Below are 57,671 nucleotides of genomic sequence, written 5' to 3' on the forward strand. Positions count from 1 at the left end.
TCGCGCGCGGCCACGAGGTCCACGCCCTCGTCCACCCGGAGGACGGGGCGCCGCTCGACGGGCGCGTCTCGATCGTGCGCGGCGATCTCCTTCGCGCGGGCTCCTACGCCGCCGCGCTCGAGGCGCTGCGGCCGGAGGCGTGCGTGCACCTCGGGTGGTACGCGAACCCGAAGGACTACCTCTCGTCGCGCGTGAACCTCGATCTCTTGTCCGCGTCGGCGGCGCTCGGCGCGAAGCTCGTCGACCTCGGGTGCGCGCGCATCGTCGCGGCGGGGACGTGCTTCGAGTACGACGTCGCGCAGGGCTACCTCCGCGAGGACGGGCCGCTCGCGCCGCGGCACCTCTACTCCGCGTGCAAGCGCGCGCTGGGCGAGGTCCTCGCGCAGCTCACGGCCGGGACCTCCACCTCGCTCGCGTGGGCGCGCCTCTTCTTCCTCTACGGTCCGCGCGAGCAGGAGGGCCGCCTCGTGCGGAGCGTGGTCGACGCGCTCCTCGCCGGCGAGCGGGCGCGCACCTCGACCGGGGAGCAGGTCCGTGACTTCTCGCACGTCGCCGACGCCGCGGCCGGGATCGTCCACGTCCTCGAGAGCACGCTCGCGGGGCCGGTGAACGTCGCGTCGGGGGTGCCGGTGCGGGTGCGGGACGTCGTGCGCACGATCGCGCGGCTCGCGGGGCGCGAGGACGCGGTCGACTGGGGCGCGGTCACGCCGCGGCCGAACGATCCGCCGTTCGTCTGCGCCGACGTATCCAAATTACGCAATTCGGGTTTCGTGCCCACGTTCGACCTGGAGTCGGGGCTGCGGGACACGATGGAGTGGGCGAAAGGGGAATTGGGTCGATGAAGGTCGTGATTCTGGCCGGCGGAATGGGCACCCGGCTCTCGGAGGAGACCGAGGTGCGCCCGAAGCCGATGGTCGAGATCGGCGGGCGCCCGATCATCTGGCACATCATGCAGCGCTACGCAGCCTACGGCTTCAACGAGTTCGTCGTCGCGCTGGGCTACAAAGGCGACTTCATCAAGCGGTACTTTCGCGACTACTGCGCGCTCCACGGGAACATGACCGTGCGCATGCGCGACGGCGAGGTGCAGACGCACGAGCGCGACGCGGAGGACTGGACGATCCACCTCGTCGACACCGGGCTCGACGTGATGACGGGCGGCCGCGTGAAGCGCCTCGAGTCGCACCTCTCGGGCGGCACGTTCCTCCTCACCTACGGTGACGGCGTCGCGGACATCGATCTCCGCGCCGTCGTCGACTGCCACCGCAAGCAGGGGCGCACCGCGACGATCACGGCGGTGCGTCCGCCCGCGCGCTTCGGCGGCCTCGTCTTCGCGAACGACGACGAGGGTCGCGTCCACGAGTTCACGGAGAAGCCGCAGATCGGGGAGGGCTGGATCAACGGCGGCTTCATGGTCTTCGAGCCGGAGATCTTCCGCTACCTCGACGACGACCAGACCGTCCTCGAGGCGCACGCGCTCGAGCGGCTCGCGGCGGAGCACCAGCTCAGCGCGTACCGCCATCAGGGCTTCTGGCAGTGCATGGATACGATGCGCGACGTCAAGATGCTCGAGTCGCTGTGGCAGTCGGGCAACCCACCCTGGCACGCGTAGCCGCGCGATGACGCGGCGGGCTTGGGGCGCGCTCGTCCTCGTCTTGGTGGTGGGGGCCGTCTGGTTGAACCAGGGGGTGGGGCTCGCGCGGTGGAAGGCGGAGCGCGGGACGGCGTCGGCGATCGCGGCGCCGTTTCAGTTCCTGTACCGGCGCGCACCGGACGAGGAGATGTACTTCGCGACCGCGTCGGCGACGCTCGGCGAGCCGTACGATCCGAAGGCGTTCGAGATCCGGGGACCGACGCCCTTGCCGGTCGCGGACGTGCCCGCCGACGGGCGCTTTCACGTGCCGTACGCCGAGGTCCCCTTCGAGTACCCGCCGCCGAACGTGCCGTTCGTCGTCGCGCCGCGCCTCTTCGCCGGCACGTTCGAGGGCTACGCGCGCGTCTTCGGCGCGGTGATGGCGGGGCTCCTCGCGGCGGCGGCGGCGCTCGCGGCGCGCCTCGGGGCGGTACGTGCCGGCACGCGGGACGAGACGGCGTCGCGGCTCTTCGTGTTCGCGGGGCTCCTGCTCGCGCACGGGGCGATCGCGATCCAGCGGCTCGACGCGCTCGTGGCGCTCTTGCTCGTGCTCGTCGTGCGCGCGGGGGTGCGGCGGGACGACGGCGCGCTCGGGTTCTGGTCGGGGCTCGTCGGGGCGACGAAGGTCGTGCCGTTCGTCGTCGGCGTCGCGGTCCTCGCCGCGACGCGGCCCGACCGCGCGCGCGTGGCTCGCTTCGCCGCGGGGAGCGCGCTCGGGCTCGGGCTCGGCTTCCTCCCGATGCTCGCGCTGTCTCCATCGTCGGTCGCGACGTTCCTGCGCTACCACGGCGCGCGCGGCCTCAACGTCGAGTCGACCCTCGGCGTCCTCTACGGCGCCGCGACGCGCGAGCGCGCGGTCCTCGACTTCGGCTCGTTCAACTTCCACGGCGGCGTCGCCGACGCGCTCGCGAAGCTCACGACCGTGCTCCTCGTCGTCCTCGTCGCCGTCGTCCTCCGCGCGGCGCATCGCGCGAGCTCGAACGCGGTCGCGCTCGCCGCCGTCGCGGCGACGCTCGCGGTGTGGCTCGGGGGCAAGGTGTTCTCGCCGCAGTACCTCACCTGGATGCTGCCGCTCGTCCTCGCGGTGCCGGGCGCGGGATGGAGGCGGCTCGCGCTCGCGTTCGGCGGCGTCCTCGTGCTGACGCAGCTCTACTACCGCGGCTGGTTCGATCACGTGTACCTGCAGAAGCCGCTCGGCGTCGCGACGATGCTCGCGCGCCTCGCGCTCCTCGGCGTCCTCTTCCACCGCGTCCTCCGCGCGCTTGACCCTGCTCCGCCGCCGAGGGAAGAAGCCGCCGCACAATGACGAAGCGCGCGCTCATCACGGGCATCGCCGGGCAGGACGGCTCGTACCTCGGCGAGCTCCTCATGGCGAAGGGCTACGAGGTGCACGGCATGGTGCGCCGCTCGAGCTCGATGAACCGCGGGCGCATCGACCACCTCTTCCTGAAGGGCGGCGCGGACGGGATGCCGGTGCACCGCCTCCACTACGGAGACCTCACCGACGCGTCGAGCGTGAACCGCTTGCTCCGCGAGGTGCGGCCCGACGAGATCTACAACCTCGGCGCGCAGAGCCACGTGAAGGTCAGCTTCGAGGTGCCGGAGTACACCGCCGAGACGGCGGGCCTCGGGACGCTGCGCCTCCTCGAGGGCGTGCGCGAGGCGGGGTACGCGCCGAAGATCTACCAGGCGGGATCGTCCGAGATGTTCGGCATGGTCTGCGAGATCCCGCAGACCGAGAAGACGCCGTTCTATCCGCGCTCGCCTTACGCGGCGGCGAAGGTCTACGCGCATTGGATCACGGTCAACTACCGCGAGGCGTACGGGATGTTCGCGTGCAACGGCATCCTCTTCAACCACGAGTCGCCGCGGCGCGGGGAGGCGTTCGTCACGCGCAAGGTCACGCGCGGCGTCGCGGCGATCAAGCTCGGGCTCGCGAAGGAGCTCACGCTCGGCAACCTCGAGGCGAAGCGCGACTGGGGCTACGCCAAGGACTACGTCGAGGCGATGTGGCTCATGCTCCAGCAAGAGACGCCGGACGACTACGTCGTCGCGACGGGGGAGACGCACACCGTCCGCGAGCTCTGCGAGGTCGCGTTCGCGCACGTCGGCCTCGACTACGAGGAGCACGTGAAGGTCGACAAACACTACTTCCGGCCCACCGAGGTCGACCTCCTCGTCGGCGACGCGAGCAAGGCGAAGCGCGTGCTCGGCTGGGAGCCGAAGGTCCGCTTCCACGAGCTCGTGAAGCTGATGGTCGACGCCGACCTCGAGCACATGAAGCGCGAGGCCCGCGGATGAGCGCGCTCGCGGCCTGCCGCATCTGCGGGAACACGAGCCTCGTCACCGTCCTCGACCTCGGCGCGCAGGCGCTCACCGGCGCGTTCCCGCGGCCGCCCGAGACGCACGTCGCCGTGAGCCCGCTCGTGCTCGTGAAATGCCACGGCGAGGGCGCGTGCGGCCTCGTCCAGCTCGCCCACACCTACGACCTCGGCAAGATGTACGGCGAGGGCTACGGCTACCGGAGCTCGCTCAACCGCTCGATGGTGCGGCACCTCGCGGCGAAGGTGGAGGCGCTCCGCGCGCGGCGGCCGGTGGGCGCCGGCGACGTGGTGCTCGACATCGGCTCGAACGACGGCACCACCCTCGCGCAATACCCCGCGGAGGTGACGCGCATCGGCGTCGATCCGACCGCCGCGAAGTTCGCGTCGTATTACCAACCAGGCATCCAGGTCGCGGCCGAGTTCTTCAATGCCCTTGCGTTCGAGCGGCTCGCGCCGGGCAAGAAGGCGCGCGTCGTCACGTCGATCGCGATGTTCTACGACCTGCCCGCGCCGATGGACTTCGTGCGCGACGTCGCGCGGGTCCTCGCCGACGACGGTATTTGGCATTTCGAGCAGAGCTATTTGCCGTCGATGCTCGAGACCAACTCGTACGACACGGTCTGCCACGAGCACCTCGAGTACTACGGACTACGCCAAATTCACTGGATGACCCGGCGCGCCGGACTACGGATCATCGACGTCCAGCTCAACGACGTGAATGGCGGCAGCTTCGCGGTGACGGTCGAGAAAGGGGAGGGGGACGCGCCGATCGTCGACGAGATGATCGCCAAAGAGGACGCGCTCGGCCTCCACACCCTCGCGCCGTACGAGGCCTTCGCCGCGCGGGCGGAGCGGCATCGGGTCGAGCTTCCTGCGCTCCTCGAGAAGCTGAAGGCGGAGGGCAAGAAGGTCCTCGGCCTCGGCGCTTCGACGAAGGGCAACGTCGTCCTCCAGTATTGCGGTATCGGGCCCGACCTCTTGCCCGCGATCGCGGAGGTCAACGCCGACAAATTCGGGTGCGTCACGCCGGGCACGCTCATCCCGATCGTGAGCGAGGACGAGGCGCGCGCGGAGAAGCCCGACGTCCTCATGGTCCTCCCCTGGCACTTCCGGAAGACGTTCTCCGAGCGCGAGCGCCCCTTCCTCGCCGGCGGCGGAGAGCTCCTCTTTCCGCTGCCGGAGATCGAGCTCGCCGGAGCCCCTTGAGCGCCGCGCTCATCATCGGGAGCGCCGGGCAGGACGGCCTCCTCCTCGCCGCGCAGCTCGCCGAGCGCGGGGTCGCCGTCACCGGCGTCGATCGCGGCGACGTCGATCTCACCGCCGCGCGCTCGGTCGCCGACCTCGTCGCGCGCGTCGCGCCGGACGCCATTTATTACCTCGCCGCGCACCATCACTCGTCGGAGGACGCGCCGGAGCCGACGCCGGTGCTGCTCGAGAAGAGCCTCGCCGTCCACGTCACCGGGCTCGTCCACGTCCTCGAGGCCGCCGGCGCGGCGCGCGTGTTCTACGCCGCGTCCTCGCACGTCTTCGGCGTCCCCGACACGGTGACGCAAAACGAAGACACCCCGCGCCGCCCGATCAACGTGTACGGGATGACGAAGAGCCTCGGGATGGACGTCGTCCGCCACTACCGCGAGGCGCGCGGCGTCCACGCCTCGAGCGGCATCCTCTACAACCACGAGTCGCCGCTCCGCGGACCGACCTTCCTCTCGTCGCGGGTCGCCCGCGCGGCGGCGCGGAGGGAGAAGATCGCGGTCGGCTCGCTCTCCGCCAGCGTTGACTGGGGTTGGGCTGCTGACTACACCGAGGCCATGCAGCGCATCGTGGCCTGTCCCGATCCAGGCGACTACGTCGTCGCGACAGGAGAGGCGCATAGCGTCGCGCAGTTGGCGGAGGCCGCCTTCGCCGCGGTCGGGCTCGACTGGCGCGAGTGGGTCACCGAGGACGGCGGCATCCTCAAGAAGGCCGGCGCCACGCTGGTGGGGGACGCGTCGAAGCTGCGCGCGCGCACGGGGTGGGCGCCGACGGTGGGCTTCGCGGACATGGTCCTTCGCCTCGTCGCGAGCCGAGGAGCAGCGGCATGAGCGGCAAGCGCACGCTCGTCTTCATTCCCACCTACGACGAGTCCGAGAACGTCGGGGCGATGTGCGAGCAGATCCTCGCGCTCGGCCTCGACGCGGACCTCTGCTTCTGCGACGACGCCTCGCCCGACGGCACCGGCCGGCTCATCGACGAGCTCGCGGCGAGGCACCCGCGCGTCCTCGCGATGCACCGGAGCGGGAAGCTCGGCATCGGCTCGGCGCACCTCGACGGCATCGCGTGGGCGTACGAGCACGGCTACGAGCGCCTCATCACGCTCGACTGCGACTTCACCCATTCTCCGGCGGACATCCCGCGCATGATCGCGGCGGGCGAGTCGTCCGGCGCCGCGCTCGTCGTCGCGTCGCGCTGGCACGCGGGCGACTCGCTGCCGGGCTGGTCGCCGATCCGCAAGGGGCTCACCACGCTCGGGCACGTCCTCACCAAGAGCATGCTCGGCGTCACGAACGACGCGACGGGCGCGTTCCGTATCTACGATCTCCGGAAGATCCCGCGCCGCCTCTTCGACCTCGTCACGGAGAAGGGATACGCGTTCTTCTTCCAGAGCATGTTCATCCTCACGGAGAACCGATTTCCGATCGTCGAGATCCCGATCGTGCTCCCCGCGCGCACGTACGGGCACTCGAAGATGAGCATGCTCGAGGTGAAGCGGAGCGTGGAGCAGCTCGCGAAGCTCTTCGTCGCGCGGCAGACCAACCCCGCCCAATTCCGACTTGGAAAAGAGGTCCCTGGCCTCGATCCTGCGCTGATCGATCCGCAGGACTGGGACGCGTACTGGGAAAAGAAGGACAAGGCCGGCGCGCTCGTCTACGACGCGGTCGCGGCCGCTTATCGCAATATCTTCATCAAATCGAACTTGAACCGCGTGATTCATCAGGAGTTCGGCCGCGGCGCGCGCCTCCTCCACGCGGGCTGCGGCTCGGGTCAGGTCGACACCGACCTCCACGACTACGTGGACGTGACCGCGGTCGACATCTCGCCTCAGGCGCTCTCGCGTTACACGCGCGAGAACCCGCGCGTGCACGAGGTCCGGCACGCCGACATCCTCCGGCTCCCGTTCGACGACGGCGCTTTCGATGGGGTCTACAACCTCGGGGTGGTGGAGCACTTCGGCGGCGACTCGCTCGGCTCGCTCTTCCACGAGCTCGCGCGCGTGACGCGGCCCGGCGGCAAGGTCGTCACGTTCTGGCCGCACAAGTACGCGACGAGCGCCTTCGTCCTCGACAGCATCCATTACGTCTTGAACGACGTGATGAAGAAGGACGTGCAGCTCCACCCGCCGGAGCCGTCGCGCATCGGCTCGCGCGCCGACGCGCAGCGCACGTTCGCCGACGCCGGCCTCGACCTCGTCCGCTACGACTTCGGCGCCCGCGACCTCTTCGTCCAGGCGATCGCGGTAGGAAAGCGCCGCGATGACCCACCCCGCGCCTAGCGGGCGCTGGCTCCTCCCGCTCGCGATCGTCCTCGTCCTCGCGGTGCTCTATCGGGTGCCGCCGCTCTTGAACGCGGGGGACATCAACTCGGATGCGGCGGTGGTGGGGCTGCAGGGGCAGCACATGCTGCGCGGGGAGTGGCAGCTTCATCTCTGGCGCGCCGATTATCAGGGCGTCTTCGATCCGCTGCTCGCCGGGATCTTCTGCGCGGTCCTCGGGCCCAAGCCTTCGTCCGTGTTCATGGTGCCGGTCGTCGGGCTCCTCGCGATGGTGGGGCTCGCCTTCGATCTCCTGCGGCGCCGCGTCGGGCCGTGGGGCGCGGCGGCGCTCGTGATGCCGCTCGTCTTCGCGCCGATGGCGAGCAACTCGCCGATGGTCTACGTGATGCGCCAGTCGCTCGCGACGGCGCTCGTGCTCGGGGTGTGGCTCGCCGATCGCGGGCGCCTCCGCCTCGCCGCGCTCGTCTGGGCCTTCGCGGTGTACGTCGACATCTTCGCCGTCGTCGCGCTGCCGGCGCTCGCGGTGTTCGCGGCCGCGGTGAAGCTCGGCGAGGAGCGCTTCGAGGCGCTCGTGTTCGGTCCGCGCGGCCGGCGCGTCCTCCTCGCGGTGACCGCCCTCGGCGTCGTCGCGCTCCTCTCGTTGATCGCGGTCGCGGCGAAGCCTCGCTCGAACTTCGTCCTCCTCGTGACGACGTGTCTCCCGTTCGCGCTCGGGGCGAAGGTGTTCATCCACGACGCGCAGATCTCCGCGCCGCTCTGGTCCCCCCCGCTCCCGGTCTTGCTCTTGCAGCTCGCGGGCGCCGCGGTCTTCGTCGCGTCCGTCGTCTCGGCGGTGCTCCTCGCGCGCGCGAAGGCGATCCCGTTCGCGCTGCGGCGGCTCGGGATGATGGGCGTCGTCGTCACCGCGGCGACGCTCGCGGCGTTCTGCGTGTCCGGGAAGGTCGCGGACATGTGGTCGTGCCGCTACCTCGCGCCGATCTTCTGGTTCTGTCCCTTCACCTTCGCGCCGCTCGCGCATCGGCTCGGGACGCGCAAGCTCGCGCGGCTCCATGCGCCGTACTGGGCGACGGCGCTCCTCGGCGGCTGGCTCAGCTACGGCGTGCAGGTCGACGGCGCGCGGCCGGTCGTGCATCCGCGCGCGAACGGGGAGGCGGAGGCCGCGCTGCGCGCCGAGCTCCTGCGCGCCGGCGTCCACGAGGCGGAGTCGCACTACTGGCTCGCCTACCGGCTCACGTTCCTGTTCCAGGAAGACCCGCTCGTCGTCCCGTTCGAGCGCGCGGCGGAGCGGCATCCGCCGTACCGCCTCCGCACCGACGCGGCGCCGTTCAAGACGCTGATCTTCAACCCGCTCGAGCCGCGCGCGGATCCCGACGAGTGGGCGGCGAAGCTCGGCGCGCGAGGGATCCCCTTCGAGCGCAAGCAGGTCGCGACGTACACGGTCTTCTACCTGCGTCCCTCTTCTCCCGCGCCCTGAGCGATGGTACTGCGGCGGCCATGAAGGTCATGGTCACGATGCCGGCCTATAACGTCGCGAAGACGTTGGTGCAGACCTACGAGGCGCTGCCCGTGTCGCTGCGCGAGCACATCCTGCTCGGCAACAACGTCAGCGAGGACGACACCGCGAAGATCGCGGAGGGCCTCGGCATCCAGGTGATGACCCACGACAAGAACTACGGCTACGGCGGGAACCTGAAGCGCCTCTATCGCGAGGCGCTCCGCCAGGGCGCGGACGTCGTCGTCGAGGTCCACCCCGACTACCAGTACGAGCCGTCGCTCGCCGACATGCTCGTCGAGTACGTGAAGCGCGGCTTCTTCGACGTCATCCAGGCGAACCGGATCCGGAGCCGCCAGGAGTCCCTCGCCGGCGGCATGCCCGCGTACCGCTACTTCGGCAACCGCGCGCTCACGCTCTTCGAGAACCTCTGGTTCGGCGTCACGTTCGGCGAGTGGCACTCCGGTATGCGCGCGTACCACCGCACCGTGCTGGAGACGCTGCCGCTCGAGAGCTACCCCGACACGCACGCGTTCGCGTCGGACATCCTGATGGACTGCGTGATGTACGGCTTCCGCGTCGCGGAGGTCCCGGTGCCGGTGCGGTACGAGTCGCAGAGCTCCTCGGTGAACGTCCCCGGCCTCTTCGCCTACGCCGGCCGCACCGTGAACGCCGCGCTGAAGCGCCCCCCGTGGAAGAAGCGCCGCTACGGCGAAGGCAGCCTGCCCCCGCCCCCTCCGCGCCCGACGAACGGCAAGAAGGACGAAGGCGGCGCGTAGGCGAGCGGTACGTCGGGAGGGCTCACGGAGCCTCCGGCGTCCACCGCCGCCTCGGAGGAAGGGCAAAGGCGTAGAGCGCGTCGAGCGTGCGCCTCGGCGGATCACGGCGGTAGGTGGCGCGGTGGATCGACCACGCGTGAAAGACGCAGGCGTCGCCCGCCCTCAGCACGACGCGGGCGGCGCGCGGCATCGTCGTCGTTCGGTCGCGGCCCTTGCGGATCCGAAGCTCCTCCGGCGAGTCCCAACGCGCGTGCGAGCCGGGCACGATCTCCAAGCGGTCGTCGTCCTCGAGCGCGACCCGGAAGTGCACCGCGGTCGTCGTTTGCACGATCGTCCGCTCGAGCTCGAGGTCGGGCCGGCCGAGCTGGCTGTCGCGGTGCCAGTCACCGTCCCAGTCGCGTCGGGTCTGCTCGTGGTAGTACTGCACGTCTTTCAGGCGCGGGGTCTCCTCCTCACCAGGGAGCGAGAGGCCGCGGAGGAGCGCGCAGACGCGTGAAGAGCCGACGAGCTCCATCGCTCCGGCAGCGCGCTCGAAGCAGCTCGGATCGGTGAGGAGCGAGATGCTGGGCGTCGTGTGCCCCGTCTCCTGGGATCGCTCCCGCACGTGACGGAGCGCGTCGTCGCAAGCACGGCGGAGCGTCGTGCGCTCCGCTGCGACGAAGAACCCGGGCACGACGAAGAAGCCGTGCTCACGAAAAGCGACGATTCGGTCTCTTGCCTCGTTCATGATGACCTCGCGGCGTTTCGAGCGCGCGAAGATCACTCAATGGACAGCGTGAGGATCCAAGCTCCGGAGAGCGTAGATCGGGCTCTCGGGGAATGGTCGCGGGGCATGGCGACTCGAGACGACGACGCACGCGAGCCGACCGGCGACCTCGAACGTCGCGAGCGTGGCCGGCGCGCCGAAGTACTCGATGCGCAACAGGTCGACCGCGCCTGCGGTCCGCCCTTCGAGGACCCGCGCGAGCGCCTGCTGGTAGCTCTCTCCGGTCCTGGCCATCCGGGCGCGGACCTCGGCGCGCAGCTTCTTGTGGTGACGACGATTCCCCATCGGCGTTGTCCTGGTGATCTGCCGAGCTCTTCCTCGTGTCGGCCGGCACCGACGGAACATGGCAGCTTCACGACCCAGACCGCCGAAGGGCAGCGCCCTCTTCGCTCCTCTCGCGCGTCGTGCCGGCGACGGCGCGAGGAGCCGGGCTCGGAAGCAGCCCGACCATCGAAGCATTCTCGGCCGTCGCCGCCCTGTCAAGCTGCGCGGCACCGCTATACTGCGCACCCGGTGAGAACCCTCGTCCTGTGCCGGCCGGCGCCCGAGCGAAGATGACGTCCACCGACGACGCGGACCTCGCGCGTCAGCTCGCGGCGATCCCGGATCCGCTCGCGCTCCTCCAGGGCCTCTTCGCGCACTCGCCGGTCCCGTACGTCCTCTTCGACGTCGAGGGCCATCCCGTCGTCGCCAACGCTGCGTACCGCGCGATGTTCGGGTCCGTCCCGCCGCCGGAGTACAGCGTGCTTCGCGACGAGATCGCCACGCGCGCCGGGCTCGCGGACGCGGTGCGACGCGCCTTCGCCGGCGAGACCGTGCGGACGCCGACGCTCTGGTACGACCCGAAGGAGCTCGAGCACGTCGCGGTGGCGGAGGCGAACCGCGTCGCGATCGCGTGCACCTTCTTCCCGCTTCGCGACGCCGGCGGCGGGGTGGCGTACGTCGCGGTGGCCTACAAGGACGTGACCGCGGAGCTCACCGCGCAGGAGCGCGCGCGCGAGAACGAGGAGCGGCTCCGCGCGACGCTCGAAGCCACGAACGTCGGGACGTGGGAGTGGACGCTCGACGACGACCGCGTCGAGTGGTCGCCGAACGTCGAGAAGATCTTCGGGCTCGCGCCGGGCCGGTTCGCGGGGACGTACGAGGCCTGGCTCGCGCTCGTGCTCCCGGAGGACCGAGGGCGCGTGAGCGACGCCGTCACGAACGCGCTCGCCGGCGCCGACTCCTACGCGATCGAGTTCCGGTTCGTGCGCCCCGACGGCACGACGGGGTGGCAGCGCGGCGTGGGTCATGTCGTGCGCGACGAGCGAGGAGATGCGAAGGCGCTGCGCGGCGTCGTCCTCGACGTGACCGAGCAAGTCGAAGCGCGGCGTCGCGCCGAGACCCTCGCCGAGGCGCTGCAGGTGAGCGAGACGCGCTACCGCGTCTTCGTGAGCCAGAGCACGGAGGGGATCTGGCGCGCCGAGGTCACGAGCCCGATCCCCGTCTCCGCCGACGTCGCGACGCAGGTCGACGCGATGTACAAGGGCGGCTTCCTCGCCGAGTGCAACGACGCGATGGCGCGCATGTACGGCTACGACGCGGCGTCCGCGCTCGTCGGTGCGCGCATCGATCAGCTCCTCGTCCGCGACGATCCGCAGAACGTGGCCTACCTCCGCGCCTTCGTCGAGAGCGGCTATCGCCTCGAGGGCGTCGAGTCCGTCGAGGTGGACCGCCACGGCGCGCGCCGCATCTTCTCGAACAGCCTCGTCGGCGTCGTGGAGGACGGCTTCCTCCTCCGCGCGTGGGGCACGCAACGAGACGTCACCGCCGAGGTCGAGGCGCGGCGGCTCGCCGAGAGCGCGAACCGCGCGAAGGACGAGTTCCTCGCGATGCTCGGCCACGAGCTCCGGAACCCGCTCGCCCCGATCGTCACCGCGATCGAGCTCATGAAGCTGCGCGGCGACGACACGACGTTCCGCAAGGAGCGCGACGTCATCGAGCGGCAAGTGCGGCACGTGGTGCGCCTCGTCGACGACCTGCTCGACGTCTCGCGCGTCATTCGCGGGAAGGTCGCGCTCGCGCGCCGGCCGGTCGAGATCGCCGAGTGCATCGCGGCCGGCGTCGAGCTCGCGGGTCCGCTCCTCGAGCAGCGCGGGCACGAGCTCGCGGTCGAAGCGCCGAGCGGCCTCGTCGTCGACGGCGATCCGATCCGCCTCGCGCAGGTGTTCGGGAACCTCCTCAACAACGCGGCGAAGTACACGCCGCCGGGCGGTCACGTCCGCGTCCTCGCGGAGCGCGCGGGGGCGGAGGTCCGCGTGACGGTGCGCGACGACGGCGTGGGGATCCGGCCCGAGATCCTCCCGGCCATTTTCGAGCCGTTCACGCAGGAGCAGCAGGCGCGGGACCGCGCGGCCGGCGGTCTCGGCCTCGGTCTCGCGATCGTGCGCTCGCTCGTCACGCTCCACGGCGGCACGGTGGAGGCGCGGAGCGAGGGCCTCGGTCGCGGCGCCGAGCTCTCCGTCTCGCTCCCGCGCGCCGCGGCGACGAGCGTCGAGGCGGAGCCGCGCGGAGCGGCCGCGCGCGATGACGCCGGCGCGCGCGTCCGCGTGCTCGTCGTCGACGACAACGAGGACGCCGCCGAGCTCCTCGCCGACGCGCTGCGCGGGCTCGGGCACGACGTGACGGTCGCACACGACGCCGCCTCCGCGTTGCGTCTCCTCGACGCGACGAAGCCGAAGCCGCGGATCGGGCTCCTCGATCTCGGGCTCCCGGACATGGATGGCTTCGAGCTCGCCCGCCGGATCCGCGCCGCGCACGCGGGGCTGCCGCTCGTCGCCGTGACCGGCTACGGCCAGGAGACCGACCGGAGCGCCGCGGCGGCGGCCGGGTTCGCCGATCTGCTCGTGAAGCCCGCCAGCCTCGACGACCTCGCGACCACGATCCGACGCCTCACGTGACTACGCGAGGGTGCCTGGCTCTCGCGCTCGGAGAGCAAGGACGTAGGCTTCGTCGCGATCGAGCTCACGCGCGCGACGACGTAGTGCGAGCCGCCCCTCAGTCCTTTGAGCCACTCCCGCTCGGGCCGATCGACGGCGTACGCGGGCAGCTACGCGGCTTCGACGCGCGTGCGATACGCCTCGATCGTCCGCTGCCAAGCCGGTCGTGACTTGCAGCGGTCACGGTAGCGGCAGAGGTTCGGATAAGGCTCGAGCAGCGTCTCCCGCTTGCCTTCGCTGAGGACGAGCGACATCAGGACATCCGCGACCGTGAACGTGTCCGTCGCGACGTATTCGCGGTTCGTGAGCCACCGCTCGAGCGCGCCCAGCTGTCGCTTGGCCCAGTCCATCGTCCGCTCTCGGACCGGGTTGGGCGCATTCTTGTCGGCGAACCAGTCGATGAACATGAGGCACATCAACGGCAGCTCGACGGTGTTGACGGCGGCGAGACACCAGCGAACGACCTGCATTTCTCCGGCGAGATCGCCCGGGATCAACTTGCCTGTCTTCCTTGCGAGGTAGATCACGATCGCGGCGGACTCGGAGAGCACGACTCCGTCGTCGTCGATCGTCGGGATCTGCTCGAACGGATTCAACGCCCGATAGCGCTCCGAATTCAGGTCGTGAGCGGGATGATCCATCCCGACGATCTCGTAGGGCAGCTGCATCTCTTCGAGCGCCCAGAGCACCCGCAAGTCACGCGTGTTGCCGCGCGCGACGGAGTTCACGCGCGAGAATCCATAGACCTTGAGCATGACGCGAAGGGTAGGCGCGCCGAGCTCCGAGCGCTCGCCAGAACGCCTGCGGCAACACGCTCACTCGCGAGCGCGCGGGGGCCGTGATGGGATGCGCCGGCGTGATGACGCGGCGGCGCGTCGATGCCATTCTTCGGGGATGGCGTTCAAGACGTGGTTCTCCGCGCTGCCCGTCGTCGTCGCGTGCGGCGGTACGATCGCGCCGACGGCGGCGGACGAGTCTGCGACGCAAGGCGCCGGCGCCGGCAAGAGCGCGCCGCCCATACCGACCGGGATCCCCACCGCGCCGCTGCGATCCGCCGGGACCAAGCGGTGCTCGCCGCTCGAGCAGCCGGCCACGATCGACCCTGTGACCCCGACGAAACCAGCGATCGTCGGCTCCGCCGGGAGCATCTATGTCATCGACGCCGATCCGGAGCGGCCCGGTCGTCACCGCGCCTTCATCCAGCGCTTTCAGACCCTCGAGCGCCACGCGCTGAGCGAAGACGACGCGACGCCGGGCACCTTCATCATCGATCGCGGGCTGCCCAACCAGATCGTGCTGACGAGCACGAGCATCCAAGGCGGGGGCGTCGACGGTCCGCTCCACCCCGTGTCGCCCGAGCATATGGCCGTCATCACCGCCTACGCGAACGACTCCCCCGAGTCGCTCGCCTGGGGCCCGCCGGGCCACTCGCTCCGCGACGGTGTCAACTTGCTCTTCGTCCTCGGCCCCGTCGCGAACGGCGTGCTCGCCGTGCCGCGCGTCTTCTACGGCCCGGCCGACGCCATCCAGGAGCGCACCTTCCTCGGCTTCACACCCTCCGACTCGAGCGAGACCGCGACCGCCGCGACGGCGGTGACCTTCGACCTCGACGGAACCCCGACGACCCTGCCGACCGTCGTGACGCGCGAGACGGCCGGCTTGATCAACGGCTTCGGCTCAGGGTGGATGACGTTCCTCTGCTTCTGAGCTCGCCCGACAGACCGCGATCATCGCGGCGCCGCGCTTCGTTGCGGTGCCCAAGGCGGTGGCGGCCATGCTCGCGGGGGCTATCGCGGCGCCGAGGGCGAAGCTGAGGGCCTTCTGCGCCGGGCCGCCGTGGGTGCGCTTGCCGGTGAGCGATTGGAACAGGACGTTCGGCGCGGGCAGGACCGCGTTCAGGGCGCTCTGCATCCAGCCGAAGACGTCGTTCTCGATCTCCTGGTGATGCCAGCGCACGACCTCGAAGCCGCGGCGCTCGAGGAGGCCGGTGAGCGCCGCGCGCGTGAAGTGATAGAGGTGGCGCGGGACGTCGAGGTGGAACCAGCGCGCGCCGAAGAGGGAGGCCTGGAGGCCCGCCGCGTCGGGGACCGCGCACACGAAGACGCCGCCGCGCGCGAGGTTCGCGCGCACCGTCGCGAGCGTCGCGCTCGGATCCGGGAAGTGCTCGAGCGTGTGCCACATCGTGATCGTGTCGAAGGGGCCGTGGCGCTCGGCGGCCTCCTCCGCCGTCGCGTACGCGTCGAGGCCGCTCGCGCGCGCGTTCGCGAGGGCGGCGCCGATGTCGACGCCGGCGCTGCGCCAGCCCGCGGCGCCGGCCGCGAGCGCGAAGTTGCCGTCGCCGCAGCCGAGGTCGAGGAGGCGCCCGCCGCCGTGCGGCGCGCCCACGATGCGCATCCGCCGCGCGAGGCAGACCTTGTCCGTGAAGCCGTGGCGCTTCCCGTAGTAGTCGGGGCCGTAGTACGCGCCGAGGTCGGGCGGGATCGGGTGCGTGTGGCCGAGGCCGCACGCGCGGCAGCGCAGGACGTCGAACGCGTCGAGCGATTGCGGGTCTTTCACCTGCGTGAGCGCCGGGGCGAGCTCTCCCTCGCACGCGTTGCATCTGCGTTCCATCGCGTCCATACCGGCGCCCGCTTCTAGCGTAAGATGCGGCCGCGCCCAATGATCACGCTCTACACGTACTGGCGGTCGTCCGCGTCGCATCGCGTCCGCATCGCGCTCGGCTACAAGGGACTCGCCTACGAGCCCGTGTTCGTGAACCTGCTCCAGGGCGAGCAGCGGCGCGAGGAGTACAAGAAGACGAACCCGATGGGGCACCTCCCGTGCCTCGTCATCGACGGCGTGAAGTACGTCGAGTCGACCGCGATCCTCGAGCTCCTCGAGGAGCTCCACCCCACGCCGCCGCTCTATCCGAAGGAGCCGGGGGACCGCGCGCGCGTGCGGGCGCTGATGCAGCTCGTGAACTCCGGCATCCAGCCGCTCCAGAACCTCGTCGTGCTCGACCGCATCGGCGACGACAAGGACAAGCGCCTCGATTGGCTCCGCCACTGGATCACGCGCGGCCTCGCGGCGTGGGAACAGCTCGCCGCGAGCTACCGGAGCGAGGGCTTCGTGAAGGAGGGCGCGTTCGCGTACGGCGCAGAGCTCACCGCCGCCGACGCCCTCCTCATCCCGCAGCTCTACGCCGCGCGGCGCTTCGGCGTCGAGCTCGACGCCTACCCCACGATCCTCCGCGTCGACGAGGCGACGAAGGACCTTCCCTTCGTGAAGGCCGCCTACCCGGATGCGCAGCCGGACGCGAATCCGTAAGAGCCTGCTCGTCCTCGCGCTCGCCGCCCTCGGCTCGAGCCGCGAGGCCGCCGCAGCGCCGCTGAAGACGTGGGGCGCCGATCCGCCCGCGCCCCCCGAAAACGGCGAGACCCCGGCCGACGTCGCGCCTCCTCCTCCTCCTCCTCCTCCGCCGACGCCCGATCGCGCCGACGACCTCGCGCCGCCGATCGCGCGCGCCGATCGACCGGTCGGGCCCGGCGGCCTCCGCTACGTCCTCGAGGGCGTCGAGGTCCGCGGCAACACGACGACGCTCGCGCGCGTCATCCTCCGCTACGTCCCGTTCCAGCGCGGCGCGGTGCTCGACGTCGACGACAAGGAGCTCGTCCTCACCCGCTTCCGCCTCCTCGGCACCGGCTTCTTCCGCGACGTGCAGCTCTCGCTCCGGCGCGGGACGAAGCGCGGGTACGTCGTGCTCGTCGTCGACGTCGTCGAGCGCAACACGATCCTCGTCAACGACCTGTGGCTCGGCCTCTCCGCCGACGCGGAGCCCGACGGCCGCGCGCGCCCGCTCACCGCGTTCGGCGGCATCGACGTCTCGGAGCAGAACCTCGCCGGCACCGGCGTCGCGCTCGGCGGCGCGATCGCGATGGCGGAGCGGCAGCTCGCGCTCCGCACCCGCGTGAGCGATCCGTCGTTCTTGCGCTCGTCGTGGCTCGCGGAGGCGCAGCTCCTCTTCAACAACGCGAAGGACTTCTTCGGCAACCGCGACGTCCTCGTCGACGTCCCCTCGGGGACGACGCCGCAGGACTACGCGCTCGCCAGCTACCGCCGCTTCGGCGGCCTCGTCGGGTTCGGGCACGAGCTCGGCCGCGCGACGCGCGGCTTCCTCGACTATCGGCTCGAGAAGATCGACGCGCAGCTCCCCGCCGCCGCGAGCCACAAGCGCGGCCGCGACATCGAGCCGATCGATTTCGACCTCGCGCGCGGCTCCACGATCCTCTCCACCATCGGCGCGACGATCGTGCACGACACGCGCGACGAGCCGTTCCTCCCCACGCGCGGGTGGCACGTGCTCGGTCACGTCGAGACGTCGCTCACGCCGCTCGGCAGCGATTACCCGTACACCAAGCTCGTCCTTCGCGCGTCGCGTTGGATTCCTCTCCCCTGGGAGCACGTCATACGGATCGAAGGGATCTTCGGATCGGTGTTCGGCGACGCTCCGCTGTTCGAGAAGTTCTACGTCGGCGACTACACCGATCTGCGGCCCCACCGCGCGCTCGACCTCGCCTTCGATCGCCGCGCGGCCCCGAACTTCTTCGGCACCACCATCGCCGAGGTCCGCTACGGCGACTACGCGGCGCGCCTCACCGGCGAGTACCGCGTCCCGATCTACCGCGGCCGCAAGACGATCTACGGGGTCGACGTCTTCGGCGGCGCGGGCTTCTACGCCGTCGCGAACAAGCGCGACCTCATCGATCACGCGCGCGGCTACAGCGGGATCCAGACGATCCCGTTCGACTTCACGTTCAACCTCGGCCTTCGCGCCGACACCGCCATCGGCGGCCTCGCGCTCGGCATCGCGAACTACCTCGGCTTCATCCCCATCCGATCGGGGACACAATGAAGCTCGCGCGCCGCGTCTTCGCCGCCGTGATGCTCTTCGCGCTCTCCGCGCGCGCGGACGACGATCCGCCGAAGCAGGAGGCGCTCCCGCAGCGGCAGGCGAACTTCGTCTGGGACAAGAACGAGAAGACGAAGCAGGTCCTGCTCAAGGCGAGCTTCTCGTACCGCGACGTGATCGACAAAGGCCTCGCCGCCAAGCTCGCGAGCGGCCTCCCGACCGTCATCGCGATGCGCGCCTACGTCCTCCGCGAAGGCGACGCGAACCCGATCGCCCTCGCGGGCCGCACCTGCCGCGTCTCGTACGACCTCTGGGAAGAGGTCTATCGGCTCAAGGTCGCGACCGCCGGCGGCGAGCGCGACCTCGCCGCGGTCAACCTGGAGGGCGTCCTCCGGCAATGTGCCGAAGCCCGCGACCTCCCCGTCGCCGACAAGACCCTCCTCACCGTGAACAAGCCGCACTTCCTCGGCGTCATCGTCGAGGTCAATCCGATCAGCCCGCAGATGCTCGCGCAGATGCGGCAGTGGGTTTCGAGGCCCGCCGGCTCCACCGGAATCGGCCCTGGTGACGCGCTCTTCGGCTCGTTCGTCGGCCTCTTCGTCCGGCAGATCGGCACCGCCGACAAGACGCTGCGGTTCCGGACGCAGAGCGTCACGCCGGCGCCGTGAGATTTTTCACGTCACTCTTTGCCCTCGTCGGCCGACGAGCAGCACATGGTTCGCCGTGTCCTCGCTCTCTGCGCCGTCCTCTCCCTCCTCGTCACGTCGCACGCCGCCGGCGCCCCGGCGCCGAAGAAGGTCACCCGGGTCCTGATCCAGAAGAAGGCCCACACGATGAAGCTCCTCGCCGCCGACGGCACGGAGGTGCAGAGCTACACGGTCGCGATCGGACCGGGCGGGTTGGGGCCGAAGCGGCAGGAGGGCGACATGACGACGCCGGTCGGCCGCTACCACGTCACGACGCGGCAGCCGTCGAAGTACAAGATCTTCCTCGGCATCGACTACCCCACCGCGGCGGACTGGAAGCGGTTCAACGCGCTGAAGGCGAGCGGCGAGCTCCCGAAGGAGGCGACGATCGGCGGCGCCATCGGCATCCACGGCCCGCCCGTCTCGGTCCCCGACGTCCTCAAGCCCGCGGTGAAGCTCCGCGACTGGACCGCCGGCTGCATCGCCGTGAACGACGACGAGATCACGGAGGTCGCGAGCCTCGTGAAGGACGGCACCGTCGTCGACATCGAAGATTGACGGACGTGATAGGAAGGGGCGATGGTGCGTCGCTCCTGGTTCCTTGCCGTCTTGGGCGTGAGCGTGCTGGTCGTCGCGGCGTGCATCGAGGACAAGGACGCGCCGAGCGCGCCGGCGACGTCGATTGCGGTGCGCAGACGACGCAGCCCGGGGCGTGCTCGATCTCGCTCGAAGACTGGTGCTTTCAGAGCGACGAGCCCGGGGTCGCGCCGAAGTGTTATCCCGCCGGCAACGCGCACCCGACCTGCGCGCAGAAGGGGCTCATGGCGTGTTTGCCGGGCGGCAAGCGCTGCGATCCCGGGCGTCCGTGCTGCTACACCGGCATCGTTCGCACGACCGGATCGGCGTGCGCGCGCAGGCTCGAGCCCGCGTCGACGTACTGCGATTACGCGGAGACGGATCCGAGCTACGTCGAGGTCCAGGAGCGGCTCGGCGGCAGGCCTTGCATCGATCCGACCGTCGCGGGACCGAAGAAGGGGATCCTCTGCGAGAACGACGCCGAGTGCGCGAAGTACGACGCGGGCCGGTGCCTCAGCGCCGAGATGCCCGCGCCCGCCGGCGTCGTCTTCGGCATCTGCGAAGACTACGATCCCTGAGCGAGCCCCAGCCCCGCGAGCACCTTGCGCGTGTCGCCGCGCGAGGCGCCGATCCACGTCGCGGCCTCCGCCTCCTCGAGCGCTTCGGCGGCGACGAGGCGCGCCACGACGTCGGCGCGGATCGCGCGTGGGCCGACGACGGGGAAGCCGATCGCGACGTACGCCGCGCGCTCGAAGCCGCGGCTCGGCGCGAACGAGACCGCGCCGCCGCTCGGTGGGACGAGCCCCTTGCCCGCCCCGAACCACGCCGCCGCGAGGGCGACGCGCGCCGCGACCGCGGCCGGCGCGAGGCCGCTCGCGACGTAGACGACGCCGCGCGCGAAGACGACGCCGGCGGCCTCGAGCGAGGCGCGGCTCTCCGCGTCGAGCATCGCGAGGACGTCGGCGACGTCGGGCTCGAGCGCGGTGCCGAGGCCCTGTTCGAGGCGATGCACGAAGCCGCGGAGCGGCGCCGGCGCGGACTTCGTCGCGAGATCGCCGACGCCGCCGAGGAGCTCGGCGACGAGGTCGCGCGTGAACGCGAGGAGGCGCCGCTGGAGCCGGCTCTTCGCCCCCGCCCCGAGGTCCTCCGTCGCGAGCCGCACCGCAGGCACCGCGATCGAGCTGCCGCGCGCGACGCGGCCGACCGCGCGGTTGGTTGCAGAGTGCATGATCTGGCCGTCCGCCTGGAGCGCGAGGTTCGCGTGCGCGGCGGCGATGACGTCCTCGACCCACGCCGGCGAGCCGGGGAGGGAAGGGCGGTCGGAGGCGCCGGCCGCGACCGAGGAGCGGAGCGCGGCGAGCTTCGCGAACGGATGCGACGGATCGGGCGCCGGCGTGAGGTAGACGTCGTCGACGCTCGATCGTGACGACGCACGCTGCGGCGATCGCGGCGGCGCGTGCTTCTTCTTCGCGTCGACGAAGCGCGCGACGAGGCGCTCGTGGAGCGCGTCGCTGAGGCGGTCCTCGAGCTGGCGCGTGCGCGCCTCCCACGCCTCCGCCGCGTCGAGCCACGTCGCGCGGTTCGCGACGTAGGTCCACACGCGCACGCTCGCGATGCGCGCGACGAGCTCCTCGACGTCGCCGGCGGGGCGCTCGAGCTCCCGCACCTGCCGCTCGATCCACTCGTCGCGGAGGCGGCCGCGATCGGCGAGCTCGACGAAGAGCGACTCGAGGAAGTCGGCGTGGACCTCGAGCATCAGCTTCCGGAAGTCCGGCACCGTGCAGACGTCCCACAAGAGGCGGACGCCGTCGCCGCGGGCGCGCGCCCGGACCGCGTCGCGATCGGCGAGCAGCGCGAGGAGCCGCGCGTCCTCCGCGGCCGACGCGTGGCGCAGGATCGGACGCGCGGGCGGCTCGGCGAGCGACGCGCGGAGCGCCGCCACCGACGAGAAATCGAGGTCGTCGGAGCGCCACTGCACGCGGCGCACCGGCGCGAAGCCGTGCGTCTCGATCGCGTGCGTGACGCCGTCCGGCAGGCCGAGCGGCGTCACGGTGCCGAACGTGCCGTCGTGGATCCAGCGCCCCGCGCGCCCCGCGATCTGGCCGAGCTCGGCCTCGTCGAGGTCGCGCACGTCCTTGCCGTCGAACTTGCGCGTCGCCGCGAAGGCGACGTGCTCGACGCCGAGGTTGAGGCCCATCCCGATCGCGTCGGTCGCGACGAGGCAGTCGACCTCGCCCGCCTGGAACATCGCGACCTGCGCGTTGCGCGTGCGCGGGGAGAGCGCGCCGAGGACGATCGCCGCGCCGCCGCGCCGCTTCCGCAGGCGATCGGCGAGCTCGTAGACGTGCGGCGTCGAGAAGGCGACGACCGCGCTCCGCGGCGGGAGGCGCGCGAGCGGCGTCGCGCCGGCGAAGCGGAGCGACGACAGCCGCGGATGCTCGACCTGCTTCGCCGCCGGCGTGAGCTCGCGGAGCACGCCGCGCATCGTCGCCGCGCCGAGGAACCACGTCTCCTGCGTCCCGCGCGCGGAGAGGAGGCGAGACGTGAACACGTGCCCGCGCTGCGCGTGCGCGGCGAGCTGCACCTCGTCGACGGCGAGGAAGTCGACGTCGCGATGGACCGGCATCGCCTCCGTCGTCGCGATCCAGTACGAGGGACGGCGCGGCACGCGCTGCTCCTCCCCCGTGACGAGCGCGACCCTCGACTCGCCGACGCGCGCGGTGACCTTGTCGTAGACCTCGCGCGCGAGGAGCCGCAGCGGCAGGCCGATCATGCCGGTGGGGTGCTCGAGCATGCGCTCGATCGCGTGGTGCGTCTTGCCGGTGTTGGTCGGACCGAGCAACGCCGTGATGCCGGCGGTCATCGTCGGCACCGACTATAGTCGCGAGAGGAACGTGCTGCCCGACGTCGTGACCGAAAAGCTGGACGCCCTGCCGGTGCAGTCGGGCGTCTACCTCTTCAAGGACAAGAAGGGCGCCGTCGTCTACGTCGGGAAGGCGAAGTCGCTGCGGAGCCGCGTCCGCAGCTACTTCCAGGACGGGAACACCGACAACCGGTACTTCATCCCGCTCTTGCAGCGCGCGGTCGGCGACCTCGAGACGATCGTGACCGGCTCCGAGAAGGAGGCCGCGATCCTCGAGAACAACCTCATCAAGGAGCACCGGCCGCGCTGGAACGTCAAGCTCCGCGACGACAAGGACTACATCTCGCTGAAGCTCGATCCGAAGGACGAGTGGGCGCGGCTCTGGGTCGTGCGGCGGCCGAGCTTCAGCCCGAAGGAGACCGCGCGTTACTTCGGGCCCTACCACTCCGCGACCGCGGCGCGGCGCACGCTCCACCTCGTCAACAAGCACTTCCAGCTCCGGACGTGCACCGACACCGAGATGCGCGCGCGGAAGCGCCCCTGCCTCCAGCACCAGATCAAGCGCTGCCCCGCGCCGTGCGTGCTCGAGGTCGATCGCTCTTGGTACGACGAGCAGGTCCGCGCGGTCGCGATGTTCCTCGACGGGCGGCACGACGAGCTGTCGCGCGAGCTCGATCAACGCATGACCGACGCCGCGCGCGCGATGCGCTTCGAGCTCGCCGCGGTCTATCGCGATCAGCTCGCCGCGATCGAGAAGGTGCGCGAGGAGCAGCGCGTCGTCAGCGTCGACGACGTCGATCGCGACGTGCTCGGCCTCCATCGCGAAGGGGACCTCGTCGAGCTCGCGCTCCTCCACATCCGCCACGGCCGCCTCGCTGACCTCTGCACCTTCTCGATCAAGAACGCGGAGGTGCCGAACGAGGAGGTCGTCGCCGCGTTCCTCGCGCAGCACTACGCCGCCTCCGAAGTCGCCGACGAGGGGAACCTCGGCTCGATCGACGCCGCCACGCGCGCGGCCCGCCGGTCGCGGCGGATGCCGGATCAGGCGGGCGCCGCGCCCGCGGCCGACATCGCGCTGCCGATCCCGGACGAGATCATCGTGCCGGTGCTCCCCGACGCCGCGACCGGCACCGCGGAGTGGCTCAGCGAGCGCGCGAAGCACAAGGTCGCGCTTCTCCAGCCGCAGCGCGGGCCGCGCGTCGATCTCCTCCGCCTCGCGAACGAGAACGCGGCCCACGCGTTCAACGAGAAGCGGCGCGCGTCGGACGACGTGCAGGAGCGGCTCACGCAGCTGAAGGAGCGCCTCCGCCTCCCGACGGTGCCGCGCCGCATCGAGTGTTGCGACATCTCGCATCTCGCGGGCAAGGACACCGTCGGCGCGGTCGTCGCGATGCTCGACGGCGAGCCGGACAAGAAGCGGTACCGCACCTTCACCGTGAAGGGGGGCGCGGGGGCGGAGGGAGCGTCGAAGGCGGTCGACGGCGCGCCGACGCCGGGCAGCGTCGAGGAGGACATCGACGGCATGCCGGTGCACGTCGCCGGCGACGACTACCGCGCGATGTACGAGGTCCTCGCGCGCCGCTTCCGCCGCGGCTTGAAGAAACAAGAGGAGGGGGAGGGCGCGGAGCAGGAGTGGGACCTGCCCGATCTCTTCGTCGTCGACGGCGGACGCGGGCAGCTCGCGGTCGCCCTCGCGGCGGCGCGCGACCTCGGGCTCCACGAGCTGCCGATCGTCGCGCTCGCGAAGGAGAAGGAGAGCGTGATGGGCGACACGCTCGTCGATCGCGTCTACTTGCCCGGGCAGAAGAACCCGATCCCGCTGAAGAGCCACTCCGCGTCGATGTTCTTCCTCGCGCGCGCGCGCGACGAGGCGCACCGCTTCTCGAACCGCGCGCGCGAACGCCTCGGGAAGAAGAAGCGGATGCGCTCGGCGCTCGACGACGTCGCCGGCATCGGCCCGCGAACGAAGCAGGCGCTCCTCATGCACCTCGGCAGCCTCAAGGCGATCAAGGCCGCGACCGACGACGCGATCCTCGCCGTCCCCGGCGTGACGCGCCGCCATCTGAAAGCGCTCCGCGACGCGTTTCCGTTCGCACAAAATTGAGCCGTCGCGAGCGCGCGCGGCGACGAACGTGCGATGAACAAATCGCTCGTGCTGCTCGCGCTCGGCGTCCTCGGGATCGGCTGTCTCTCGCGTCCGGTCGGCGACGTCGCGCCGACGACGAAGGTCGCCTTCACGAACGACCAGACGCAGCTCGCGGTCGACAAGGTCGACCTCCTCTTCGCGATCGACAACTCCGCGTCGATGGGGGATAAGCAAGCGATCCTGAAGGAGGCGGTCCCGAACCTGATCGAGGGCCTCCTCGAGCCGCCGTGCATCGACGAGGAGACGCGGACCCCGATCGACGCGAAGGCCTCGCCGTTCGGCAACCGCGAAGACCGCTACCGCTGCCCGGAGGGGAGCGAGCCGCTCTTCAAGCCGGTGACGGACATGCACATCGGCATCATCTCGTCGTCGCTCGGCAACATGGGCGGCAACGTCTGCCGGACCGACGCCGCCTCCAAGCGCACGAACGACGGCGGCAAGCTGGTCAACATCGACGGCAGGGGCGGCGGCAAGGACCCGAAGGCGACGCTCGACTTCCTCGCGTGGTACCCGCCGAACGACGAGAACAAGGACAAGCGGCGTCACCCCACGCCCGAGGGCGGCGGGGTCCAGTCGCTCGAGGAGCTCGCCGCGAGCTTCCAGAACATGGTCGTCGGCGTCGACCAGAACGGCTGCGGGCTCGAGGCGCAGCTCGAGAGCGTGTACCGCTTCCTCGTCCAGCCCGATCCCTGGGTCGCGATCCCGGATCCGAACGGCGGGCAAGCGTCGCTCGGCGACGGGATCGACTTCGAGCTCCTCGAGCAGCGCGCGAAGTTCCTGCGACCGGACTCGCTCGTCGCGGTCGTGATGCTCACGGACGAGGACGACTCGTCCGCCGACCCGCTCGCGCTGAACGGCTTCGGCTGGGCGTTCATGTCGCGGGACTTCCCCAACTCCAGCGTGAAGCGCGGCGAGCTCGGGCTCGGGTCGACCGCGCCGCGCGGCACGTCCGTCTGCGCGTCCGAGCCCGGCAGCCCGGACTGCACGTCGTGCGCGTTCGGCGCGGACTGCGATCCGACCACGGAGGCCTGCCAGAAGATCCGGCAGGACCCGAGCTGCACGGAGTCGCCGGTGCCGGGCAAGGACGGCCTCGGCTTCGACGGCTTCTTCGCGCCGGCGGACGACGACGTCAACGTGCGCTTCCATCGGATGAAGCAGCGCTACGGCGTCGACCCGCAGTACCCGATCCGTCGCTACGTCGACGGCTTCACGAAGCCGCGCGTCCCCGATCGCGCGACCGAGCACCCCGAGACGACGCGCCCGGACGGACGCCGCGACATCGCGGAGTACGCCGGCACGCCGAAGTGCACGAACCCGCTCTTCGCCGCGAAGCTGCCGCAGCAGGAGGGCGACGAGACGTGCGATCTCCCGAAGGGCTCGCGGAGCCCCGACCTCGTCTTCTTCGCGGTGGTCGGCGGCGTCCCGAACGGGCTCCTGCAGGGAGCGGCGAAGAACAACCGCCTCACCGACGCCGACTGGGTGAAGATCCTCGGCAAGAACCCGGACGCGTACGACGACACCGGTATCGACGAGCACATGCTCCAGTCGGTGGGAGCGCGCGCGGGTCTCCGTCGCGCGGGCGATCCCGACGCGCCGCGGAGCGTGCACGGCTCCGACGAGGTCCACGGCCGCGAGTGGAACACGAACAAGCGGGACCTCCAGTACGCGTGCACGTTCGACCTGGTGGAGGAGCGCGACTGCTCGTCGACGGTGGAGTCGTGCGACTGCAACGACGACGCGAAGGGGCAGCCCTCGAGCAACGCGCCGCTCTGCAAGAACGACGGCTCGCCGACGCAGGTGAAGGCGAAGGCGTACCCGTCGATCCGTCCGTTCCGCGTCGTGCGCGCCCTCGGCGAGCGCGGGATCGCCGCGTCGCTCTGCCCGCTCCAGCTCACCGACAAGGACGCGCCGACGTACGGCTACAAGCCGGCGGTGGCGGCGATCGTCGATCGGCTCTCGCAGGTGCTCATCACGCAGTGCCTCCCGCAGGCGCTCCGTACCGAGACGGAGCGCGCGATGGAGGAGCCGCCGCCGGTGCCGTGCCTCGTGCTCGCGCAGCTCGATCCCTCGGTGGGCCAGACCTGCGCGGGGCTCGGCCTCGAGGCGCCGGCGGAGGAGGTCCTCCGCGTCTTCCGCGAGCAGCAAGCGAAGGAGAACGGCATCGAGGACGACCGCGAGGTCTGCCAGCTGAAGCAGAAGGTCGTGCGCGCCGGCGAGACCTGCGCGAAGGACGGCTCGCTCGAGTGGTGCTACGTCGAGAAGGCCCCGGGGCAGCGGTCTCCGGCGGGGACGTGCCCGCAAGCCTTGATCTTCGCCGACGGCACCGCGGCGCTGACCAACGCCCGCTTCACGCTCCAGTGCATCAATCAATTCTCGGAGGGAGAGGCCGCCAACGGTGCCAACTAGAGTGGCAACTTTGTTGGCTTGTGGACGCGGGGCGCGCGGGTCAAACGCGTTGTTTTCATGGCGGCATGTTCCGTGTATCGTCGGAGGCGCCTCGGGCTTTGGGCTCGGTGGCTAGGAGACTCTCTGATGAAGTCGATGAGCTTCGGCAGGACCTTCACGGCGTTTGCGGCCGTCGCGACCATGCTCGCCACGGGCTGCCTTGCTCGGCCCGTCGGCCAGCAGCCCCCGACCACGAAGGTCAACTTCACCTCGACCGTGTCGCAGCAGGCCGTCGACAAGGTCGACCTCCTCATCGCGATCGACAACTCGGCGTCGATGGGTGACAAGCAGGAGATCCTCAAGGACGCCGTCCCGAACCTCATTCAGGGCCTGCTCCAGCCGCCGTGCGTCGATCGCGAGACGCGCATCCCGCTCGACAGCGGCGAGAAGGCCGATCCGTCCGGCAACAAGGACGACAACTACGGGTGCCCGCAGCCGAACAGCGAGCCCGACTTCAAGCCGGTCGGCGACATGCACATCGGCATCGTCTCCTCGTCGCTCGGCAACTTCGGCGGCGACGTCTGCCCGCCCGACCGCCGGCGCACGAACGACGGCGGCAAGCTCGTCAACATCAACGGCAAGGACGGCCAGAAGAACCCGCTCGCGCCGCTCGACTTCCTCGCCTGGTACCCGCAGAACGAGGAGAACGAGGACAAGAAGCGTCACCCCGAGCCCGAGGGCGGCGGCTTCCAGACGATCGGCGCGGCCGATCAGATCGACCAGGGCGGCATCACGCCGAACTTCCAGAACCTCGTCATCGGCGTCGATCAGACGGGCTGCGGTCTCGAGGCCCAGCTCGAGAGCGTGTACCGCTTCCTCATCCAGCCGGATCCGTGGGACGTCGTCCGCCTCGACAACTTCCAGCAAGCGGACCTCGGCGAGGGCATCGACCTCGACGTCCTGAAGCAGCGCGCGGACTTCCTCCGCCCCGACTCGCTCGTCGCGATCATCATGCTCACGGACGAGGACGACTCGTCGGCCGACCCGCTCGCGGTCGGCGGCTTCGGCTACGCGTTCATGGCGCGCTCGTTCCCCGGCTCGAAGGTGAACCGCGGCACGTCCGCGCAGGGCACCACCGCGCCGCGCGGCACCTCCAAGTGCGAGACCGATCCGGCGCATGCCGAGTGCACCTCGTGCGGCTTCGCCTCGAGCTGCGACCCGAACTCGGAGTCCTGCCAGAAGATCAAGCAGGACGTGAACTGCACGTCGTCGCCGATCCAGGGTCAGAGCGGCCCGGGCTTCGACGGCTTCTACGGGCCGACGGACGACGACCTCAACGTCCGCTTCCACCGCATGAAGGAGCGCTTCGGCGTCGACCCGCAGTACCCGCTCAAGCGCTACGTCGACGGCTTCACGAAGTTCCGCGTCCCGGATCGCACCGGCGAGCACACGATCAGGGAGGGCGCGAACGGCCAGCGCCTCATCTCGGACTACGTCGGCACGCCGAAGTGCACGAACCCGCTCTTCGCCTCGAAGCTCCCCTCGGAGTCGGGTGACGAGATCTGCCTCCTCGGGCGCAGCACGCGCTCGCCGGACCTCATCTTCTTCGCGGTCGTCGGCGGCGTCCCGAACAAGCTCCTCCACTTCGACTCGTCCGGCACGCCGGAGGCCTCCGAGAGGAACCGCATCTCGAACGACGACTGGGTGAAGATCCTCGGCCGCGATCCGGCGAACTTCGACTACGAGGGCATCGACCCGCACATGGTCCAGTCCGTCGCGCCGCGCGAGGACCTCCTCGGCGCCGGCAGCGCGACGTCGGCGCGCGGTCAGAACGGCACCGACCCGGTCCACGGCCGCGAGTGGAACACGGCGAAGAAGGACCTCCAGTACGCGTGCACGTTCGACCTGACCACGGAGCGCAGCTGCGCGACGGGCACCGAGTCGTGCGACTGCACCGACGACCAGTCGAACCCGGCCGCGTCCCCGAACCCGCCGCTCTGCGCGACGGACGGCTCGGCGACGCAGATCAAGGCGAAGGCGTACCCGACCATCCGCGAGTTCCAGGTCGTCCGCGCGCTCGGCGACCAGGGCATCATCGCGTCGCTCTGCCCGATCCAGCTCGATCCGCAGCGCAAGAACGATCCCGACTACGGCTACAACCCCGCCGTCGCGGCGATCATCGACCGCCTCAAGAACGCGCTCACGCAGCAGTGCCTCCCGCAGAAGCTCCGCTCGGCGGAGGAGTCGGCGACGGGCACGGGGCTCCCGGTGCCCTGCCTCGTCCTCGTCCAGCTGAGCCCGGACAGCGGTCAATCGTGCTCCAGCCTCGGCCTCAAGGTGCCGGACGACGCGATCCTCAAGGTCTTCAAGGAGCAGCAGAAGGCCGAGTCCGGCAACACCTCGGCCGAGGGCGCGATCGACCTCTCGACCCTCGAGACGTGTGAGCTGACGCAGAAGGCCGTGCCCCCGGGCGAGACCTGCGCGAACGACAGCACGCTCGAGTGGTGTTACGTCGAGAAGGCCGCCGGCACGACGAAGAACCCGGCGGGTCGCTGCCCGCAGGCGCTCATCTTCGCGTCCGGTACGTCGATCCTCGCCGGTGCGCGCTTCAGCCTCCAGTGCATCCAGCAGTTCGGCGCGAACGAAGCCTCCGGCGACACGCCGCAGGGCAGCAGCAGCGGCGGCGAACAGCAGACCCAGTCGCGGAAGCACTGATCCGCACGGACGACGTTGACGAAGAAGACGATCCTCATCGTCGAGGACGAGCCCCACATCGTGATGGGGCTCCGCGACGCGCTCGAGTTCGAGGGCTTCGCGGTCATCTCGGCCGGCAAGGGAAAGGACGGCGTCCAGCTCGCCCGCGCGGAGAGCCCGGACGCCCTCATCCTCGACCTCATGCTGCCGGACATCAACGGCTACGCGGTCTGCGAAGAGGTGCGCCGCTTCAGCCCGTTCGTGCCGATCATCATGCTGACGGCGCGCTCGCAGGAGACGGACAAGATCCGCGGGCTCGACGCGGGGGCGGACGACTACGTGACGAAGCCGTTCAGCGTGAACGAGCTCATCGCGCGCGTGCGCGCCATCTTCCGCCGCGCGTCGCGCTCGGCCGCGTCGTCGCCGGAGATCGTCGAGGTCGGCGGCGCGCAGGTGAACTTCTCGACCCACTCGCTGAAGGCGCTCGGGCAGGAGCACGCGCTCTCGTTCTACGAGGTCGAGCTCCTGCGCCTCCTCGTCGAGCGCATCGGCCAGCCGGTGAGCCGCGACGAGATCCTCCAGAAGATCTGGGGCCTCGACGCGTCCCCGACGAACCGCACCGTCGACAACTTCATCGTGAAGCTACGAAAGAAGATCGAGAAGGTGCCAGACAAGCCCGCCCACATCCTCACGGTCTACGGCTACGGCTACAAGCTCGTCTCCACCGCCGCGAACGCGGATTAGCGCCGGCAAGGACGTAGCCGTCGTCAGACCCGCGGTAGATGCTGTCGAGCAGATCGCGTCGGCCGAGGAGCCTTGCGCGCGCCGCCTGCGGCTTTGTCGTCCGACATGACGAATGCGAGTGTAACCCAGCGCCATCGTCCCAGCACGCCACCGAGGACTCGTGGCGGAGGTCACGACCGTGACCGGACCGATCCTTCGGGCGGCTGCGAGACCGTGAGGCAGGCACGAGGTAGGCGCGTAAGCGCGCATTGGCCTTCGATATGCACGGTGTATGATCCGATGCTCCCGGTGAGGCGGTCCACCTGGCTTCGGCGCGCGGTATGGGGAGCGTTGGCGCTCTTCGTGCCTGGGTGCGCGCTCGTCGTCGGGATCCAGGACCTCGGCGTGGCGGAGAGCAAGGACTCGGAGCCGCCGCCTCCGCCGCCCCCGCCCGAGGCCGGGCCGCTCGAGCCGCGTGACGCCGCTGTGTTCGATCAGTACGTGCCGCCGGATGTCGACGCGGGCTGCACGCTGAAGAGCAAGGGGCCGCTCGTCCCGTCGACGAGCCGCGACACCGGCAACGGCATGGGCTGGAACTTCCCCGAGCGGGGGAGGAAGGCGGACGGCGAGCCGACGTACATCCTCGCGATCCACGGGACGACCTCGAAGCGCATCCTCTTCGGCGGCTTCCAGGTCGGGCTCGCGCCCACCGACAAGGTGAAGGGGATCGTCTTCGAGCAGGTCGCCCGCGCGAACGAGCCGCTCGTCTACTTCGACGTCTCGGTGCAGCTCACGCTGCCGGGAGAGGGGCCCGCGGGCGACGATCGACCGCGGTCCGATCCGTACCCCGTCGACTTCGACAACCGCGTGTTCGGCGGGCCGACCGACCTCTGGGGGCTGGACGCGAAGGTCACCCCCGCCGCGCTCAACTCGCTCGAGTTCGGGGTGTCCTTCGTCATCCGGCGAAAGGACACGTTCAAGTTCGACTCGGCGATGGGGATCGACGGTCTCCAGATGACCGTCTACTACTGCGAATAGTCAGTCGCGCGCGTGCAGACCATGCTTCTTCAGCAGCGTGCGCAGGTAGTGGCGCTCGATCCCCGCGAGGCTCGCGGCGGTCGTGAGGTTGCCGCCGGTCTTCGTCATGAGCCGCATCAGGTAGTCGCGCTCGAAGTCGTCGACCGCGGTGCGCTTCGCGCCCTTGAACTCCAGCACCTCGCCCTCGGCGTCGGGCGCGGCCGTCTCGACCGCGTGCGCGCTGCGCTGGAGCAGGCGCTCGAACGCGAGGTCGTGCGGGCGGATGACGGGACCCTCCGCCATGTACGCCGCGCGCTCGATGACGTTCTTGAGCTCGCGCACGTTGCCGGGGAAGTCGCGCTGCGCGAGCTCGGAGAGCGCCTCGCGCGAGAGCGAGCGCGCGACGGCGGCGTTGCGCGGGAGGCGGCGGAGGAACGACGCGGCGAGGAGCTCGATGTCCTCGCGCCGCTCGGAGAGGGCGGGCAGCTTCACGCGCGTCTGCGCGAGGCGGAAGTAGAGGTCGTCGCGGAACATCCCCTGGTTGACCATGCGCCGGAGGTCGCGCCACGTCGCGGAGACGACGCGCACCGAGATCGGGCGCGGGCGGACCTCGCCGACGCGCATGACCTCGGATTTCTCGAGGACGCGGAGGAGCTTCGGCTGCAGGTCGAGCGGGAGCTCGCCGATCTCGTCGAGGAAGATCGTGCCGCCGTTCGCGCTCTCGAAGATGCCGGTGCGCGTCTCGGTCGCGCCGGTGAAGGCGCCGGCGGCGTGGCCGAAGAGCACCGACTCGGCGAGGCTCGCCGGCAGCGCCGCGCAGTCGAGGACGACGAACGGCCTCCCGGCGCGGGCGCTCTCGTCGTGGAGCGCGCGCGCGACGAGCTCCTTGCCGCTCCCGGTCGGGCCCTCGACGAAGACGGCGAGCTCGGTCGGCGCGAGCTTGGCGAGGAGGCCGAAGAGCTCGCGCATCGCCGGGCTCCGGCCGATGAGGTCGCGGAACGAGTCCTGCGTCGACGGCACCGCCTGGTCGACGGAGGCGTCGACGCGCATCGCGCTCTCGCCGAGCTGCACGGTGGAGCCGCGCGCGACGACGGCGTGGAGCACGCGCGCGCCTTCGTAGTACGTGCCGTTGTAGCTCCCGAGGTCGCGGAGCTCGATCCCCTCCGGATGGGCGGAGACCTCGACGTGGAACTCGGAGACGGTCGGATCCCCGAGCGTGAGGTCGGCGACGCGCGAGCGGCCGACGGTGACCTTTCGCCCCTCGATGCTCGCGCCGCGCGCCTTCCCCGCGACGACGACGACGCGGACCGCGCCGATCCCGGTTTGGGGTTTGATGATCGTCTTCGTGCTAAATTCGCTCATAGCTTCGAACCTTCGGCGCCACGCTCATGAACGGCCGCTACTCGATCCTCGCCACGCTCGCGAAGGGCGGCATGGGCACCGTCCACCTCGGACGGATGAAGGGGAACGCAGGCTTCGCTCGTCTCGTCGCGATCAAACAGCTCCATCCTCATGTGTCGAGCGATCCCGAGCTCGTCGCCGCGTTGTTCGACGAGGCGACCCTCGCGGCGCAGATCCGTCACCCGAACGTAGTCGGCACCATCGACGTCGTCACGGCCAACGGCACGCTGAGCGTCGTTTTCGACTACATCGAGGGCGAGGCGCTGAGCGGTCTCATCCGCCTCGCGGCCGACGCGGGGGAGCCCTCGCTCCCGCGTCCGATCGCGCTCGCGATCGTGCGCGGCGCCCTCCGCGGCCTCGAAGCGGCGCACGACGCGCGCGGCGACGACGGCACGCCGCTCGGGATCGTGCACCGCGACGTGTCCCCGCAGAACGTGCTCGTCGGGGTGGACGGCCTCGCGCGCGTGATCGACTTCGGCGTCGCGAAGGCGCTCGGGCGCGTGGGGTCGACGCGGCCGGGCGAGGTGCGCGGCAAGTTCAGCTACATGGCGCCCGAGCAGCTGATGGGCAAGCCCGCGACGCGGCAGGTCGACATCTACGCGATGGGCGTCGTGCTGTGGGAGCTCTTGACCGGGAAGCGGCTCTTCGCGGGAGAGGACCAGCGCGCGGTCACGACCGCGGTCATCCAGAACCAGGTCGCGCCGCCGAGCGAGGCCGCGCCCGACGCCGGCATCCCGCCCGAGCTCGACGAGATCGTGCTGCGCGCGACGAGCGGCGATCTCGGAAGGCGGCACCTCTCCGCGCGCGAGCTGATCCTCGATCTCGAGCCGTTCGAGAAGGCCTCCGACGACGACGTCGGCGTCTGGGTCCGCCAGATCGCGGCCCACCGCCTCGCGAAGCGCGCCGAGATGGTCCGCGCGACCCCGCGCGGCGAGTCGTTCTCGCTCGACGAGCTGATGGCCGAGCTCGCGAAGAACCCCGACACGCAGACGCCGATGTCCGAGAAGAGCGGCAGCGTCGCCGCGGTCGCGGTGCCGTTCACGCAGCCGAGCTTCGCGCCGCCGCCGCTGCTCGTTCCGGCGCCGGTCGCGCGGCGATCGCGCACGCGCCTCGTCGCGATCATGCTCGCCGCCACGTTCGGGTTCTCCTCCGCGATCGTGGTGGGGTGGCTGATCGTGCGCGAGCGGCCGCTCGCGCCTCGGTTCTCCGCCGTCGCTCCGAGCGCCCCGGCGCCGCTGCCGCCGCCTTCGGTCGCGTCGGTCGCGTCGGTCGAGGAGGACGTCTCCGAGATCGAGCTGGAGGAGCCCGTCCCGGTCGCGCTCGGGAACGACGCGGGCGCGCGCACGCACGTCCGGAAGCAACGACCGCGCGCGCCGCACCCCGCCGCGGCGGCCTCGAGCACGGCGGATCCGCGGAGCTATCGATGACGCGTCGCTGGCTGGCGGCGCTCACGACGATCCTCGTGCTGCTCGCGCCTGCGACCGCCCGCGCGCAGGCCTCTCCTCCGCCGGCGAAGATCCAGGCCGAGGCGTTCTTCAACGACGCGCGCGGCCTGCTCGACAAGGGCGACGTCGCGGGGGCGTGCGATCTCTTCTCGAAGAGCCAGGGCCTCGATCCCGCGGTCGGCACGCTCTTGAACCTCGGCTCTTGCTACGAGCGCCTCGGCCGCACCGCGAGCGCGTGGGCGGCGTACCAGCAGGCGGTGAGCCTCGCGAACGTGCAGAACCAGACCCAGCGCGCGGCGATCGCGAAGGCGGACGCCGCGCGCCTCGAGCCGCGCCTCGCGAGGCTCACGATCGTGGTGGAGTCGCCGCCGCCGGGGCTCGCCGTCACGCGCAACGGCGAGGTGGTCGACGCGAACGTGCTCGATCGCGCGGTCCCGGTCGACGCCGGTCCGCAGCGCGTGCACGCGAGCGCGCCGGAGCACGAGCCGTGGGACGGCACCGTGAACGCGAGCGACGGCGCGGAGGCGACGATCAAGGTGCCGCGCCTCGTGAAGCTCGAGCCCGCGAAGCCGCCCCCGCCGCCGGAGAAGCGGACGTCGTACTTGCCGCTCGGGCTCGAGATCGGCGGCGGCGCGCTCCTCGCCGGCGGGCTCGTGTTCGGCGGGCTCTCGTTCTCGAAGTGGTCCGACGTGGAGGACCGCTGCCCCGGCGCGACCTGCGCGAGCGAGGACATCCGGCGCGACACGAACGCGGACGTGGGCTCGGCGCGCACGTTCGCGATGGTCAGCACGATCGGGATCGCGGTGGGCGCCGTCGTGCTGGGGGCCGGCATCGTCCTCCATCTGCTCGACACGGGAGTGACCAGCGCGAAGACCCGGTCGATCCGATCGTTCACGTTCTGACCGGCATTTGCGGGTGGCACGCCACCTGCTCCAATGGTCGGCATGAACCTCGTTCGCACCGTCGTCGTCCTCCTCGCGCTCGCTGGATGCGGGGACGGCGCCGCCCTCGAAGCGACCGAGCGCGACAGGGCGAAGGGCCCGGACGGTGGGGCGGAGCCGATCGGCACGACGCCGGACGGCGAGCCGATCGTGACCACGAAGACGGGGCTCCCGTGCGACGTCGACGCCGTGCTCAAGCCCTGCCAGACCTGCCACGGCGCGCAGCCGGCGTACGGCGCGGGCGTGCCGCTCGTCACGTGGGACGATCTCCAGCGGCCGGGGCCCGGCGGCGCCGGCAAGGTCCTCGACCTCGTCGGGCAGCGCATCGCCGACGACGCGCGGCCGATGCCGCCGAGCCCGAACCCGCGCCTCACGGCGGAGGCGCGCGCGACCTACGACGGGTGGGTGAAGGCGGGCGCGCCGGCGAGCGACGCGACGTGCACCGGCAAGGCGCCGGAGGCGGGCGTGAAGGCGCTCTCGTGCACGCCGGACACGGTGCTCACCGCGAAGAAGGACTTCGTGATGGAGCCCGGCTCCGCGCTCGATCAGTACGTGTGCTTCGGCGTCGACGTGAACCTCGCGAAGAAGCGCCACATCACCGCGCTCGCGCCGAAGGTCGACAACGCGAAGATCGTGCATCACATCCTCCTCTTCCAATCGAACACGGCGGTGAGCGGCGATCCGTTCCCGTGCGAGGCCTTCGGCTCCGCGGCGTGGAAGCTCGTCGCGGGCTGGGCGCCGGGCGGCGACAACCTCGAGCTCCCGAAGGAGGCGGGCTTCCCGGAGGAGGCCGGCGCGACGCACTGGGTGATCCAGATGCACTACAACAACGCGACCGCGAAGACGGGCACCGATCGCAGCGGCTACGAGCTGTGCACGACGGAGGACCTCCGCCCGAACGACGCCGGCGTGATGGCGCTCGGCTCGATCTCGTTCGCGATCCCGCCGCGCTCGGAGACGACGATCCGCTGCGACTACGCGGTCGACCACCGCCTCAACGGCGCGACCTTCTTCAACGCGTCGCCGCACATGCACACGCGCGGCGCGTCGATGACGACCGAGCGCCTGCCGAACCTCGGACGAGGGACGCCGGAGCCGGTCTTCGAGCAGAAGGCGTTCTCGTTCGAGGCGCAGGCGAACTTCCCGATCGACAAGAAGGTGCAGCTCGGCGACGTGCTCCGGACGCGCTGCGGATGGAAGAACCCGAGCGACCTCACGCTCGGCTTCGGCGAAGGCACGAACGACGAGATGTGCTTCAACTTCATCGGGTACTACCCCGCGGTGAAGGAGCTCTCGATCGGCGTGCCGTTCACGTGGGTGACGCCGGCGACGCTCTCGCTGTGCACGCCGGAGTGAAGCGCTCAGCTCCCCGCGACGAACACGATCTCGATCCGCGCGTTCTTCTCGCGGCGCTTCGCGTCGGCGGGATCGAAGACGGGCGCGCGCGCGCCGGCTTGCTCCACCTTCGTCTTCGCGGCGGGCGCCCCGCCGGCGGCGAGCGCCTTCGTGATCTCGTCGGCGCGCTTCGTGTCGTTCGCGGTCTCCGCCGCGGTCGGGGTCGAGGCGTCGTGGACGACGACCTGGACGCCGAAGGTCGGGTGCGCGGCGGCGATGCGCCCGAGGTCCTTGAGCGTCGTCTCCGCTTCGGTCGTGAGCTTGTCGCCTTTGAAGAGGCCGCGCAGCGTGACGACGACGCCGCGCTCGTCGCGCGCGGGCGCGAGATCGAAGGTGCTCTTCGGATCGGCCGCGCGGGAGAGCTCGCCGAGGAGCGCGTCCGCGGCGTCGGGATCGCCGGCCTTCTCCGCGCGGCGCGCCTTCGTGAGCGCGCTCAGGCACGCGGCGCGCGCGCGGCTCGCGGCGTCGATCGGCGCCGGCTTCGGGTCGGCGGCGAGCTTCTTCTCGAGGTCGGCGGCGGCGGTCTCGGCCTCGGCGAGGCCGGGGGCTTGGGGGGAGACGATGCGCGCCGCGCTGCAGAGCAGGCGCGCCTGCGTCGCGAGCGACTGCGCGGCGACGAGGCGGGCCTTCTCGCGCGCCGCGTCGGCGGGGCCGCTCGCGGCGGGCTGGAGCGCCTCGCGCGCGATCTTGAGCTGCTTGTCGAGGTCGTCCGCCTCGCGCTCGGCCGCCTTGCGCGCGGCGGCGAAGCGCTGGCCTTCGTCCTCCTTCTTCGCGAGCGCGTCCTTCGCCTGCGTCTCTTCCTCCGTCGCGCGGGCGAGGCGCGCGAGCGCGATCGCGTGCTGGTACGACGCGATCGCGCGCTCGGCGTGGAGCTCGGCGCCGATCGAGTCCCCCGCTTTCTCTGCCTCTTTCGCGGCGCGGAGCGCCTGGTCGCCCTCGGCGAAGGCGAGCGGCGCGAGGGTCTGCGCGTCGCGGCCGTCGAGGCTCGCGCGCGCGCGATCGGCCTCGGCGACGCGCGCGATGCCCGACACGGTCGCGCCGCCGCACGCGGACGTGAGGGCGAACAGGAACCCCAGCGCGGCAAAAGGCAGTACCCGCCAGCGCCCCAGACCGAAGACGTAGCGAACGGCCGGTGCCTCGTGCGAGGCCCTGAAAAAGAACGTCACTGCGCACCTCCCGCGTCGCGGGCCGGCGCGGCCTTCGGCTTCGGCGCGCCGCCGTCGGTGATGTTCGCGGCGGCGCTGGTGCGGGCGGGCTGCTCCTTCTCCTTGCCGGGCGCGGCCTCGAGCTGGGCGCGGAGGCGGCCGCTCTGCGCGACGGCCTCCTCGAGGAGGGCGCGCTCGCGATCGGAGACGAGGCCGGCGTCGGTCGCCCGGAGGCGCGCGGTGACGGCGCTCTCCTCGACGACGGCGGCCTTCGCCGCGTCACGCGCCGCGTCGGCCCACCTCTTGGCGACCGCGTCGGCGAGGCGGGCGTGGGCCTCGTCGCCCTTCGTCCGCAGCTGGGCCCCGCGTTCGAGTGCGGCGCGAGATCGCGTCACGTACTCGTTTGCGACGTCTTTCTTCGGCGAAGCGGCCACCTCTTTGAGTGTGGCCTCGGCCGTGCTCCGGTCGTCCCCCGTCGCTGCTGCAGCAAAAGCGAGGCATCCCGCGAGGATGAGCACCCCAGCCAGTTTCGCGCGCATGGGGCGGCTTTACAGGGCCTTTGGCCCGGCGTCGATGGTCTTTCCCGGAGATTTCAGCAGCGTCTCCGCCAAAAGATGGCATGGCCGTGACGCCGTGTTCATGGCACAGGGGCCGCCGCGCATGATGAATCTACGCTCGTTTGGAATCGGCTCTTCCCTCGTCGTGGCGCTCCTCGCGATCGCGTGCAGCTCGGCCTCGCAGCGGAGCGGCTTCGCGACGGACAAGGCGCCGACCGAGCCGGGCCAGGGCCCCGGCGGCATCGGCGGCGACAGCCAGGTCGGCGATTCGATCCCCACCTCCGAGTGCGGGATCAACAACACGGGCGACGGCGATCCCGAGGCCGACTACGACGGCGACGGCTACCCGCTGAAGAACGACTGCAACGAGTGCAACAAGACGATCAACAAGGGCGCGCGCGACATCCCCGGCAACGGCATCGACGAGGACTGCAGCGGTACCCCGGACGACGAGCCGGAGTCGTGCGACGGCGCGACGGAGATCGGCGACGGCTACGAGGCCGCGGCGGCGATGGGCCTCTGCAAGAAGTCGGACGGCGTGAGCTGGGGCATCATCAACGCGAAGCTCGTGAAGCCGGACGGCAAGAAGCTCACGAAGCTCGACGGCGTCGGCGCCGCGTCGACGTTCGGCACGAACAAGCCGCGCGAGGGCTCGTCGCTCTTCGTCCTCTCGACCGGCAAGGCGGCGACCTTCACCGCGGGCGGCGGTGGCGGCCTCGGCGGTCTGGTCCCGCCGCCGTCCCACGGCACGCCGGACGGGTACCCGAAGGAGTCGTCGTCGTGCACCGACGTCCCGGACTCGCCGCCGAGCACGAAGGCCTACGACGGCGCGGCGCTCGAGGTGAAGATCCGCGTCCCGTCGAACGCGAAGTCGTTCAGCTACCAGCACTTCTTCCTGACGGAGGAGTTCCCGCGGTACGTCTGCTCGAAATACAACGACTTCTTCGTCACGATGATGTCGCCGATCCCGGCCGGCCTGCCCGACGGCAACATCGCGTTCGACAGCGAGAACAACCCGATCGGCGTCAACAGCGGTCTCTTCCGCGCATGCAAGCCCGGCACCTACCGCATCGGCGACAACGGCGCCGGCACGCAGGCCGACCGCGAGTTCGCGTGCGAGGACGGCGTGGCCGCGCTCAAGGGCACCGGCCTCGATAAGAACAAGCCGACCGGCGACCCCGGCGGCGGCGGCACCGGCTGGCTCACCACCACCGCCCCCGTCACGCCAGGTGAAGAAATCACTCTGCTTTTCGCGGTGTGGGACTCCGGCGACGGCGCCCTGGACACGACCGTGCTCATCGACGACTTCAAGTTCTCCCTCGAAGACTCGGGCACCACCGCCACCGCGCCGACCGACGTCAAGTAGGGCTTTTCAACGTCAGGGCCCTCGCGCTGCGCGCTCGGGGCGCTTCGCGACCGCTTGAGCGGCCGCTTTCTGGGGCCCCTTTCCTCCCCCTCGCCTTGACCGGGTATCCCACCGGCGGATACTCCATCTAGGGTGAGCGGAACGGCGCGCAGCAATCGACCGTCGTCCGCCTATCAGAAGGCGGCTGCCGTCACACAGTTCGGGAAATACCAGCTGTTCGCGAGCCTCGGCAAAGGGGGCATGGCCGACGTGTTCCTGTCGGTCGCGCGCGGGCAGATGGGGTTCAACAAGCTCGCCGTCGTCAAGCGGCTGCGGCCCGCGCTCGCCGAAGAGGTCGCCTTTCGGAACATGTTCCTCGACGAGGCGCGGCTCGCGGCGCGCCTCAACCATCCGAACATCGTCCACACCTACGAGGTCGGCGAAGAGCGCGGCGTCTACTTCATCGCGATGGAGTACCTGGAGGGGCAGTCCCTCAACAAGGTGCAGAAGGAGCTCGTTCGCAACAAGCAGCGCATGCCGCCCGAGCTCGCGGCGCGCATCGTCGCCGACGCGCTCGCGGGGCTCGGCCACGCGCACGAGCTCCGCGACTACGACGGGCGATCGCTCAACGTCATCCATCGCGACGTGTCCCCGCACAACATCTTCGTGACCTACGACGGGCACACGAAGCTGATGGACTTCGGCATCGCGAAGGCCGACACGTCCTCGACCGAGACCGAGGTAGGCATCCTCAAAGGCAAGGTCGCGTACATGTCGCCCGAGCAGGCGATGGGGCAGAAGATCGACCTGCGATCGGACCTCTTCGCGATGGGCATCGTGCTGTGGGAGCTCCTCGCGCAGCAGCGGCTCATGACGGGCGAGAACGCGGCGAACACGCTCCATCGCTTGATGAACGAGCCGATCCCGCACATCGCCGACATCGCGCCGGGCATCGACATGGAGCTCGATCGCATCGTCGCGATCTCGCTCGAGAAGGATCCGAGCCACCGCTTCCAGACCGCGGGCGAGATGCGCTCCGCGCTCGAGGCGTGGCTCGCGCGCTGCCCCGCGCCGGCGCGCCAGGAAGAGGTGAGCCGCCAGATGAACGGGCTCTTCGGCAGCGTCCGCGCCGAGGTGCAGGCGCAGGTCCAGCGCCACATGGCGAACGTGAACGCGGCGACGAACACGAAGGAGCTCCAGGCGCTCACGCAGGAGTCGCTCGAGCGGATGGCGCAGGACGGCAATCACATCAGCGGCGCGCTGATGCGGCTCGGCACGAGCGGCAGCGGGAGCGGCAGCGGCGTCATCGCGAACTACGGCGGCCTCTCCTCGAACCCGTCCAACTTCCCGAGCTTCCCGCCGTCGACGCCGTCCGGCGTGGGGTCGTTCCCGCCGATGCCGTCGTCGTCGCCCCACCTCGGCAGCATGCAGGAGCCGGCGCCACGCTCGAACGCGCTCCTCATCGTCATCACGATCGGCTGCTTCGTCCTCGCCGCGCTGCTCATCATCTTGTTCGGGTGGAAGCGCCAGAGCTCCGTCATCGACGGCCCCGTCGCCGCGGCGCCCCCTCCAACCCCGAGCCCGACCCCCTCCGAAGCGACGTCGACCGCGCCGCAGCCGACCGCGGTCGAGACGATCAACGCGCCGATCGAGATCGTGAGCTCCTCGCCCGCCCCGGCCCCGGCCCCGAAGCCGGTCGCGAGTCCGCGGCCCGCGCCGCAGCCGACGCCGCGCCCCTCGCCCGCGCCGGTCTCGAAGCCGGCCGCGCCGTCGCCGGGGCCGGCGGAGGAGCCCGGCTACGTGACGGTGAGCTCGTATCCGTGGGCGAAGGTCACCGAGAACGGCAAGGTCATCTGCGCCGTCACGCCGTGCAACAAGATCGCGATGAGCCCCGGGACGCACACGCTCACGTTCGAGAACGGCGAGACGGGGCAGAAGACGAACGCCACGGTCCAGATCAAGCCGGGCGAGACGACGCCCAAGAACATCGGCTTCAAGTAGATCCGTGCGATAATCCGCGGCGATGGGGCTCGTGACGGCACGACTCGCGGTGGTGGGCGCCTGCTTCGCGTGTGGCGCCGTCGCGGCGGCCTCGCCGCTCCTGGGCGCGTGCGCGAAGGAGGCCCCCAAGCCGTCGGCCGAGCCGCCGATCACGATCGGCGTCTCGCTCGGCCTCACGAAGGGGCTCGCGAGCGTCGCCGCGCCGATCCGCGACGCGATCCGGAGCGCGGAGGGAGAGATCAACGCGTCGGGCGGGCTGCTCGGCCGGCGCGTCGTGTTCGACGTCGTCGACGACGGCAGCGACGAGGCCGACCTCGCGAAGAGCGTCGCGCAGGGCTTCGCCGATCGCGACGTCGCCGCCGTCATCGGCCCGGTCGGGAGCGGGCAGGTGAAGGCGACGCAGGACGTCCTCTTCCAGAAGCAGATCATCCAGATCTCGCCGTCGGCGACGTCGACGGAGCTCACGACGATCCAGCCGGCGAAGGATCGCTATCTCTTCCGCACGACGCCCGCCGACGACTTCCAGGGCGCGGCCGTCATCCTGTTCGCGACGAAGACGCCCGGCGGGCTCGGCGACGCCGGCGTCGGCGCGGTCGGGGCGGACGCGGGCGTCGTGGGCGCCACCTGCGACAAGCTCGCGCTGGTCTACATCGACAACGCGTACGGCGTGCCGATGGCGAAGGTCATCACCGACAGCTTCCCGAAGCGCGGCCCGAACAAGGAGATCGTCGCCGAGCTGAAGGTCGCGGTCGCGCCCGCGTCGAGCTACGCCGACGTCGTCGGGCCGATCCTCGAGAAGAAGCCGCAGTGCATGGCGCTGATCACGTACGACGACGTCGCGGCGCAGTTCGTCGCCGACCTCAAGGCCGCCCCTGGCTACGCCGCGCTCGACAGCGGCTTCTTCATCATCGGCACCGACGGCGTGTACACGTCGGCCTTCCTCGCGAAGAGCCGCCAGGACGAGGCGGACGACACGAGCGCCTCCACCGCGGAGGGCGTCTTCGGCACGAACCCGGACACGCAGCCCGGCACGAGCGAGTACAACCGCTTCCGCACGATCTACTCGTCGTACTTCCCGCTCCGCCCGACCGACGACGCGCCCGCTTTCACCGCCAACGCCTTCGACGCCGCGGTGCTCATCGCGTTCGCGATCCAGAAGGCCGGCACCGCCACCGATCGCGCCGCGATCCGCGACGCGCTGAAGGAGGTCTCCGCCCCGCCGGGCCGCCCCATCTCGCCGTCGGAGATCACCGAGGGCCTCGTCGAGCTCCGGGGCGGCGGGGACATCGACTACAAGGGCGCGTCCGGCAACGTCGACTTCCAGTCGAACGGCAACGTGAACGGCGGCTTCATCGTCTGGCAGGCGGTGCGGGAGGCGACGACGAAGAAGATCGTCTACAAGACCGTGGCGCGCTTCACCACCGAGGAGCTCGTGGAGCAGGTGCGGTGAAGCGGCTCGTCACGCTCGTCGCGTTCGCGCTCGGCCTCGTGACGGTGGCCGCGTGCCAGGACCCTCCGCCGTCGAAGGGCACGTACACGATCGCGTTCCCGTCGACCGCGGCCGCGGTCGCGACCGACTTCGTGCAGGTCCTCGTCTTCGACGTCGGGAGCGCCGATCGCGGCTCGCTCTGTCAGGACCTCATCACGAAGCGGCAGACGAGCCCGGAGACGCTCACGCCGAGCATCGACCCGCCGGAGCGGCCGGTGAACATCTGCGCGATGCTCGGCGGGCGGCTGCCGCTGACGTTGCCGTACGGCGAGCACGCGCTCCTCGCCGTCGCGCAGCGGCAGGACTCGGAGGATCAGCTGAAGGACTTCATGATCGGCTGCGCGATCATGACGATCGGCGAGGGCGACGCGCCGATCTCGATCCCGGTGCGCCTCGTCAACGTGAGCCAGCCCGTCCCGCAGACGAGGTGCGCCTCCGTCGGCGAGTTCTGCGACGAGAAGTGTCTCTGAATCGCGGCGCGCTCGTCGTAGCCTAGGCCCATGAACTACGACGCGCTCGGGGCTCAGCTCGCCAATCGCTCGCGGCCCGGACTCTCCGAGGAGCTCGCGGACAAACTGAACGTGAAGTCGGAGGACGCGGTCCGCGGGGAGCTGCTCGCGTTGACGGAGGACAAACGCGGCGTCCTCGGCGTCTACCTCCTCGCGGTCTACGTCATCGACGACACCGACTTCTGGAGCGACGGCGAGATCTACTGGTGGTCGATCCCCACCCTCGAGACGAAGGGCGGCGGCGTCACGTGGGGCGCGACGTACGGGCTCCCCAACGGCGCGCCGCCCCACCGCTGCGGCGACCTCGAGTGGATGACGAACATCGCGCTGAAGGATCCGCCGCTCCTCGCGGCGATCCCGCAGACGGACCCCGAGGTCGTCGGCTGCAACGTGCGCGTCGCGGTCTACGACGACGACGGGGCGGTGGCGGACTTCGCGACGTCGATGGCGGCGGGCTACGAGGCGCTCTCGCTGTGCAAGAGGTCGGGGCTCACCGGGACGTCGAGCATCGTGGGCCCGGTCCGCGACGCGATCTTCAAGACGCTGCGCGGCGAGCAGGACGACGTCCTCGTCGAGCACGACGTGGTGCTCCGCCGCGACGACGCGCGGTTCGGCGTCGGCTTCATCGGCTCGGCGTCGACGACGAAGGCGCGCGTCTATTACTTCGTGAAGGACGAGCTCCGCACGGTGACGCTCGGCCCGGTCGCGATCACGAAGGGCGCCTCGGCGACGCTGAAGCCGGACCAGCCCGTCGCCGCCGGCGGGGCGTTCGCGATCTTCGCCCGCGGCGCCGACAAGTCGACGGAGGTGACCTGCGGCATCCTCGGCACGCTCACGACCGACACCCCCTTCCTCGGCAAGGTCCTCGACGAAGCCCAAGCCAAGGCCCTCAACGCCGGCCTCAAGCTCGACTCGAACGCCGACGTCAGCGTCGTCGCCTTCTACACGGCTCTTTGAGTTCGAGAGGGCTCTGCCCTCTCGAGCTCTCCCGCCGGGGGTTTCTTCGCACGCGCGGGGCGCGTGCTTCGACGCCCCCGGACCCCCGAGAGAGGGGGCCCGCGAGGGGCGGGCGATTGGGGCCGGGTTACTTGCAGAGGTCGGTGCCGCAGCGGATGGTGGGGGAGAGCTGGGCGCTCGTCGGGGGGTTTTGGCCCTGGAGGAAGAAGTAGGTGCCTGCGGCGCCGCCGGCGACGATGGCGCCGGTGATGACCCAGAAGAGGGGGGAGCCGAAGATGGAGCCACCCTTCTTGTCTTCGCCTTGGGGGCCGGTCGTGGTGCCGCTCTTGCCCGCGGCGCCGGTGGGGCGGGCGCCGGCTTCGGCGAAGATGCTCTTCGGGACGGAGGGGCTGCCGGTCTCGAAGACGGCGCCGTCGCGCTCGTCGAGCGCCTGCGCGTAGTAGTCGAGGCGCGTCTTGCCGGCGGGGGCGGAGGCGACCTCGACGATGCTATCGCCGATATTGACGGAAGAGACGGAAAAGTCGCCTGCGCCGTTCCAGCGCCAGCCGACGGTGACCTTCTTCGCGAGCTTCGTCGGGTCGCGCGTCGTGACGCGGAGCTGGCCGCCCTCGGTGCGGACGTTCGCGGTGACCTCGAGGCCGGGCTTGGTCGGGAGCTGCCGGAACTGCCCGCGCGCCTCCATGAACGGCCCCGACACCTTGGGCCCGAGCGCGGAGTCGACCGTGAGCTCGGGGTCGTAGACGAGGAGGTTCATGAACGCGTCGCGCGACTCCTCCTCCTTGTCGAGGACGGCGTACGTGATCGCCAGGATCTTCGTCGCGCGGATCAGCTGGTCGTGGGTGAGCCCTTGCTTCTTCAGCACGCGGAGCGCGACGTCGTTGGCCTTCTCGTAGTCGAGCTTCGAGTAGAGCTGCTCCGCGACCTCGACCTCGGCCGGCGGCGGCTCCTTCGGCGCGGTCGGCTTCGCGTGCGCCTCGTGGACCACGCCGCTCACGCCGCTCACGCCGCTCGCGAGGACGATCGCGATCGCTGCCGTCCGTGCCCAGCGCATCACCGGAGTCTATGAGAAGATGCCGGCCATGGCGAGAGAGCGGGCTTCTTGGGACCAGTACTTCATGAACATCGCGCGTGAGGTCGCGACGCGCTCGACCTGCGACCGCAAGTTCGTCGGCGCCGTCATCGTGCGCGATCGCGCGATCCTCGCGACGGGGTACAACGGCTCGATCAAGGGGCTGCCTCATTGCGACGAGGAGGGCCACCTCATGGAGGAGGGGCACTGCGTGCGCACCGTGCATGCGGAGGCGAACGCGATCGTCCAGGCCGCGCGCACCGGCACGCGCATCGAAGGCGCGCACATCTACGTGACGGCCTCGCCCTGCTGGGGCTGCTTCCGGCTCATCGCGAACGCCGGCATCAACCGCATCATCTTCGGCGAGTTCTACCGCGACTCGAAGATCTACGACTTCTCGAAGCAGGTCGGGATCGAGCTCGTCGACTTCTCGAAGCCGGTCCCGGTGACGACGTGACAGGGAAGGGGCGGCGCCTCGCGATCGCCGTCGTGCAGGGCGGACCGACCTCGGAGGCGGAGGTCAGCCGCGCGTCGGCGGCGAGCGTCGCGAAGGCGCTCGCGGCGGCGGGGCACCGCCCGGTGCGGCTCGAGCTCAACGGCCACCTCGCGGAGTCGCTGCGCACCGGCGGCTTCGAGCTCGTGTTCCCCGTCGCCCACGGCGCGGTGGGGGAGGACGGATCGCTCCAGGGCCTCCTCGAGGTGCTCGAGCTCCCTTACGTCGGGTCCGACGTGCTCGCGAGCGCGCTCGCGATGAACAAGCGCGTCGCGAAGGTGCTCTTCGCCGACGCCGGGCTCCCGATCGCGAAGGGCCTCGCGGCGAAGCGCGGCGCGCGGAGCGCCGCGGCGGAGGCGGAGCGCGCGATCGCGGAGCTCGGGAGCAAGGTCGTCGTGAAGCCGTGCTCGAACGGCTCCGCGATCGGCGTCGCGCGCTTCGACGCGGGCGGCGCGGCGCAGGAGATCGCGGCCGCGATCGACGCGGCGTGGGCGGTGGACGAGACCGCGCTCGTCGAAGCGCTCGCGACCGGGCGCGAGGTCACCTGCGGGGTCCTCGACCTCCACCACGCCGAGGCGCAGGCGCTGCCGCCGACCGAGATCCGCGCGCCGAACGATGCATTCTACACCTATCAGGCGCGCTACGCGCCGGGGCGGAGCGAGCACCTCTGCCCGGCGCCGCTCGGCGACGCCCTCGTCGCGCGCGTCCGCGAGCTCGCGGTCATGGCGCACCGCGCCCTCGGCTGCCGGGACCTGTCGCGGGTGGACTTCGTGGTCGGGGAACAGCCCACCCTGCTCGAGGTCAACACGATGCCGGGGTTCACCGACACGAGCCTCTATCCGGAAGCGGCCGGCGTCGCGGGGATCCCGATGCCGGAGCTCTGCGACCGGCTCGCCACGGCCGCCTTCGAGCGCGGCCCGACCCGCCGGAACGCCCCGCTCCCCTTGCCGAGATAGTCGGGCCGGCCCAAGCTGATTGAAGGGCCATTGGTCTCTAGCGATGGCCCCTCGCAAATGCGCGATTCCCTTTACGGAGACGAGGTCATCTGGAGCGGAGGGCCGAAGGTGGTCTCCGTCCCGGGCGCCTTCAAGCTCGCCGCCGTCGTCGCCGCGACGATGTCCGCGGTCGCGCTCGCGTTCGCGGTCGTCATCTCGACGGGGCTCCACCAAGGGGTCGGGTCCCTCGTCGGCTTCTCCGCCTGGTGCGCCACGCTCGCGCTCGCGGCGTGGCGGCTGCCGCTGTGGTTCCGGTCGCAGGTCCGCTACGTCGTCACGACGAAGCACGTGATCTGGCAGCGCGGGCGGCTGCGGCGCTCCATCGAGCGCGACGCGATCAGCTACGCGGTCATCCGCTGGAGCGGGAACGAGATCGGCGACCTCGTCCTCGAGCGCGCGGTCCCGACCGGCGCGCTCCGCCGGACGCTCACCGTCACGCTCGCGGACGTCGAGGCGCCCGATCGCCTCTGGGCCATCGTCCGCGGCATCGTCCCGGGCGCCCCGCTCGGCGACGGCACGCGCCCGCTCGCGCAGCGCCTCGACGACGGCGAGCGCGTGCTGTGGTCCGCGCGCCCGCAGGCCTCGCGCTGGACCGCGCGCCGCGTCGCGACCGCGGCCGCGGGCGTCCTCCTCGCGCTCGCCGCGGTCTGGGTCGCGCTCCGCTCCGCCCCGCCGGTCACGCGCGTCCTCCGCGCGCACGCGCTCCCGCCCTTCACCGCGGGCGTCCTCGTCGGCGGCGTCGCGCTCGTCGTCCTCTTGCTCTGCTCCGTTGCCGTCTTCGTCGGCTACTCGGCGCTCCTTCGCCCGTGGCGCCTCACGCGCGCGACGCGCTACTTCGTGACCGATCGCCGCGTCCTCATCCGCCGCGGCAGCGAGGAGCTCCACCTCGATCGCGAGCGCATCGCGTACGTCATCACCGCGCCGCTGCGCGAGGGCAGCTCGCAGCGCGACATGTGGCTCGTCCTCGACGGCCCGCAGGCCCGCGCCTTCTCTCCGAGCGGCGCCTTCGGCGGCGCCGACGAGCAGAAGCTGATGCCCATGTTCGCCGCCGTCGAAGACGCCGACACCGCCACAGCCGTGCTGCACGTGAGCCGCATCTCGCTCACCGGCGCCGCCGAAGCCGCCTAACCACGCGCGTAAAGACACGTTTACGCACCCACCGAGACCGATCCGAGCGGCGCCTCGTCTCACGGTCCATGTTCGCCCCCATCCCCGGCACAAAAGGGGCCCCAGAAGCGGCCGCGAAAGCGGGCGCGAAGCGCCCCGAGCGCGAAGCGCGAGGGCCGTGTCTGGGGTGGGGGTTTGGGGGCGAAGCCCCCAAACATGATAGAAGGTTCCCCGTGCAGATCGGGCAGGTCATCAGCGACAAGTACAAGCTGCTCCGCTTGCTTGGCGATGGCGGGATGGGCTCGGTCTTCGAGGCCGAGCACATGCGGCTCGGTACGCACGTCGCGATCAAGGTGCTCCACGCGGAGCTCGCGCGGAGGACCGGCATCGCGGAGCGGTTCGTCCAGGAGGCGCGCGTCTCGGCGCAGATCCGGTCGCCGCACGTCGTGCAGGTCACCGACGTCGAGAGCACCGCCGAAGGCGTGGCGTACCTCGTCATGGAGCTGCTCCAGGGCGAGACGCTGTCCGGCGTCGTGCGGCGGCAGCAGAAGCTGCCGGTCGGGACCGCGGCCGAGTACACGACCCAGATCCTCCAAGCGCTCGAGGCGGCGCACGCGCTCGGCGTCATCCATCGCGACCTCAAGCCCGACAACGTGTTCGTCACGTTCCAGGGCGGCAAGCCCGTGCTGAAGCTCATCGACTTCGGCATCGCGAAGCTCAAGACCGCGCAGACGGGGCAGACCAAGAACCTCACCGTCGCGGGCATGCTCATGGGCACGCCCGAGTACATGGCGCCGGAGCAGGCCTACTCCGCCGACAAGGTCGACGTGCGCGCGGACCTGTACGCGGTCGGCGTCATGCTCTACGAGATGCTCTCCGGGCAGCCGCCGGTCGACGCGCCCGATCCGCGCGTGCTCATCGGGAAGGTGGAGCGCGGCGAGATCACGCCGCTCGTGCAAGCCGCGCCCGGGATCGACCCCGCGCTTGCTGGCTTCGTGCACCGCGCGATGGCGCCGCGGCCCGAGCTCCGGTTCGCGACCGCGACCGAGATGCGCGTCGCGCTCGACGACCTGATGAGCGGCAAGCGGCAGGGCACCGCGAAGATCGCGGTGGGCTCGCAGCAGCCACCCGCCAACGTCGCGAACCCCGCGAACCCCGCGAACGTCGCGATCGGCGCGACGTCGGCCGCGAACCCGCTCGCCGACACCGCGAACCCGCTCAACCCGGCCCTGCTGCCTTCGCAGGTCGGCGCGACCGGCACGATGATGGGCGCGCCGATCGAGAGCGCGCTGTCGGTGCTGCCGTCGCCGCCGCAGCCGTCCGTCGAGCACGCGCCGCGCGGCGCGACGCAGGGGGTGCCCGCCGTCGATGCGGCGATCGCGATGCAGATGCAGATGCAGCAGCCGCCTCCGGTCGTGCATCACGCGCCGGCGCAGCAGCACCAGCCGCAGCAGCACTACGCCGCCCCGCCGGCGGAGCGGCGGAAGAGCGGCAACGGGCTCGTCATCGCGCTCGGCATCGTCGCGCTCCTGCTCGGCGCCGGCGCCGTCGTCACGTACGTGCTCAGCACGCAGAAGTCGACGACGCCGCCGGTCGCGACGCTCGACCTTCCGACCAACCCGCCGCCGCCCACCGAGACGACGCCGCCCGGGAACACGACCGTCACGCCGGTCACGCCCGTGAACCCGCTCACGCCGCCGGTGAACCCGCCCGCCCCCGCGCCCGGCCCCGCTCCGGTCGCGCCGAAGAAAGACGGCGGCGCCGAGCCGCCGAAGGACAGCGGAGCTCCGCCGTCCGGCCCCGTCGCGGTGCAGGACGCCGGCGGCGGGCAGACCACGATCGTCACGCCGTTCGGCACGTTCCAGTGGCCCGGGCCGCGCCCGCTCTTGTGGCCGCCCGACCAGCCGTGGCCGCCGCCCACGATCCAGCCGCTGCCGGGACCGCCGCCCTGAGCTAAGGTTTCGCCCCGGTGCCGAAGAAGTCGGACAGGCAGTTCACGCCGCGAGCACGCAAGAGCTCGATCGCGCCGCCCGCCGCCGACTCGGCGCGGGAGGTGGAGGACGAGGAGCAGGAAGAGCGCGAGGAGCGGGAAGAGCGCGAGATCGCCGCCGCCACGACGCCCGATCACCGCGAGGCGCTGAGCGCGCTCGCCAACGCGTGGACGTACGCGGTGCGCGCGCCCCGCCGGCGCGCGATCGTCCTCGGCGGGCTCCTCGTCACGACGTTCGCTATGCTCGTCGCCCGCGGCGGCACCACCTCGGCGCGCGCGACCGCGGCCGGGATGCTCCTCGCCGTGCTCGCCGCCGCGTACTTCGCGCGCTGGTTCCGGCTCCGCGTGTTCCGCGACCCCGCGCGCGTGATCGAGCACGTCGCCGGTCGCTCCCTCCCCGAAGAGTCCGCGCGCGCGATCCGATCGCTCTCGCTTCTCGATCCTTCCGTCACGCGCGGGGCGTCGACGGAGCTCGCGGAGCTGCACGTCGCGCGGACGCTCGCGGCGCTCCCGGTCGACAATGTCCGCCGCGGCGCGCAGCGGGTCGGCTTCCTCCTCGGCCTCCTCGCGCTCGGCTTCGCGGGCACGAACATCGCCGCCTGCGCGACGAACCCGTGGGGCGTGCTCGAGGGCGCCGACGTCCTCGTCGCGCAGAACGGGCTCGCGCCGATCGGGATGACCTGGCTCGACGAGCCCCAGATCCGCGCGCGCCCGCCGGACTACCTCCACCTCGAGGAGCGCCTCGTCGTCCCGTACGACGACACCGCGCTGCCGCGCGGCACGTTGCTCACGATGCGCGGGACGCCGGCCCGCGCCGGACGCCGCCTCCTCCTCACCGACGGCACGGCCGAGGTCCCGTTCGTCGACGACGGCTCGGGGCACGTCGTCGCGCGCTGGCCGCTCGCGGAGTCGGTCTCGCTCCGCGTCGTCGCGCGCTTCGGTGACGTGACGATCCCCGAGTCCGAGCCGACGTCGATCGAGTCGATCCCCGACGCCGCGCCGATCGTGCTCCTCGAGGGCGCGCCGAAGCAGATCCGCCTCGCGAGCGAGGAGCACAACGCCGACGTCCCGATCCACTACGAGGCGACCGACGATCACGGCCTCCGCGAGGTGCACCTCGTGCTCCGCGCCGGGACGCGCGAGGAGCGCCGCGTCCTCGCGCGGCTCGACGGCGAGACGAAGACCGATCGCGGCGGCCACAACCTCCGCGCGAGCGATCCGTTCATCAAGAAGAGCCACGCTCCGATCGAGATCCGCGTCGAGGCGAAGGACAACGATCCGATCACGGGCCCGAAGTGGGGCGCGAGCGAGGCGATCACGCTCGTGCCGCCCGACGTCGGAGAGCCCGAGTCGCGCCGCCGCGCCGCGCTCGTGAAGGTGCGCGACAAGCTCGTCGACGATCTCGCCTGGCGCCTCGCGACGCCGCTGCCGGCCGAGCCGAAGGACCGCCGCGAGATGCTGGAGAAGGACGTGAAGCTCAGCGAGGAGAGCGTGGAGCTCCTCGAGGCGGCGGTCACGACGTCGTACGCGGGGATCAGGGTGCCGGGGCGGCTCGGCGCGATGCTGCGCGGGCGCATGCGCAAGGTCACCGACGCGACGACGAACCAGCTCCGCTCGCCGAGCACGACCGCGCGCGCGAACGTCGTGAAGGCGACCGAGCGCATGGTCCTCGTCATCGATGCCGCGATCCAGGGGCTCGGCCTCCGCGACACGCGCGACGCCGCGCGCGAGCTCGCCGAGGTCGCGGACGAGCTCGCGGCCGCGGCCGCGCTGGCGCAGAAGACCGAGCGCGCGCGCAACGAGACGCGGATGGACGCGGCGACGATCGTCCTCGGCGGCGGCGGGCGCGCGATGCGCCTCCTCGGCGCGCTCGGACGCGACATCGGCGAGATCGTCGACGTGTACCTCCGCCGCGTCGCGCGCGCCCGCGCGGCGCAAGACCTCCCGCACGCGACGCTCGCGGCGCAGGACCTCGCCGCGCGCCTGCGCCAGCCCGATCCTTCGTTCGGCGCGCGCGGCGGACGGCCTTCGCACGCCGGCGGCGAGTCGGGCGGCGGGCGCGGGACCGAGGCGGGCGAGGGCGACGGCGAGCCGAGCGACGTCGAGCAGGCCTTCAACGAGGCGGCGAAGGAGCTCGACAAGCTCGCCGGCGAGCACGCCGGCAACATGGGCAAGGTCGAGCAGTCGGTCGCGAACGGCACGACGAAGGAGGACCTCGAGCAGCTCGCGGAAGACGCGAAGAAGCACGCGCAGAAGGTCCGCGACTCGGTGAAGGGCCTCCCGAACGTCGGCGGCGGCAGCGACTCGTGGACGAGCAAGGGCGCCGCGGCGAAGGAGCACGCCGAGCAGATGGCGCGCGCGCTCGAGCAGGGGAACGCGAACGACGCGGTGCAGAGCGGGAAGAACGCGCTCGGCGCGCTCGAGGAGGCGAAGCGCGCGGCGCAGCGCGAGAAGATGACGCGCGGCGACTCGAGCGCCGAGAAGGCGGTCGACGAGGCGCGGCAGAAGCTCGAGTCCGAGGTGCGCTGGGCGGAGGAGAAGCTCGCGGAGCTCCGCAGGAAGGCCTCGCAGCGCGCGGCGCCGGAGCTCAAGGAGCACGGCGAGCAGGAAGGGAAGCTCGGCGAGCGCGCGCGCGACATCGCGCGGAAGGGCCGCGATCAGGACCTGCCGCAGGGCGCGCTCGACGCGCTCCGTGACGCGGAGGACGCCGCGCGCGAGGCCGCGCAGGCGCTGAAGGAGGGCGACGCCGAGCGCGGGCTCAAGAAGCAGCGCGAGGCGCAGCAGAAGCTCGAGCAGGCGCGCGACGCGCTCTCCGACGACGAGGGCGAGGGCGAGGGCGAAGGCGACGGCGAAGGACGCGCCGACGACGGCAAGAAGCCGTCGCGAGACCACACCGACATCCCGAAGGCCGACGCGCACAAGGGCCCGGAGGAGTTCCGGAAGCGCGTCATCAAGGGCCTCGGCCAGCCCGCGGGCGGGAAATACAAGGACGCGGTGAAGCGTTACGCGGAGGGTCTGCTGCGATGACGCTCGGCGCAAGACACGCTCGGAAGACCGAGCGGTTCCTCGCTCTCCTCGTGCTCGCGGCCGCGCTCTTCGCGGTCTGTGCGCCGGGGCCGGCGGGGGCGCAGGCCGATCCCGGCGCCGGGGTCGCGGCGAAGGCGTACGAGCACACCGTCGCGATGGAGTACGACAAGGCGCGCGAGCTCCTCGCGAAGGCCGATCCGAGCTCGCCATCCGTCGCGCTCGCGAAGGCGCGCCTCGCGCTCTACGAGGAAGACTGCGACCTCTCCGCCGCGCTCATGCTCCGCCACGACGCGATGGCGGCGGAGGACGCGCGCGTCATCGCCGACGTCGCGCGCGGGTGCGCCCGCGTCACCGCCGCGACGGTGGTCGACAAGGACGACGCCGCCGGCGTGGTGGTGCGCTGGCAGGACGAGGACGATCGCGCGCTCTTCCCCCTCATGATCGAGACCGTGAACGCCGCGCGCCAGTCGCTGACGCGCGATCTCGGCGTCGAGTGGAAGCGGCCGACGCGCATCACGGTGGTGCGCGATCTCCTCTCGCTCTCCGCGATGACCGGGCTCCCGTACAAGTCCGCGCAGACGACCGGCACCGTCGCGGTCGCGAAGTGGGGCCGCGTCACGCTGCTCTCGCCGCGCGCGTCGCGGCACGGCTACGCGTGGCGCGACACGCTCACGCACGAGCTCACGCACCTCGCGATCTCGATGCAGTCGCGCGAGCGCGCGCCGCTCTGGCTCCACGAAGGCGTCGCGCGCCGGCAGGAGGTGCGCTGGCGCGATCCGGGGCCCTTCGACGATCGGCCGTCGACCGACAGCGTCGTCATGCGCGGGATGGAGCTGAAGCTCGACCTGCCGCTCGACAAGCTCGGGCCGTCGATCGCGATGCTGCCCTCCGCCGACGCGGCGATGGTCGCCTTCGCCGAGGTCTCGAGCTTCGTGCGCTTCTTCGTCGAGTCGTCCGCGCCGGACGCGCTCCCGAAGCTGCTCGTCGCGCTCCGCTCCGCCAACGCCGTCGACGACGCGCTGAAGCAGGTGAGCGGCGAGACGCTCGCGCAGTGGGACGTGAAGTGGCGCGCAGAGCTCGCGCGGAAGCCGAAGGAGCCGCTCTCCCCGCTCTACGGCCTCGGCGGCCCGCTCCCCGGCGGCGGCGACTCGCACGAGCGCGCCCGCCTCGCGGAGCTGCTCCTCGCGCGCGGCCACGCCGCGGAGGCGTTCATGGAGATCGAGAAGGTGCCGGAGAGCCTGCTCGCCGACACGAGCCTCCGCTACATCCGCGGCCGCGTCCTCGAGGCGAAGGGCGACGTCGCGGGCGCCGACGCGATGGTCGACGATCCGAAGGCCTGGATCGCGAGCTTCGGCCCGTGCTGGGCGCTCCGCGCGCGCCTCGCGAAGGGGACCCCCGCCGGGAACGCGGCCGCGAGCGAGGCCCTCGCCCACGATCCGCTGAGCGTCGAGGCCGCCTGCGGGACCGTCGGCGCGGCCCCCGCCCCGAGCCCCAGTGTTCCGTTGTGCGACGCCGCGAACAAACGGGGGGAGCCGGACATCGGGCACGATTGACCTGAGCGCGGAGAGGCCGGATAATTTCGTGTCCTCGCGATCTTGGACGCGGTCCACCCGCTCCCACACCGGCTTGGTCGATGAACGCGCTCACGTACGCCACCGCTCAGATCCTGCGCGTTCTGCCGCGGACGAGGATCACGCGCGCGATGGGGAAGCTCGCGGACTACGAGTGGGGCGATCGCCTCGGCAAGGCTGTCGTCGACGCCTACGCGCGCGCGTACGACGTCGAGTGGAACGAGTGCAAGAAGACGAGCGGCTTCCGGAGCTTCGACGAGTTCTTCACGCGCGAGCTGCGGGAAGGGGCCCGCGTCTTCCCGACCGATCCGAAGGTCGTCATCAGCCCCGCCGACGGGCGCGTCGACTCGATCGGCCCGGTCGACGGGCGCACCTTCTCGGTGAAGGGGCGGCCGTACGACGTCGAGGAGCTCGTCGGCGACGCGGAGGACGCGAAGCGCTACGCGGGCGGGCAGGGGTGCGTCGTCTACCTCTCGCCGCGCGACTACCACCGCGTGCACGCGCCCGTCGCGGGGACGATCGAGCTCGTGCGCTCGATGCCGGGAGACTACTACCCGGTCAACGCGATCGGCGTGCGGCACGTCCACAACCTCTTCGTGCGGAACCGCCGCGTCGCGATCGTGATCGACACGCCGGCGCTCGGTCGTGTGACGGTGGTGATGGTCGCGGCGATGGTGGTGGGGCGCATCACCGTGACGGGCATCGACGCGCGCGACGTGCCGTTCGGCGTGCAGCGGCTCGCGTCGCCGCTCGCGGCCCTCCGCGGCGACGAGATCGGCATCTTCCGCCTCGGCTCGACCGCGGTCGTGTTCTTCGAGCCGTCGGCGAAGCTCGAGTGGCTCGTCTCCGAGGGGCCGGTGCGCTTCGGCCAGCCCTTCGCCAAGGGCACCGCTGAATGAGCGACGGGCCCAAGGCCGAGCCGCTCGACGAGATCATCCTCGGCGAGGACGACGCGACGCCGATCGCGCCGCCGCCGCCGAAGGCCTCGCAGCCGCCGCCGCTTCGCTCGAAGCCGCCCGAAAAAGGCTCGATTCCCCCGCATTTTCCGCCTCCCTCGCAGAAACGGAGCTCGCAGCGCGTCCGGGCTGCCGCCGATGTAGGGCAAGGTGGCGACGGCGATCGTGACTCTCAGGCGCGCAAGCGTGCGAAGATGACGTTGCGCATCCCGGACGACGAGGTCGCCCGTCCGGCGGACGAGATCACGATCCCACTCGTCTCGAAGAGCAGCAGCAACGACACGATGTCCGGTTCCCCGCCGCAGCTGAACGCCGACGACACGCTCGAGCTGCCGAGCGACGAGCTGCGTGCGCGCTCGGCGGCGGCGCTCGGCGAGGTCGTGCAGCCGCAGGCGCAGCCGGCGGCGCCGCCCGCGCCCGGGGTCGATCCTTCGCACGAGCCGGGCTGGACGCCGCAGCAGCCGCAGGTCGATCCCGGCGTCATCCAGCCGACGCCGATCGTCGAGGTGAAGGGCTCGATGAGCCCGGCGCAGGACTTCCCGAGCTCGGAGGAGATCCCGGTCGCGGTCGACCTCGGCCTCGTGAACGACGACGTCGCGACCTCGCCGAAGCTCCCGACGTCGGAGGAGATCCGCATCGACGACGGCGATCGCGTCAGCGTGATCGAGACGGGCGAGGTCGAGATCAACGCCGACGATCTGATGAGCGTCGACTCGCTGCCGATCCCGCCGCCGGTGAAGACGGCGGGCAAGTACCCGGCCTATCGCTCCGACGCCCCGTCGCCGCCGCAGACCGCGACCGCGATGATGGCGAACGCGCCCGCGCCGGTCGCGGTGCCCTCGCAGCCGCCGCCCCCGCCGCCGGCCGCCGCCTCCGCGCCCGTCGTCGCTCCGCCCGTCGTCGTGCCGCCGCCGCCGATGGCGATCGCGCCCGCCGCGCCCGCGCCCTCCAAGCCGGTCGAGCCGGCGGCGGCGCAGCCCGCGATGGCGGCGCGCCGGCCGTCGTCGCCCGCGTTCCCGGCCGCGGGAGCCGGCGCGCTCGCGCCGCCGCCGATGACCGACAACGCCGCGAACCGCAAGAAGACGCGGCCGTGGTGGGAAGAGCTCTTCAACGACGACTTCATCCGCACGATGGCGAAGATCAGCGACGCGCAGATCGGCGCGGAGGCCACCTTCGTCGAGGAGAGCCTCGGCTGCGAGGCGGGCGCGATGATCCTCGATCTCGCCTGCGGGACCGGCCGCCACGCGGTGGAGCTCGCGTCGCGCGGCTACCAGGTCGTCGGGTTCGACCTCAGCCTCGCGATGCTCGCGCGCGCCTCCGACGAGGCGCAGGACCGGAAGCAGAAGATCAACTTCGTCCAGGGCGACATGCGCGAGATGACCTTCGAAGAGACCTTCGACGGCGTCTACTCGTGGAACACGAGCTTCGGCTACTTCGACGAGGTGCAGAACAGCGCCGTCATCGCGAAGGTGCACAAGTCGCTGAAGAAGGGCGGCCAGTTCCTCCTCGACGTCGTGAACCGCGACTACATCGTCCGGCAGGCGCCGTCGCTCGCGTGGTTCGAGGGCGACGGCTGCATCTGCATGGACGAGATGCAGATCGACTTCATCACGAGCCGGATGAAGGTGAAGCGCACGCTGATGATGGACGACGGGCGCACGAAGGAGATCGAGTACTCGATCCGCGTGTACTCGCTCCACGAGCTCGGCAAGATGCTCCACGACAACGGGTTCCGCGTCGCGGAGGTGAGCGGGCGCACCGCGACGCCGGGCGTCTTCTTCGGCTGCGAGGCCCCG

46 protein-coding genes (2 of these 46 running past the window's edge) are annotated in these 57,671 nt (G+C 71.2%); 37 read left to right on the forward strand and 9 right to left on the reverse strand.

From position 1 onward, the window contains the following. The 9 genes in view from KF837_05965 to KF837_06005 are tightly spaced (at most 20 nt apart) and all read left to right on the forward strand, a layout consistent with a single transcriptional unit that may run on beyond the window. A protein-coding gene (locus tag KF837_05965) for an NAD(P)-dependent oxidoreductase (protein ID MBX3226835.1) crosses the window boundary here: on the forward strand, positions 1-842 show its 3' portion. The gene continues 61 nt to the left of window position 1, outside the view; the window shows 842 of its 903 coding nt (coding positions 62-903); its start codon lies off the left edge, out of view; the stop codon is at positions 840-842. Beyond that, positions 839-1,612, forward strand: coding sequence for a glucose-1-phosphate cytidylyltransferase (gene rfbF, locus KF837_05970; protein MBX3226836.1), 774 nt, complete (start codon positions 839-841; stop codon positions 1,610-1,612). Before KF837_05965 ends, rfbF begins: the two co-directional genes overlap by 4 nt. 7 nt (positions 1,613-1,619) lie before the next feature. Beyond that, positions 1,620-2,939, forward strand: a complete 1,320-nt coding sequence (locus KF837_05975) for a DUF2029 domain-containing protein (protein ID MBX3226837.1) — start codon at positions 1,620-1,622, stop codon at positions 2,937-2,939. After that, entirely contained in the window at positions 2,936-3,934 is a 999-nt protein-coding gene (gene gmd / locus KF837_05980; protein ID MBX3226838.1) for a GDP-mannose 4,6-dehydratase, read from the forward strand. The genes KF837_05975 and gmd overlap by 4 nt, the downstream gene beginning before the upstream one ends. Beyond that, positions 3,931-5,163, forward strand: coding sequence for a class I SAM-dependent methyltransferase (locus KF837_05985; GenBank protein MBX3226839.1), 1,233 nt, complete (start codon positions 3,931-3,933; stop codon positions 5,161-5,163). The genes gmd and KF837_05985 overlap by 4 nt, the downstream gene beginning before the upstream one ends. Beyond that, positions 5,160-6,041, forward strand: a complete 882-nt coding sequence (locus KF837_05990; GenBank protein ID MBX3226840.1) for a GDP-mannose 4,6-dehydratase — start codon at positions 5,160-5,162, stop codon at positions 6,039-6,041. Before KF837_05985 ends, KF837_05990 begins: the two co-directional genes overlap by 4 nt. Continuing rightward, positions 6,038-7,489 (forward strand): methyltransferase domain-containing protein, encoded by a 1,452-nt coding sequence (locus tag KF837_05995; protein ID MBX3226841.1) that lies wholly within the window; start codon positions 6,038-6,040, stop codon positions 7,487-7,489. The genes KF837_05990 and KF837_05995 overlap by 4 nt, the downstream gene beginning before the upstream one ends. After that, positions 7,470-8,963: a hypothetical protein gene (locus KF837_06000; protein ID MBX3226842.1), complete on the forward strand. Its 1,494-nt coding sequence runs from the start codon at positions 7,470-7,472 to the stop codon at positions 8,961-8,963. Before KF837_05995 ends, KF837_06000 begins: the two co-directional genes overlap by 20 nt. A gap of 20 nt (positions 8,964-8,983) precedes the next feature. Then, entirely contained in the window at positions 8,984-9,760 is a 777-nt protein-coding gene (locus KF837_06005) for a glycosyltransferase family 2 protein (GenBank protein MBX3226843.1), read from the forward strand. A gap of 22 nt (positions 9,761-9,782) precedes the next feature. Here the strand turns inward: KF837_06005 and KF837_06010 are convergent, their stop codons facing one another. Further along, positions 9,783-10,487: a phytanoyl-CoA dioxygenase family protein gene (locus KF837_06010; protein ID MBX3226844.1), complete on the reverse strand. Its 705-nt coding sequence runs from the start codon at positions 10,485-10,487 to the stop codon at positions 9,783-9,785. Positions 10,488-10,523: 36 nt separating this feature from the next. Then, on the reverse strand, positions 10,524-10,811 hold the full coding sequence (locus KF837_06015) for a hypothetical protein (protein MBX3226845.1): 288 nt from the start codon (positions 10,809-10,811) through the stop codon (positions 10,524-10,526). 245 nt (positions 10,812-11,056) lie between these two features. Between KF837_06015 and KF837_06020 the strand changes: the two genes are divergently transcribed. Beyond that, positions 11,057-13,465 carry a PAS domain S-box protein gene (locus KF837_06020; GenBank protein MBX3226846.1) on the forward strand — a complete coding sequence of 803 codons (2,409 nt, stop codon included), beginning with the start codon at positions 11,057-11,059 and terminating at the stop codon, positions 13,463-13,465. 149 nt (positions 13,466-13,614) lie between these two features. On the opposite strand, the gene KF837_06025 is transcribed toward KF837_06020, so the two are convergent. Beyond that, positions 13,615-14,259 carry a glutathione S-transferase family protein gene (locus KF837_06025; protein ID MBX3226847.1) on the reverse strand — a complete coding sequence of 215 codons (645 nt, stop codon included), beginning with the start codon at positions 14,257-14,259 and terminating at the stop codon, positions 13,615-13,617. A gap of 139 nt (positions 14,260-14,398) precedes the next feature. On the opposite strand from KF837_06025, the gene KF837_06030 reads away from it, so the two are divergent. Continuing rightward, positions 14,399-15,211 (forward strand): hypothetical protein, encoded by an 813-nt coding sequence (locus tag KF837_06030; protein MBX3226848.1) that lies wholly within the window; start codon positions 14,399-14,401, stop codon positions 15,209-15,211. On the opposite strand, the gene KF837_06035 is transcribed toward KF837_06030, so the two are convergent. Continuing rightward, positions 15,182-16,114 carry a class I SAM-dependent methyltransferase gene (locus tag KF837_06035; GenBank protein ID MBX3226849.1) on the reverse strand — a complete coding sequence of 311 codons (933 nt, stop codon included), beginning with the start codon at positions 16,112-16,114 and terminating at the stop codon, positions 15,182-15,184. The two genes, KF837_06030 and KF837_06035, sit on opposite strands and share 30 nt — an antisense overlap. A gap of 48 nt (positions 16,115-16,162) precedes the next feature. On the opposite strand from KF837_06035, the gene maiA reads away from it, so the two are divergent. From maiA to KF837_06060, 5 genes are all read left to right on the forward strand, one after another. Continuing rightward, complete coding sequence (gene maiA, locus KF837_06040) at positions 16,163-16,810, forward strand: maleylacetoacetate isomerase (GenBank protein MBX3226850.1); 648 nt, start codon at positions 16,163-16,165, stop codon at positions 16,808-16,810. After that, a complete protein-coding gene (locus KF837_06045) occupies positions 16,785-18,395 on the forward strand; it encodes a BamA/TamA family outer membrane protein (protein ID MBX3226851.1) in 1,611 nt (536 codons plus the stop codon). Before maiA ends, KF837_06045 begins: the two co-directional genes overlap by 26 nt. Continuing rightward, positions 18,392-19,060 carry a hypothetical protein gene (locus KF837_06050; protein ID MBX3226852.1) on the forward strand — a complete coding sequence of 223 codons (669 nt, stop codon included), beginning with the start codon at positions 18,392-18,394 and terminating at the stop codon, positions 19,058-19,060. The genes KF837_06045 and KF837_06050 overlap by 4 nt, the downstream gene beginning before the upstream one ends. A gap of 45 nt (positions 19,061-19,105) precedes the next feature. Beyond that, complete coding sequence (locus KF837_06055; GenBank protein MBX3226853.1) at positions 19,106-19,636, forward strand: L,D-transpeptidase family protein; 531 nt, start codon at positions 19,106-19,108, stop codon at positions 19,634-19,636. Between the two features lie 80 nt (positions 19,637-19,716). Continuing rightward, entirely contained in the window at positions 19,717-20,232 is a 516-nt protein-coding gene (locus KF837_06060) for a hypothetical protein (protein ID MBX3226854.1), read from the forward strand. Here the strand turns inward: KF837_06060 and KF837_06065 are convergent. After that, positions 20,220-22,517: a helicase gene (locus KF837_06065; protein ID MBX3226855.1), complete on the reverse strand. Its 2,298-nt coding sequence runs from the start codon at positions 22,515-22,517 to the stop codon at positions 20,220-20,222. The two genes, KF837_06060 and KF837_06065, sit on opposite strands and share 13 nt — an antisense overlap. On the opposite strand from KF837_06065, the gene uvrC reads away from it, so the two are divergent. The 5 genes from uvrC (at position 22,504) to KF837_06090 (ending at position 31,503) form a co-directional block, all read left to right on the forward strand. Continuing rightward, the gene (uvrC, locus tag KF837_06070; GenBank protein ID MBX3226856.1) at positions 22,504-24,621 is read left to right on the forward strand and encodes an excinuclease ABC subunit UvrC; all 2,118 of its coding nucleotides are present in this window, start codon (positions 22,504-22,506) and stop codon (positions 24,619-24,621) included. The genes KF837_06065 and uvrC overlap by 14 nt on opposite strands. A gap of 33 nt (positions 24,622-24,654) precedes the next feature. After that, complete coding sequence (locus KF837_06075; protein MBX3226857.1) at positions 24,655-27,069, forward strand: hypothetical protein; 2,415 nt, start codon at positions 24,655-24,657, stop codon at positions 27,067-27,069. Between the two features lie 126 nt (positions 27,070-27,195). Further along, positions 27,196-29,763 carry a hypothetical protein gene (locus tag KF837_06080; protein MBX3226858.1) on the forward strand — a complete coding sequence of 856 codons (2,568 nt, stop codon included), beginning with the start codon at positions 27,196-27,198 and terminating at the stop codon, positions 29,761-29,763. Between the two features lie 63 nt (positions 29,764-29,826). Then, positions 29,827-30,486 (forward strand): response regulator transcription factor, encoded by a 660-nt coding sequence (locus tag KF837_06085; protein ID MBX3226859.1) that lies wholly within the window; start codon positions 29,827-29,829, stop codon positions 30,484-30,486. Between the two features lie 330 nt (positions 30,487-30,816). Beyond that, positions 30,817-31,503 (forward strand): hypothetical protein, encoded by a 687-nt coding sequence (locus KF837_06090; GenBank protein MBX3226860.1) that lies wholly within the window; start codon positions 30,817-30,819, stop codon positions 31,501-31,503. Here the strand turns inward: KF837_06090 and KF837_06095 are convergent, their stop codons facing one another. Beyond that, positions 31,504-32,844: a sigma 54-interacting transcriptional regulator gene (locus tag KF837_06095; GenBank protein MBX3226861.1), complete on the reverse strand. Its 1,341-nt coding sequence runs from the start codon at positions 32,842-32,844 to the stop codon at positions 31,504-31,506. A 26-nt stretch (positions 32,845-32,870) separates the two neighbouring features. Here KF837_06095 and KF837_06100 point away from each other — a divergent pair, with 26 nt between their 5' ends. From KF837_06100 to KF837_06110, 3 genes are read left to right on the forward strand one after another with little or no spacing between them, the layout of a single operon-like run. Continuing rightward, positions 32,871-34,310 carry a serine/threonine protein kinase gene (locus KF837_06100; GenBank protein MBX3226862.1) on the forward strand — a complete coding sequence of 480 codons (1,440 nt, stop codon included), beginning with the start codon at positions 32,871-32,873 and terminating at the stop codon, positions 34,308-34,310. Next, positions 34,307-35,230 (forward strand): tetratricopeptide repeat protein, encoded by a 924-nt coding sequence (locus KF837_06105; protein MBX3226863.1) that lies wholly within the window; start codon positions 34,307-34,309, stop codon positions 35,228-35,230. Before KF837_06100 ends, KF837_06105 begins: the two co-directional genes overlap by 4 nt. Positions 35,231-35,272: 42 nt before the next feature. Further along, the gene (locus KF837_06110) at positions 35,273-36,625 is read left to right on the forward strand and encodes a peptidylglycine alpha-amidating monooxygenase (protein MBX3226864.1); all 1,353 of its coding nucleotides are present in this window, start codon (positions 35,273-35,275) and stop codon (positions 36,623-36,625) included. A 5-nt stretch (positions 36,626-36,630) separates the two neighbouring features. Here KF837_06110 and KF837_06115 read toward each other — a convergent pair whose 3' ends face one another. After that, positions 36,631-37,830 carry a hypothetical protein gene (locus tag KF837_06115; protein MBX3226865.1) on the reverse strand — a complete coding sequence of 400 codons (1,200 nt, stop codon included), beginning with the start codon at positions 37,828-37,830 and terminating at the stop codon, positions 36,631-36,633. After that, positions 37,827-38,348 (reverse strand): hypothetical protein, encoded by a 522-nt coding sequence (locus tag KF837_06120; protein MBX3226866.1) that lies wholly within the window; start codon positions 38,346-38,348, stop codon positions 37,827-37,829. Before KF837_06120 ends, KF837_06115 begins: the two co-directional genes overlap by 4 nt. A 121-nt stretch (positions 38,349-38,469) precedes the next feature. Between KF837_06120 and KF837_06125 the strand changes: the two genes are divergently transcribed. The 5 genes from KF837_06125 (at position 38,470) to KF837_06145 (ending at position 44,667) form a co-directional block, all read left to right on the forward strand. Next, complete coding sequence (locus KF837_06125) at positions 38,470-39,732, forward strand: choice-of-anchor L domain-containing protein (GenBank protein MBX3226867.1); 1,263 nt, start codon at positions 38,470-38,472, stop codon at positions 39,730-39,732. A 132-nt stretch (positions 39,733-39,864) separates the two neighbouring features. Next, positions 39,865-41,712 carry a serine/threonine protein kinase gene (locus KF837_06130; GenBank protein MBX3226868.1) on the forward strand — a complete coding sequence of 616 codons (1,848 nt, stop codon included), beginning with the start codon at positions 39,865-39,867 and terminating at the stop codon, positions 41,710-41,712. 22 nt (positions 41,713-41,734) lie between these two features. Then, the gene (locus tag KF837_06135) at positions 41,735-43,162 is read left to right on the forward strand and encodes an ABC transporter substrate-binding protein (GenBank protein ID MBX3226869.1); all 1,428 of its coding nucleotides are present in this window, start codon (positions 41,735-41,737) and stop codon (positions 43,160-43,162) included. After that, positions 43,159-43,671, forward strand: coding sequence for a hypothetical protein (locus tag KF837_06140; GenBank protein MBX3226870.1), 513 nt, complete (start codon positions 43,159-43,161; stop codon positions 43,669-43,671). The genes KF837_06135 and KF837_06140 overlap by 4 nt, the downstream gene beginning before the upstream one ends. A gap of 30 nt (positions 43,672-43,701) precedes the next feature. Then, positions 43,702-44,667 (forward strand): hypothetical protein, encoded by a 966-nt coding sequence (locus KF837_06145; protein MBX3226871.1) that lies wholly within the window; start codon positions 43,702-43,704, stop codon positions 44,665-44,667. Between the two features lie 127 nt (positions 44,668-44,794). Here the strand turns inward: KF837_06145 and KF837_06150 are convergent, their stop codons facing one another. Next, positions 44,795-45,718 carry a hypothetical protein gene (locus tag KF837_06150; protein ID MBX3226872.1) on the reverse strand — a complete coding sequence of 308 codons (924 nt, stop codon included), beginning with the start codon at positions 45,716-45,718 and terminating at the stop codon, positions 44,795-44,797. Positions 45,719-45,746: 28 nt separating this feature from the next. On the opposite strand from KF837_06150, the gene KF837_06155 reads away from it, so the two are divergent. The 8 genes from KF837_06155 to KF837_06190 form a co-directional block, all read left to right on the forward strand. Beyond that, positions 45,747-46,193: a dCMP deaminase family protein gene (locus tag KF837_06155; GenBank protein MBX3226873.1), complete on the forward strand. Its 447-nt coding sequence runs from the start codon at positions 45,747-45,749 to the stop codon at positions 46,191-46,193. Continuing rightward, entirely contained in the window at positions 46,190-47,185 is a 996-nt protein-coding gene (locus KF837_06160; GenBank protein ID MBX3226874.1) for a D-alanine--D-alanine ligase, read from the forward strand. Before KF837_06155 ends, KF837_06160 begins: the two co-directional genes overlap by 4 nt. 57 nt (positions 47,186-47,242) lie before the next feature. Continuing rightward, on the forward strand, positions 47,243-48,352 hold the full coding sequence (locus KF837_06165) for a hypothetical protein (GenBank protein ID MBX3226875.1): 1,110 nt from the start codon (positions 47,243-47,245) through the stop codon (positions 48,350-48,352). Positions 48,353-48,564: 212 nt separating this feature from the next. Next, complete coding sequence (locus KF837_06170) at positions 48,565-50,283, forward strand: serine/threonine protein kinase (protein ID MBX3226876.1); 1,719 nt, start codon at positions 48,565-48,567, stop codon at positions 50,281-50,283. A gap of 17 nt (positions 50,284-50,300) precedes the next feature. After that, positions 50,301-53,348: a DUF4175 family protein gene (locus KF837_06175; GenBank protein ID MBX3226877.1), complete on the forward strand. Its 3,048-nt coding sequence runs from the start codon at positions 50,301-50,303 to the stop codon at positions 53,346-53,348. Next, on the forward strand, positions 53,345-54,901 hold the full coding sequence (locus KF837_06180) for a hypothetical protein (GenBank protein MBX3226878.1): 1,557 nt from the start codon (positions 53,345-53,347) through the stop codon (positions 54,899-54,901). The genes KF837_06175 and KF837_06180 overlap by 4 nt, the downstream gene beginning before the upstream one ends. Positions 54,902-54,981: 80 nt before the next feature. Then, positions 54,982-55,818: a phosphatidylserine decarboxylase gene (psd, locus tag KF837_06185; protein ID MBX3226879.1), complete on the forward strand. Its 837-nt coding sequence runs from the start codon at positions 54,982-54,984 to the stop codon at positions 55,816-55,818. Next, positions 55,815-57,671, forward strand: the 5' portion of a protein-coding gene (locus KF837_06190) for a methyltransferase domain-containing protein (protein MBX3226880.1). The gene runs 30 nt beyond the window's last position; only the first 1,857 of its 1,887 coding nucleotides appear in the window; the start codon lies at positions 55,815-55,817; the stop codon falls past the right edge of the window. The genes psd and KF837_06190 overlap by 4 nt, the downstream gene beginning before the upstream one ends.

This window comes from Labilithrix sp., from assembly GCA_019637155.1.
Lineage (GTDB): Bacteria > Myxococcota_A > Polyangia > Polyangiales > Polyangiaceae > Labilithrix.

What these genes read in the sequence shown, in the direction of transcription:
- rfbF (MBX3226836.1), top strand. Translation starts at nt 839, where the DNA reads ATGAAGGTCGTGATTCTGGCCGGCGGAATGGGCACCCGGCTCTCGGAG.
- KF837_05975 (MBX3226837.1), top strand. Translation starts at nt 1,620, where the DNA reads ATGACGCGGCGGGCTTGGGGCGCGCTCGTCCTCGTCTTGGTGGTGGGG.
- gmd (MBX3226838.1), top strand. Translation starts at nt 2,936, where the DNA reads ATGACGAAGCGCGCGCTCATCACGGGCATCGCCGGGCAGGACGGCTCG.
- KF837_05985 (MBX3226839.1), top strand. Translation starts at nt 3,931, where the DNA reads ATGAGCGCGCTCGCGGCCTGCCGCATCTGCGGGAACACGAGCCTCGTC.
- KF837_05995 (MBX3226841.1), top strand. Translation starts at nt 6,038, where the DNA reads ATGAGCGGCAAGCGCACGCTCGTCTTCATTCCCACCTACGACGAGTCC.
- KF837_06000 (MBX3226842.1), top strand. Translation starts at nt 7,470, where the DNA reads ATGACCCACCCCGCGCCTAGCGGGCGCTGGCTCCTCCCGCTCGCGATC.
- KF837_06005 (MBX3226843.1), top strand. Translation starts at nt 8,984, where the DNA reads ATGAAGGTCATGGTCACGATGCCGGCCTATAACGTCGCGAAGACGTTG.
- KF837_06010 (MBX3226844.1), bottom strand. Translation starts at nt 10,487, where the DNA reads ATGAACGAGGCAAGAGACCGAATCGTCGCTTTTCGTGAGCACGGCTTC.
- KF837_06015 (MBX3226845.1), bottom strand. Translation starts at nt 10,811, where the DNA reads ATGGGGAATCGTCGTCACCACAAGAAGCTGCGCGCCGAGGTCCGCGCC.
- KF837_06025 (MBX3226847.1), bottom strand. Translation starts at nt 14,259, where the DNA reads ATGCTCAAGGTCTATGGATTCTCGCGCGTGAACTCCGTCGCGCGCGGC.
- KF837_06030 (MBX3226848.1), top strand. Translation starts at nt 14,399, where the DNA reads ATGGCGTTCAAGACGTGGTTCTCCGCGCTGCCCGTCGTCGTCGCGTGC.
- KF837_06035 (MBX3226849.1), bottom strand. Translation starts at nt 16,114, where the DNA reads ATGGAACGCAGATGCAACGCGTGCGAGGGAGAGCTCGCCCCGGCGCTC.
- maiA (MBX3226850.1), top strand. Translation starts at nt 16,163, where the DNA reads ATGATCACGCTCTACACGTACTGGCGGTCGTCCGCGTCGCATCGCGTC.
- KF837_06045 (MBX3226851.1), top strand. Translation starts at nt 16,785, where the DNA reads ATGCGCAGCCGGACGCGAATCCGTAAGAGCCTGCTCGTCCTCGCGCTC.
- KF837_06050 (MBX3226852.1), top strand. Translation starts at nt 18,392, where the DNA reads ATGAAGCTCGCGCGCCGCGTCTTCGCCGCCGTGATGCTCTTCGCGCTC.
- KF837_06055 (MBX3226853.1), top strand. Translation starts at nt 19,106, where the DNA reads ATGGTTCGCCGTGTCCTCGCTCTCTGCGCCGTCCTCTCCCTCCTCGTC.
- uvrC (MBX3226856.1), top strand. Translation starts at nt 22,504, where the DNA reads ATGCCGGCGGTCATCGTCGGCACCGACTATAGTCGCGAGAGGAACGTG.
- KF837_06065 (MBX3226855.1), bottom strand. Translation starts at nt 22,517, where the DNA reads ATGACCGCCGGCATCACGGCGTTGCTCGGTCCGACCAACACCGGCAAG.
- KF837_06075 (MBX3226857.1), top strand. Translation starts at nt 24,655, where the DNA reads ATGAACAAATCGCTCGTGCTGCTCGCGCTCGGCGTCCTCGGGATCGGC.
- KF837_06080 (MBX3226858.1), top strand. Translation starts at nt 27,196, where the DNA reads ATGAAGTCGATGAGCTTCGGCAGGACCTTCACGGCGTTTGCGGCCGTC.
- KF837_06085 (MBX3226859.1), top strand. Translation starts at nt 29,827, where the DNA reads ATGGGGCTCCGCGACGCGCTCGAGTTCGAGGGCTTCGCGGTCATCTCG.
- KF837_06095 (MBX3226861.1), bottom strand. Translation starts at nt 32,844, where the DNA reads ATGAGCGAATTTAGCACGAAGACGATCATCAAACCCCAAACCGGGATC.
- KF837_06100 (MBX3226862.1), top strand. Translation starts at nt 32,871, where the DNA reads ATGAACGGCCGCTACTCGATCCTCGCCACGCTCGCGAAGGGCGGCATG.
- KF837_06105 (MBX3226863.1), top strand. Translation starts at nt 34,307, where the DNA reads ATGACGCGTCGCTGGCTGGCGGCGCTCACGACGATCCTCGTGCTGCTC.
- KF837_06110 (MBX3226864.1), top strand. Translation starts at nt 35,273, where the DNA reads ATGAACCTCGTTCGCACCGTCGTCGTCCTCCTCGCGCTCGCTGGATGC.
- KF837_06120 (MBX3226866.1), bottom strand. Translation starts at nt 38,348, where the DNA reads ATGCGCGCGAAACTGGCTGGGGTGCTCATCCTCGCGGGATGCCTCGCT.
- KF837_06125 (MBX3226867.1), top strand. Translation starts at nt 38,470, where the DNA reads ATGATGAATCTACGCTCGTTTGGAATCGGCTCTTCCCTCGTCGTGGCG.
- KF837_06135 (MBX3226869.1), top strand. Translation starts at nt 41,735, where the DNA reads ATGGGGCTCGTGACGGCACGACTCGCGGTGGTGGGCGCCTGCTTCGCG.
- KF837_06145 (MBX3226871.1), top strand. Translation starts at nt 43,702, where the DNA reads ATGAACTACGACGCGCTCGGGGCTCAGCTCGCCAATCGCTCGCGGCCC.
- KF837_06150 (MBX3226872.1), bottom strand. Translation starts at nt 45,718, where the DNA reads ATGCGCTGGGCACGGACGGCAGCGATCGCGATCGTCCTCGCGAGCGGC.
- KF837_06155 (MBX3226873.1), top strand. Translation starts at nt 45,747, where the DNA reads ATGGCGAGAGAGCGGGCTTCTTGGGACCAGTACTTCATGAACATCGCG.
- KF837_06165 (MBX3226875.1), top strand. Translation starts at nt 47,243, where the DNA reads ATGCGCGATTCCCTTTACGGAGACGAGGTCATCTGGAGCGGAGGGCCG.
- KF837_06180 (MBX3226878.1), top strand. Translation starts at nt 53,345, where the DNA reads ATGACGCTCGGCGCAAGACACGCTCGGAAGACCGAGCGGTTCCTCGCT.
- psd (MBX3226879.1), top strand. Translation starts at nt 54,982, where the DNA reads ATGAACGCGCTCACGTACGCCACCGCTCAGATCCTGCGCGTTCTGCCG.